The following is a 55,198-nucleotide window of genomic DNA, read 5'->3' as shown; positions in this document are numbered from 1 at the left end:
TGTCGTCGTCGCCGTGCCGGATATCTGGCTCGACGTCGACACCATGGCCGACCTTGGCGATGTCGCCGCCGAATTCCGCAGCCGCCACGGCCGCCGCCTTGCTATCGCCACCAAATACTGGCGCCTGACGCAGCAGCATTTTTCCGGCAGCCACGGCATCCAGCTCTACCGCATCGTAGAAAGCCTCGGCGCCACCGAAGGCGCACCCGCCTCCGGCTCCGCCGATATCATCGTCGACATCACCTCCACCGGCTCGACGCTGACCGCCAACCACCTGAAAATCCTCTCCGACGGCATCATCCTGCGCAGCCAGGCCTGCCTGGTGCGCGCCCGCAAGCCGGAGCATGCGGGCGACGCCCGCGTGGCGGAGATCGCGGCGCGGGTCCAGGTGGCGCTGCGGGGGTAGGTCGCAGTGCGCGCCGGCGCCGACGAAAATCGCCACGCCCCCGCTGACATCCCGCTCTATCGCTCCTATGTGAGATCGCAACCCTTTCCAAGGAACCCGTCCCGCATGGCCGATCTGTCTTCCTTCCCCATCACCACCCGCTGGCCCGCCACCCGGCCGGATGCCATTCAGCTCTACTCGCTGCCGACGCCGAACGGCGTGAAGATTTCGATCGCGCTCGAGGAGCTCGGCCTCGATTACGAGCCGCATCTCATCTCCTTCGGCACCAACGACCAGAAGTCGCCGGAATTCGTCTCGCTGAACCCGAACGGCCGCATCCCCGCGATCATCGATCCGAACGGCCCGGACGGCCAGCCGATCGGCCTGTTCGAGTCCGGCGCGATCCTCGTCTACCTCGCCGAGAAGACCGGCAAGCTCCTGCCGGCCTCGGCTGCCGGGCGGTATGAAACGCTGGCCTGGGTCATGTTCCAGATGGGCGGCGTCGGGCCGATGTTCGGCCAGTTCGGCCACTTCTTCAAGTTCGCCGCCGACAAGGTCGCCAACAATGCCTATCCGATGGAGCGCTATCGCGACGAGTCCAAGCGGCTGCTTTCCGTGCTCGAAGCGCGCCTGGATGGCCGCACATGGCTGATGGGCGACGACTACACCATCGCCGATATCGCCACCTTCCCATGGATCGAGGGCGCGCGAAAATTCTATGGCGGCGATCAGGTGCTCGACTATGCGAGCTTCCCCAACGTCATGGCCTGGGTCGCCCGCGCGCTGGAGCGTCCGGCTGTGAAGACCGGCATGGAGATCCCCAAGCGGGATTGATCGCCCGCGCTTTTCTACCGCATTGACGGTTCCGCTCGCGACGGGATAGGTCTCGGACGAATGATGCGAAGGGACGACGGCGTGGCGGACGAGCAGGGCGGAGCAGAGGCGGGGCAGGACGAGCGGCTGGTCGTGGTGGGCGGCGGGCAGGCGGCCTTCGCGCTGATCGCGCGGCTTCGCGCCCTGAAGGACATGCGCCCCGTCACGCTCGTCTCCGACGAGCAGAGCCTGCCATACCAGCGCCCGCCACTGTCCAAGAAATACCTGCTGCGGGAGATGACGCTCGACCGGCTGCTCTACCGGCCGGAAAGCTGGTACGCGGAACACGCCATCGACGTCCGGCTCGGTCGCCGCGTGACCGCGATCGATCGTGCGGCGAAAGCCGTGACCCTCGATGACGGTGCCACACTTGCCTATGGCACGCTGGCGCTGGCGACCGGCGCCACCCCCCGGCGCCTGCCCGACAGCATCGGCGGCCGGCTCGACGGCGTCTTCACCCTGCGCGACTTCCGGGATGCGGACCGGCTGGCCGGCGAGATGCGCCCGGGCCGGCACGCACTCATCGTCGGTGGCGGCTATATCGGGCTGGAGGCGGCAGCCGTCGCCCGCACGCTGGGCCTCGAGGTCACCCTGATCGAGGCCGCCGACCGCATCGTCCAGCGCGTGGCGGCCTCGGCGACATCGGACATTCTGCGCCGGCTGCACACGTCCCGCGGCGTGGACCTGCGCGAAGGCACCGGCCTTGCGCATCTTCTCGAACGCGACGGCCGGGTGCGCGGTGCGGAGCTCTCGGACGGCACGACGATCGCCGTCGATCTCGTCATCGTCGGCATCGGCGTCTCCGCCAACGACCGTATCGCTCAGGATGCCGGCATCGAGACGGCGAACGGCGTTATCGTGGATATCAACGGCCGCTCCAGCGACGCCGCCATCGTCGCCATGGGCGACTGCGCCGTGCTGCCCTTCGCCGACATGCTGATCCGGCTCGAATCCGTGCAAAACGCCGTCGATCAGGCGGAAGCCATCGCTGCGAACATCGCAGGGACGCCCACGCTCTATCATCCCAAACCCTGGTTCTGGTCCGATCAATACGACGTCAAGCTGCAGATCGCCGGCTTCGGCCTCGGCCACGACGAAACGGTCGTCCGTGCCGGCCAGAGGGAAGGCAGCGCCTCCGTCTGGTACTATCGCCAGGGCACGCTGATCGCGGTGGATGCGATCAACGATGCCAGGGCCTATGTGGTGGGGAAAAAGTTGATCGAGACGGGGTCGACACCGGACAAAGCCGCCATCGAAAACCCCGCCACCGATCTAAAGTCGCTTCTCGCGTCCTGATCACGCGACGCGCCGATCCGGCTATTCGCCGAGATCGAGCTTGCTGCGCAACGCATCGATCCGTTTCGACGCCTCCGCCTTGGTGATATCCTCGGCAAACGCATCCGGCTGATGCGCCTGTTCCGACAGCGTCTGAAGATACGACTTCTGCGCCCCCGTCATCGGCTCGTCGCCGCTGACCCAGTCGTCGGGATTCTTCTCGGTGTTGGAAGACGTGTCGGCGGCGGTTGTCTTGTCGGTCATGGTGTGCTCCTCGGGTGGTTATGTTCGCTAAACGTTCACGCGGGGAGGAGGTTCCGCGATAAGAGTGAAGCTGTCTGTAGAACTTGACAATTCCAACATATCCGTCATGTTACATGTAACAAAGGAGGCAGGTCATGCGGACGCCTTTGACACAACGGGTTCAGAAGCACCGCGATGCCATGCGCGCATCCGGTCTGCGGCCGGTGCAGATATGGTTGCCGGATACGCGTAGCCCCGGTTTCCTTGAAGAGTGCAGCCGTCAAGCACGGATCGTCGCTGCCGTAGATGCCATGGATACTGATACGGATGCCTTCATAGATGCTGCTCTGGCTGATCTTGGAGACGAGGCGGATGCGTGACGAGGGGTGATATCGTCACGGTCGCAATGCCGGGCGACTTTGGCAAACCGAGGCCAGCCCTTATCATCCAGTCGGATCGTTTTGCGGAAACGGGCACGGTTACCATCATGCTCATATCCGGCACTTTGGTCGACGCCCCTCTCATCCGGACGCCGGTTCTTCCGTCGCCGGAGAATGGTCTTCGCAAGCCATCCCAGATCATGATCGACAAGACGATGTCGGTAAGGCGAGACAGGCTCGGCCCGGTGTTTGGCCTGCTGGAGACCGAGAACATGATCGCTGTTACACGTTCGCTCGCTGTTTTTCTCGGGATCGCGTGAGCACGGCGGGTATCTCTATGGCAAAGTGATGTGTCGAGCGCTCCGCCCGGCGAGATGTCTTTCGCAGCCGACCATCGCTCGTCTGCGAAAGACACAGTCCCGAAGGTGACGTGTAACGCTGTGGTCCCGGCTGCCAACCTCTCCTTCGACGTAATGAAGAGACTGGCGATAGATGACAATGCCAAAATCCCTCAGTCTTTCCTCCTGGCAAACAAGCACTGGCCGGCCATCACATGCCACCAAATCTCCACGGACCTCATCTGCGTTGGATCCCGTCCGCATTTCACCACGAAAAAGGGCGGCCCTTTCGGACCGCCCCCCAATTCCATCAATCCTTTTCGGATTGATTACATCATGCCGCCCATGCCGCCCATGTCGGGCATGCCGCCGCCCTGCTGAGCGTCCTTCTTGGGGAGCTCGGCAATCATGGCTTCGGTGGTGATCAGGAGCGAGGCGACCGAGGCTGCGTTCTGCAGAGCGGTGCGCACGACCTTGACCGGGTCGACGATGCCCATGGCGATCATGTCGCCATATTCGGACGTCTGGGCGTTGTAGCCGTAGTTGTCGTCGTTCTTGTCGAGGATCTTGCCGACCACGATCGAGGCTTCGTCACCGGCATTGTCGGCGATCTGGCGAACGAGCGACTGGAGAGCCTTGCGAACGATGGCGACGCCGGCTTCCTGGTCGGGGTTTTCACCCTTGACGTTGAGAACGGCCGAGCAACGCAGCAGGGCGACGCCGCCGCCGGGGACGATGCCTTCCTGAACGGCTGCACGCGTTGCGTTCAGCGCGTCGTCGATGCGGTCCTTGCGTTCCTTGACTTCGATTTCCGTCGAGCCGCCGACGCGGATGACGGCAACGCCACCGGCGAGCTTGGCCAGACGTTCCTGCAGCTTTTCGCGGTCGTAGTCCGAAGAGGTTTCTTCGATCTGCGCCTTGATCTGGGCAACGCGGCCTTCGATCTCGTTCTTGGCGCCGGCACCGTCGACGATGGTCGTGTTTTCCTTGGAGATCGAGATCTTCTTGGAACGGCCGAGCATTTCGAGCGTGACGTTTTCGAGCTTGATGCCGAGGTCTTCGGAGATGACCGTGCCGCCCGTCAGGATGGCGATGTCTTCCAGCATGGCCTTGCGGCGGTCGCCGAAGCCCGGAGCCTTGACGGCAGCGATCTTGAGGCCGCCACGCAGCTTGTTGACGACGAGCGTTGCGAGGGCTTCGCCTTCGACGTCTTCAGCGATGATGAGGAGCGGCTTGCCGGTCTGGACGACGGCTTCGAGAACCGGAAGCATCGCCTGCAGGTTCGACAGCTTCTTCTCGTGGAGGAGAATGTAAGCGTCGTCGAGGTCTGCGACCATCTTTTCCGGGTTGGTCACGAAGTAGGGGCTGAGGTAGCCGCGGTCGAACTGCATGCCTTCGACGACTTCGAGTTCGGTTTCGGCGGTCTTGGCTTCTTCGACGGTGATGACGCCTTCGTTGCCGACCTTCTGCATGGCTTCGGCGATATCAGCGCCGACCTGCTTGTCGCCGTTTGCCGAGATCGTGCCGACCTGAGCGACTTCTTCCGACGTGGAGATCGGCTTTGCCTTGGCCTGCAGGTCCTTGACGACGGCCGTGACGGCGAGGTCGATGCCACGCTTCAGGTCCATCGGGTTCATGCCGGCGGCAACGGCCTTGTTGCCTTCGCGAACGATGGCCTGGGCCAGAACGGTCGCGGTCGTGGTGCCGTCGCCGGCGATGTCGTTGGTCTTGGAAGCGACTTCCCGGACCATCTGTGCGCCCATGTTCTCGAACTTGTCTTCCAGTTCGATTTCCTTGGCGACGGAAACGCCGTCCTTGGTGATGCGCGGTGCGCCGAAGGACTTGTCGATGACGACGTTGCGGCCCTTCGGGCCCAGCGTGACCTTGACGGCATCAGCGAGGATATCGACGCCGCGCAGCATCTTTTCGCGCGCGGTGCGGCCGAATTTTACTTCTTTAGCTGCCATTTTGAAAACTCCCGGGCATAAGCCCACATTTTAAGTATCGTCGGATGGTGCGAAGGATCTGCCGGAGGCAGAGCCGATATCAGGCGATAACGCCCATGATGTCGGATTCCTTCATGATCAACAGGTCTTCGCCGTTGAGCTTGACTTCGGTGCCCGACCACTTGCCGAACAGGATGCGGTCGCCGGCCTTGACGTCCAGAGGAACGACCTTGCCGCTGTCGTCACGCGCGCCAGAGCCGACGGCGACGATTTCGCCTTCCTGCGGCTTTTCCTTGGCGGTGTCGGGAATGATGATGCCGCCCTTGGTCTTGGCTTCGGACTCGACGCGACGTACGACGACGCGGTCGTGCAGGGGGCGGAAAGTAGTGCTTGTCATTGTCTTTTCCCTCGATCAAATGACGCTGGGATCTCTCGGGATCCATCGGTCTGTTAGCACTCCGGTATGTCGAGTGCTAGCAAGGCTGAGATAAAGATGGTTTGTGCCGGAGTCAAGATTGGCGCCGTCGTTTCTGTCCGGCGGCATGTCCGTCCGCCGTCTGTCACATCACCATCGTAGAGATGGTCTGCGACACGGGTGAGACGCGCGCCGCGGGCGGTCGATCCACCGGTGCCGGCGGGAAACGGCCGGAAGAAACACGGGGGCATGATGCGCGATCAACACGGCACGAATGAGACAGGCGCCGTTTCCGGTGCTCCGCGCGGCCGTTCCGCAGGGGTGGGGGCGGCACGAAAGCCCTCTTTCGCGGAGGCCGCCCGCGTCTGGGCCCGCATCGGCTTTCTCGGCTTCGGCGGGCCGGCCGGCCAGATCGCGCTGATGCACCGCGAGGTGGTGGAAACGCGGCGCTGGGTGCCGGAGGAGCGTTTTCTGCATGCGCTGAACTACTGCATGCTGCTGCCGGGGCCGGAGGCGCAGCAGCTCGCCATCTATATCGGCTGGCTGCTGCACGGCACGCGCGGCGGGCTCGTGGCCGGCATCCTTTTCGTGCTTCCCGGCCTCTGCATCCTGCTCGGCCTTTCGACGCTCTACGCGCTCTATCACCAGACCGGCACGCTCTCGGCGGTGTTCTTCGGCCTGAAAGCGACGGTGCTGGCCATCGTGATCGAGGCGCTCCTGCGTCTGGCCCGGCGCGCGCTGACGACGCTCTCCTCGCGCGCCATCGCCGCACTGGCCTTCGCGGCCCTGTTCTTCTTCTCCGTACCCTTTCCGCTGGTCATCCTCGCCGCCGGCCTGTTCGGCCTGCTCACGGCCGGGCGCAAGGCGGATGCCGGGCCGGAGGTCAAGCCCGGAGCCGGGGCAGCGGACGGGGCGAGACCCTGGCGGCGGACACTGGCGCTCGTCGCCCTCTGGTCGTGTCTCTGGGTCGCGCCGCTCGGCCTCATCGTTCTCCTCTGGGGGGCGGAAAGCGTCTTCGTCGCGCTGCACATCTTCTTCTCCAAGATGGCAGTGGTCACCTTCGGCGGGGCCTATGCGGTGCTTGCCTATGTCGCCCAGCAGGCTGTGGAAACCCATCACTGGCTGCGGCCGGGCGAAATGCTGGACGGGCTGGCCCTGGCGGAAACGACGCCGGGGCCGCTGGTTCTCGTGCTGACCTTCGTCGCCTTCATGGCGGCCTTCCGGGTGCCGCCGCCCGGGCTCGATCCCGTGGTGGCAGGCCTCGTCGGCGGCCTCGTTGCCACCTGGGTCACCTTCGTGCCGTGCTTCGCCCTCATCTTTCTCGGCGCGCCCTCCGTCGAGCGGCTGCGGGGAAACCGCATGGCGGTCGCCGCGATGCGCGCGATCTCCGCCGCCGTGGTCGGCGTCATCCTCAATCTCGCCGTCTGGTTCGCCCTGCATGTGCTGTTTGCGAGCGTCCGGCAGAGCCGGTTCGGGCCGCTGGTCCTCTCCGTTCCCGATCTGGCGAGCTTCGACGGTGCGGCGGCGCTTCTCGCCCTGCTGGCGGGCGGCCTGCTCTTCGTGGTGCGGCTCGGCGTGGTCGCCACGCTCGCCGTCTGCGCCGGCGGCGGGCTCATCCTCTCCCGGTTGTGAGGCGAGAGAACGCGCCATTCGCACGGAATTACGGCGGATAAGCGCGGCGATATCAGCGTTTAGGCTTGTCTTTTGGCGACGTCCTTGCGATGTCAGCCGGGAGACATCTCAACGGGAAGCCTGCATGGCCGTTCGCATCAACAGCTTTCGCGACATCGCAAGCCGCTATGACGTGGTGCTGTGCGACGTCTGGGGCGTCCTTCACAATGGCGTTGCGGCCTTCCGTTCGGCCTGCGACGCGCTCACGGAAGCGCGCAGCCGCGGCCTGACCGTCGTTCTCGTCACCAATTCGCCCCGCCCGCATCCCGGCGTCATCGTCCAGATCCGCGGGCTCGGCGTGCCCGATACCGCCTATGACCGCATCGTCACCTCCGGCGACGTCACCCGTGCGCTGATCGCCGCCGGCCCGAAGAAGATCTACTTCATCGGCTCCGACCGCGATTTTCCGCTGCTGGCCGGCCTCGGTGTCGATATCGTCGCCTCCGAAGATGCCGAGATCATCGTCTGCGCCGGTTTCTTCGACGACGAGACCGAGACGCCGGACGATTACCGCGCCACGCTCTCCGTTCTGGCCAGACGCAAGCTGCCTTTCATCTGCGCCAATCCCGACCTCGTGGTCGAGCGGGGCGACCGGCTGATCCCCTGCGCCGGCGCCATCGCCAAGCTCTATGAGGATCTGGGCGGCGAGGCCCGCATCGCCGGCAAGCCGCACAAGCCGATCTACCGCGCGGCCCTTGCCGAAGCCAGAGGCGTGCGCGGCGCGCTGGAAGGCGCTCGCGTCATCGCCATCGGCGATGGCATGCCGACCGATGTGCGCGGCGCGCAGGACAGCGGCATCGACGTTCTCTATATCAGCGCGGGCATTCATGGAGCGGAGTACATGACCGGCGAAAAGACCGATGAGGCGAAACTCGCCGCCTTCCTGAAAAAGGAGGGCGCGACGCCGAAATGGTGGATGCCCCGGCTCGCGTGACATGACAGTCTTTCACCGCAACGAGACGAAGAATCCCCTGCCGGCCGCCCTCCACGGCGGCGTCATCGCCATCGGCAATTTCGATGGCGTGCATCGCGGTCACCAGTCGGTGCTGGACCGGGCGCTGGTCGAGGCCCGCGCGCTGGGCGTGCCCGCGCTCGTGCTGACCTTCGAGCCGCACCCCCGCGCCATCTTCCGGCCCGACGAGCCCGTCTTCCGCCTGACGCCGGCGCCGCTCAAGGCGCGCATCCTCGAAGGCATGGGCTTTGCCGCCGTCATCGAATATCCGTTCGATCGCAGCTTCTCGCAGATGTCGGCGCATGATTTCATCCGCGACGTGCTGATGGACTGGCTGAAGGCCGGCCATGTGGTCACCGGGTTCGACTTCCATTTCGGCAAGGGCCGGGAAGGGGGACCCGCCTTCCTGATGAAGGCCGGCACCGACAACGGCTTCGGCGTCACGCTGGTCGACGCCTACCGCGACGAGAACGCCGACGTCATTTCGTCCAGCCGCGTCCGCAGCCTTCTCGTCGAGGGCGATGTGGCGCAGGCGGCAGGCCTGCTCGGCTATCGCTATACGGTGGAGGCGGAGGTTATCGGCGGCAAGCGGCTCGGCCGCACGCTCGGCTATCCCACCGCCAACATGCGCCTCGACCCCGGCGTCTGCCTGAAGAACGGCATCTACGCCGTCCGCTTCCGCCGCGCCGACGGCTCTCTGCACGACGCCGTCGCCAGTTTCGGCCGCCGCCCGACGGTGACCAGCGACGGCGAAGCCTTGCTCGAGACCTTCCTGTTCGACTTCTCCGGCGACCTCTACGGCGAAATCGCCTCCGTCTCCTTTTTCGGCCACCTGCGCGACGAGCTGAAATTCGACGGCCTCGACCCGCTGATCGTCCAGATGAAGCAGGACGACGCGGAAGCGCGGGCGCTCCTCTCGGGCGTGACGCCGCTCAGCGGGATCGATATGGGGCTGTGTTTCTAGAGTTTGCCGTCGTAGCCAGCACCTTTCAGAATGGCATTGGCCGTATGACGACTTTTCAGGTTGTGCGGAACGAGCAACATCTTGCCCGTTTCCCGCGATCGCCATTTCTCGTGCGAGCCTTTGGCATTCGTCTGGTACTCGAAACCGAGCGTCACGAGAATGTCGCGCACATCCTTGTAGAACCCGTCCGGCATCAGGCCGCGACCGGCAGGATGGGTGCCTGCCAGACGATCGCTGGGATCAGGTCCTTCAGAGGTGTCGTCGCCAACTCCGGCAGGGAAATGTGATTGTTGACGATCAATTCGATGGCCGCGTCCGCCATGATGGCCTGAAAGGCGTCGAGATCGTCCGCCTCGATATGCAGGCCCTCGATATCGCTTTCGGAAATGAAAACCCCGGCTTCAGCATCCCAGACGGCCCTCACGAAGAACGTACGTTTCATGCCGATGACCCTCATTGCGCGGTGCTCCCTTATCTACATCCAAACCGCGGCTTGTTAAAGACGCAAGCGCAACGTCCGTAGGCTCAGGAGAGAGGCGATGACCTTGGTATCCAGAAGCCAGCCGATCAAAGCTCGACGTCCCTCTCGCCAGTATCGTCGCGATCCAGTTCCAATGGAAAGAACGGGAGGCTTTCCATGAACTCAACGAAGCTTTGCCGCGACTGAGATCCCGTCAGCCGCTCGTGCTCCTCGACGCTGATGACGACGACGCTGTCGCGGCCCCGCACCGTAACGCGTTGCGGGCCTTCGCTTCGCGCGAGCCGGACGACTTCGCTGAAGCGCGCTTTTGCGTCCTCACGTTTCCACGTCGGGGATTTGACGAGATTCTTGGCCATGGAGAACGCCCATCTGGTCAGATGGTCAGCATAGTGGAGCCGCCCCGAAACGTCGATTCGCCGTGTGCGTGCGCCCCCTTCCATTCCGCTGCAAAACCCCTTAGACAACGGGCCATCATGACACATATGCGGCTTGCATGTTTTCTGCGAATTATCGGCCCGGCCTTCCGCGCGCGCTAAGCGGCCGGAAGGTCCGGGTTTCAAGCATTTGCGCCGCCGCAGGGCTTGCACGCCCCGCGCGTCTGTTTCCTGCCCCGACATTGCGCTTCCCAAGCGCCAGAGAATGATGGCCGATATGACCGAGACCACCCAGACGTTCGACTATTCCAAGACGCTGTACCTGCCCGAAACCGAATTCCCCATGCGCGCCGGCCTGCCGCAGAAGGAGCCGGAGATGGTGGCCCGCTGGCAGCAGATGGACCTCTACAAGAAACTCCGCGCCTCCGCCGCCGGCCGGACAAAATTCGTGCTGCATGACGGCCCGCCCTATGCCAATGGCAACATCCACATCGGCCACGCGCTGAACAAGATCCTGAAGGACGTCATCACCCGCTCGTTCCAGATGCGCGGCTTCGACAGCAATTACGTGCCCGGCTGGGACTGCCACGGCCTGCCGATCGAGTGGAAGATCGAGGAGGAGAACTATCGCGCCAAGGGGAAGGGTAAGCCCGACCTCTCCGAACCCGCCGCCATGATCGAGTTCCGCCGCGAATGCCGCGCCTATGCCGAAAAATGGATCAAGGTGCAGGCCGACGAGTTCAAGCGCCTCGGCATCACCGGCGATTTCGACAACCCCTACCTCACGATGAACTTTCACGCCGAAGCCCGCATCGCCGGCGAACTCCTGAAGATCGCCAAGAGCGGCCAGCTCTATCGCGGCTCGAAGCCGATCATGTGGTCGGTGGTGGAACGCACGGCGCTGGCCGAGGCGGAGGTGGAGTATCACGATGTGGAGAGTGATGCAATCTGGGTGAAGTTTCCGGTAATTGATTCTGGGGAGATTGGTTTTACGCGAAGTGCTGGATCTAAGAGACTATTAAAAGCATCGCGCGATAGTTCTTCAGATCAAGGTTCATTCGTCAGTGGCAGGGATGTTCTTGAGGCATCAATCGTTATCTGGACTACGACGCCTTGGACCATTCCCGGCAATCGCGCTATTGCTTACTCCAATCGGGTTGCTTACGGACTTTATGAAGTTACTGAGGCTGCTAACGACTTTGGACCGCGTCCGGGCGAGAAGCTAATCATCGCAGATAAGTTAGCGTCAGAGTCTTTCGTTAAGGCTAAACTAGAATTCAATCGCTTGCGCGACATCGCATCTAGCGAACTCGCCGCCATCACCTGCGCCCACCCTCTCGCAGACCTCGGCTACACCTTCCCCGTCCCCCTCATCGCCGGCGACCACGTCACCGACGAGGCCGGCACGGGCTTCGTGCACACGGCCCCCAGCCATGGCCGCGAGGACTTCGACGTCTGGATGGAGAACGCGCGCGCGCTCGAAGCCCGCGGCATCGACACCGCCATCCCCTTTCCGGTGGATGACGCCGGCTACTACACCAAGGACGCGCCGGGCTTCGGCCCGGAGGCCGAGGGTGGCGCCGCGCGCGTCATGGACGACAACGGCAAGAAGGGCGATGCCAACGAGCGCGTCATCAAGGCGCTGATCGCCACCAACACCCTCTTTGCCCGCGGCCGGCTGAAGCATTCCTATCCGCATTCCTGGCGCTCCAAAAAGCCGGTCATCTTCCGCAACACGCCGCAATGGTTCGTCTACATGGACAAGGACCTTGCCGACGGCACGACGCTGCGCACCCGCGCGCTCACCGCTATCGACGACACCCGCTTCGTGCCCGCCGCCGGGCAGAACCGCCTGCGCGCGATGATCGAAGGCCGTCCGGACTGGGTGCTGTCCCGCCAGCGCGCCTGGGGCGTCCCCATCTGCGTCTTCGCCCGCGAGGACGGCACGGTTCTCAACGACGAGGCCGTCAATGCCCGCATTCTCGAAGCCTTCGAGGCCGAAGGCGCGGATGCCTGGTTTGCGGCGGGCGCCAAGGAGCGTTTCCTCGGCAACGACCATGATCCGGCCGAATGGCGCCAGGTCACGGACATTCTCGACGTCTGGTTCGACAGCGGCTCCACCCACGTCTTCACGCTGGAGGACCGGCCGGATCTGAAATGGCCGGCCGATGTCTATCTGGAAGGCTCCGACCAGCATCGCGGCTGGTTCCACTCGTCCCTGCTCGAAAGTGCGGCGACGCGCGGCCGCGCGCCGTACGACACCGTCGTCACCCACGGCTTCATCATGGATGAGAAGGGGGAGAAGATGTCGAAGTCGAAGGGCAATGTCACCGCCCCCCAGGAGGTCATGAAGGATGCCGGCGCCGATATCCTGCGCCTCTGGGTCATGACGTCGGACTATGCCGACGACCTGCGTGTCGGCAAGGCGATCATCCAGACCAACATCGATGCCTATCGCAAGCTCCGCAACACCATCCGCTGGATGCTCGGCACGCTGGCACACGACACGGGCGAAGACGTCGCGCTGGCCGACATGCCCTCGCTGGAGCGGCTGATGCTGCACCGTCTGGCCGAACTGGACGAGGTCGTGCGCAGCGGCTACGATGCGTTCGACTTCAAGCGCGTGACGCGCGCGCTCATCGATTTCTCGAATGTCGAGCTGTCGGCCTTCTACTTCGATATCCGCAAGGACGCGCTGTATTGCGACGCGCCGTCGAGCCTGCGCCGCCGCGCCAGCCTCTGCGTCATCCGCCGCATCTTCGAGTGCCTCGTCACCTGGCTGGCGCCCATGCTGCCCTTCACAACCGAGGAGGCCTGGCTGTCGCTGAAGCCGGATGCCGTCTCGATCCATCTGGAGCAGTTCCCGGACCTGCCGGCCGAGTGGCGCAACGAGGCCGTGGCCGAGCAGTGGCGCGTCATCCGCGATATCCGCCGCGTCGTCACCGGCGCGCTGGAGGTCGAGCGGCGTGAAAAGCGCATCGGCGCCTCGCTCGAGGCCGCCCCCGTCGTCTACATCGCCGACGCCACGACGGCCGAAGCGCTGGACGGCGAGGACTTTGCCGAAATCTGCATCACCTCCGCCATCGACATCATCGTCGGCAAGGGCCCGGAAAACGCGTTCCGTCTGGAAGGCGAGGGCAAGGTCTCCGTCGAGCCGCGTCTCGCCAAAGGCCGCAAATGCGCCCGCTCGTGGAAGGTGACGACCGATGTCGGTGCCGACCCGGCCTATCCCGACGTCACCGCCCGCGATGCGGCGGCCCTGCGGGAGCTGGGCATCGCGCTCTGAAGCGGTGTAAGGCTGTGTGAACCGGGTGAATTGCGCTCGCGCCGTTCATCCGGTAGAACCCTGCCTGAAAATGGGCGGATTTATCCGTCATGGGGCAGGAATTGGCGGGCAGATCGGCCCAGGCGCATCCCGGGGGGGCCGGGCGCCGGGAGGCTGGCGGGGCAGGCCGCACGCGCTGGAAGGGTTTGAATGACAATGACGCGACAGTATGGTGCGGGCGCCGGCGTGCTCTCGATCCTGGCCGCAAGCCTCGTGCTGACCGGCTGCATCGGCGGACCGACCTACGGGACGGACAAGACCGCCGGCGAGCACCTGATGGACGACCTCGGCAGCACGGTCAGTATGGGCGGCGACAAGTCCGCCAACGTCAAGTACCAGCCGCGCCCGGGTCTCGTCCTGCCGCCGTCGGGCGAGCGCACGGCGCTCGTGCAGCCGCAGGCGTCGCTTGCCAACAAGGACAATCCGGCCTGGGTCGAATCGCCCGAGGAAACGCGCCAGCGTCTGCGCGAGGAAGCCGACGAGAACGCGGACCGGCCGGGCTATGTCTCGCCGCTCGCCAAGGCCTCGGCCAACGGCCGCAAGCTTACCGCCAAGGAACAGCAGGAAGCCTATCGCGAAGCCCGCAAGGTGCAGATGGGGGCCTATTCCGACAAGCGCCGCTTCCTCAGCGATCCGCCGCTCGCCTACCGCAAGGCGCCCGAGGAAGCCCTGACCGATCTCGGCGAGGACGAGAGCGTCAAGGAACGTCGCCGCAAGAAGGAAGCGCAGGTGCAGGGCACCGGCAAGAAGTGGTGGCAGGTTTTCTGATCCGGTCATGAGCGTCACGATCCGCGAGGCCACCGTCGAGGACGCCGCCATCATCCTGCGCTTCGTGCGGGAACTGGCGGCCTACGAAAAGCTGGAGCACGAGGTGGAAGCGACGGTGGACACCACCGCGCAGGCCCTCTTCGGCCCGCAAAGCGTGTCCAGAGCCGTGATCTGCGAACGCGACGGCGCCCCGATCGGCTTTGCCGTCTGGTTTCTCATCTACTCCACCTGGCAGGCCCGCAACGGGCTCTACCTCGAAGATCTCTACGTCACCCCGGAAGCGCGCGGCACGGGCGCCGGGCGCAGCCTGCTGCGGCATCTGGCAAGGATCGCCGTCGAGACGAACTGCGGCCGCTTCGAGTGGAGCGTGCTCGACTGGAACGAACCCGCCATCCGCGCCTATCGCGCCATCGGCGCGGCGCCGATGGACGGCTGGACCCGCTACCGGCTGACCGGCCAGGCCCTGCAGGATTTCGCCGCCGGCTGAAACCCTATCGCCGCGCCTCGAAGAAGGCGCGCAACAATCCCGCCGCTTCCGTTTCTCCCAGACCCGAATAGACGTCGGGCGCATGGTGGCAGGTCGGCTGGGCGTAGAAGCGCCCGCCATGATCGACCCCGCCGCCCTTCGGGTCGGCAGCGCCGTAATAGAGGCGGCGGATGCGGGCAAAGGAGATGGCGGCGGCGCACATGGCGCAGGGTTCGAGCGTGACATAGAGGTCCGCGCCGGTCAGTCGTTCCGCATCGAGCCTGCGCGCGGCATCCCGGATCGCCTCGATCTCGGCATGGGCCGTCACGTCGCGGCGCTCGCGCGTCCGGTTGCCACTGGCGCCGATCACGGTGCCGTCGAGCACGACCACGGCACCGATCGGCACCTCGCCGCGCGCCTGTGCGGCCCGCGCTTCCGCCAGCGCCAGATCCATGAACCCCGGTGATGCGGCCATTCGCGTCATTATTTCTCTTAACCCATCGGCTCCGACCTGATAGGAGAGCCTGAAAAGGCAGGCAACACAAATGACATCCAATGACAAGCCCCAGCGGCCGCGCGGAAAACCCGCGAGCGGCGGCAAGACGACAGACCGCGCGCCGCGCGCAGCGGCCACCGACGGCAAGCCGGCCGGCAAGGCCAAATTCGGCAAACCCGGTTTCGACAAGAAGGCGGGCGACAAGAAGGCCGGCGGCAAGCCTGCGTTCGGCAAACCTGCCTTTGGGAAGACCAGCGGACCGCCGCGCGGCAAGCCGGCCTTCACGAGGCGCGACGACGCGGCGACCGACGATACGCGGGCGACGGAACGCCCCGCCTTCGACAGGCCGCGTGCCGAGCAGACCCGCGCCGACAAGCCCTGGGGCGAGCAGAAGCGTTTCGAAAAGCCACGCTCGGACAGGCCCCGCTCCGAGACGGCCGGCGCCGAAACCGCCCGTTCCGACAAGCCGCATTTCGACAAGCCCCGGTCCGACAAGTCCAAGGTCGACAAACCCAAATTCGACAAGCCGCGTGGCGAACGCTCGGCCGATCGCGCCACCGACGAGCGTCCTGCCCGCGCGCGTGCCGCTGCCGCGACGGCCGTGTCCGACGAGGCGCCGCAGCGCATCTCCAAGATCCTCGCCCGCGCCGGCATCGCCTCGCGTCGCGATATCGAGCGGATGATCATGGAAGGCCGCGTCAGCGTCAACGGCACCAAGCTGGACACGCCGGTCGTCAATGTCACCCTGTCCGACAAGATCGAGGTCGATGGCCAGCCGATCCGCGGCATCGAGCGCACGCGCCTCTGGCTCTACCACAAGCCGACCGGGCTGGTGACCACGAACAACGACCCCGAAGGTCGCCCGACCGTGTTCGACCGCCTGCCGGAAGACCTGCCGCGCGTTCTCTCCATCGGTCGTCTGGACATCAACACCGAAGGCCTGTTGCTGCTCACCAATGACGGCGGTCTCGCCCGCGTGCTGGAACTGCCGGCCACCGGCTGGCTGCGGCGCTACCGCGTCCGCGCGCATGGCAAGATCGAGCAGGCCGATCTCGACAAGCTCAAGGACGGCATCGCCGTCGATGGCGTGCTCTACGGCGCGATCGATGCGACGCTGGACAAGGTTCAAGGGGCCAACGTCTGGATCACCATGGGCCTGCGCGAAGGCAAGAACCGCGAGATCAAGAACGTGCTCGGCGCGCTCGGCCTCGACGTCAACCGCCTGATCCGCATTTCCTACGGCCCGTTCCAGCTCGGCGAACTGCCGGAGGGGGCGGCCCAGGAAATCCGCGGCCGCACGCTGCGCGACCAGCTGGGCCCGCGCCTGATCGAGGATGCCAAGGCGAATTTCGACGCGCCGCTCTTTAACAATCCCGATGCCGACGACGAGGGGCCGCTGGTCTCCACCGAGCGCAGTGCCGAACGCGGCAACGACCGGTCGAGTGACCGCGGGCAGGGCGCTTACGAGAAGCCGGCCTTCCGCGAAAAGACCGCCGACCGCAACGAGCGCCTGCGCGGCCGTCTCGACACGCGTCCTGCCGACAACAAACGGGGCGGTCGCGACAGCGCACCGGCAGCGCGTGGCGACGGGCCGAAGCGCGAGCCGCTCGGCCGTCCGCGCAAGGCCAATGTCTGGATGGCGCCCGGCGCCCGTCCCCTGGCCGAAAAGAAGACCGGCCCCGAGGCGGCCGCCGCCGAGAAGCCGGTTCGGCGCGAACGTCCCGAAGGCGCGCCCAAGGTCAAGCGCTACGGCCGCACCAAGGATGGCCAGGCGATCGCCGGCAAGCAGCGGTTCGATCCGGATCGCAAGAGCAACGCGAGCTTTGCCCGTCCCGACACCGGCCCGCGCGTCGTCGTCGAGCGCGACAAGGACGATCGCGACTGGATCAAGGCCAGCGAGCCCCCGGTCCGCGATGAACGCGGCGGCTTCAAGTCCCGCGACGGTGGCGACCGTGCCCCGCGCGACGGCAAGAGCTTCGGCGACCGCAAGCCGCGGGGCGACCGTCCCGATAGCGAACGCGCCTTCGGCGCGAAGAGCTTTGGCGAGAAGAAGAGCTTCGGCGGCGATCGTCCCGCCGGCAAATCCTTCGCCAAGCCGGGCAGCAGATCCGGCGGCAAGCCTTCGGGTGGCAAGCCGGGCGGTTTCAAGCCGCGCGGCGGGAAGTAGTCGCCGGTGCGCATCGTCGGCGGAGACTTTCGCGGCCGGGCTCTCGCGAGCCCGGCAACGGCCGATATCCGGCCGACATCCGACAGGACGCGCGAAAGCCTGTTCAACATTCTCAGCCACGCCTATCCCGACCGGCTGGAGGACACCCGCATTCTGGATCTCTTCGCCGGAACCGGTGCCGTCGGGCTCGAAGCCCTGTCGCGCGGTTGCCGTCAGGCGCTGTTCGTGGAAAACAGCGCGGAAGGCCGGGGCCTGCTGCGCACCAATATCGAGACGCTGGGTCTCACCGGCCGCGCCAAGATCTACCGGCGTGACGCGACCGATCTCGGCACCGTCGGCACCGTCGAGCCTTTCCACCTCGTCTTCGCCGATCCGCCCTATGGCAAAGGTCGCGGCGAGCGCGCACTGGCGGCGGCCTCGGCCGGCGGCTGGATCCTGCCCGATGCGCTCGTGATCCTCGAGGAACGCGCCGATGTGACGCCGATGGTCGGCCCCGATTTCGAGACGCTCGATCTCCGGCAGTTCGGCGACACCCGCATGCATTTCTATCGCTTCCGCAAGCGCGGCTGACCTCGCAATGTCGGAGCTGCCGTCCGCCAGCATAGCATCGAGCGGCCCATCGGTTGCTTTAGCACTTGGCGGTGGCGGCGCCCGGGGTCTCGCCCATATCCACGTCATCGAAGCGCTCGACGAGCTCGGGATCCGCCCGCGCGTGATCGCCGGAACCTCCATCGGCGCCATCATGGGGGCCGGCATGGCGGCGGGCATGCGCGGCGTCGATATCCGCGACTTCGCGCTGTCCACCGTCGGCCGGCGCAAGGAGATCGCCAACCGCCTCTGGCGGCTGCGTCCCTCGACCCTGCAGGCCATCGGCGGCAGCCTGCGCTTCGGCCCGTTCAATCTCGAACGCGTGCTCTCCGCCTTCCTGCCGGAGGCCATTCCCGACACGTTCGAGGCCCTGACCATCCCCCTCAAGGTCATCGCCACCGACTACTACGCCCAGTGCGAAACGGTGCTGGAAACGGGCGACCTGCGCGCCGCCATCGCCGCCTCCGCTGCCATTCCCGGCATGTTCCAGCCGGTGCGTCTCGGTGGGCGGGTCATGATCGACGGCGGCTTCGTCAATCCGGTTCCCTTCGATCATCTCGACGGTCTCGCCGATATCGTCCTCGCCGTCGATGTCGTCGGCGGCCCGGAAGGGGACGGCACCACCCTGCCGACGCGGATGGACGCGATGTTCGGCGCAAGCCAGCTGATGATGCAGACGATCACGGCGATGAAGACGAAGGCCCATGCGCCGGACCTTCTCGTGCGCCCGGATGTCGGCCGCTTCCGCGTCATGGATTTCCTGCGCGCACAGGAGGTGCTGACGGTCAGTGCCGGCGTGAAGGACGAGGTCAAGGCCGCGCTTGACAAGCTTCTGTCGCGGTAGACGCCGTCGCCGTTTCAGCGCGGCCGCTGTGCCTCGGCGATCTCCTCGTCCGGCCCCAGCGGCGCCACCGGCTCCCGCTTCGGTTTCATCAGCGGCTCGGGCTTCACGGGCCGGAAGTGCAGCATGTCGCGTCCCGCCGCCAGCCCGTCCACGGCCTGCACCTCCAGCCGCGCCTCGTCGCGGCGGCGGATGTCGGTGGTGATCGCGATGGCCTGCGCGTCGGTAACGCCGAGTTCCTCCAGCGTGCGCTGGCCGAAGAGAAGGCCGGATTCCAGCGTTTCCCGCAGCTCGTAGTCCACGCCGCGTGCCCGCAGCTGCAGCGTGTGCTGGCGGTCGTAGGAGCGTGCGAAGATGCGGGCATTGGGAAATTCCGACTGGACGAGATCGACGATCCGGTCGGTGGTCTCCTTGCGGTGCGTGCATATCGCCACGATCTTCGCCCGCTCGATGCCGGCGGCGCGCAGCACGTCGAGCCGGGTCCCATCGCCGAAATAGATGCGGAAGCCGAAGGTCGCGGCCTGTTCCACGCGCGCGGCGGAGTGGTCGATGATGGTGACGTCGCGTCCGCCCGCCAGCAGGATCTGCGCGGCGATCTGCCCGAAGCGCGAGAAGCCGATCATCAGCACGTCGGCGCCCGCCCCCTCGAAATCCTCCTCCATGTCGTCCTCGGTTTCCTCCGCCTCGTCGCGCGTCAGCCTGCGCGAGAGCGCGGAGGCGGCCGGCGTCAGCGCCATGGAGAGGGTCACGATGACGACGAGCAGTGATCCGGTGGCATCCGGAAACACGCCGGCCGCCGCCGCCGCGCTGAAGAGCACGAAGCCGAACTCGCCACCCTGCGGCAGCAGAAGCGCGATGCGCACTGCCTCGTTGTGGGCCGAGCCGAACAGCCGGCAGACGGCATAGAGCGTCACCGCTTTGGTCGCGACCAGCAGGGGGACGGCGAAAAGCACCGTGAGCCAGTGGGAAAAGATCACGTCGATCTGCAGCGACAGCCCGACGGCCATGAAGAACAGCGCCAGCAGCAGGCCGCGAAACGGCTCGATGTCGGCTTCCAGCTCATGCCGATAGCTCGATTCCGCCAGCAGCACGCCGGCCAGAAACGCCCCCATGGCCATGGACAGCTGCGCCAGCTGCATCAAGGTGGCGGCACCCAGCACGATCAGCAGCGCGGCGGCGATCATGATCTCGCGCGCACCGGTGCGTGCGAGAATCCGGAACAGCGGATTGATGAGATACCGCCCGGCCAGCACCATCACGAGGATCGCGCCCACGGCGACCGAGAAATCCTCGATCGGCGGCGTCGTATCCTCCGGCGCCTGCAGCGCGATCAGCGGGATCAGCGCCAGCAGCGGCACGATGGCGAGATCCTGCAGCAGGAGAATCGAGAAGGCGCGCTGGCCGTAGCGCGTGTTCGTGTCGCCCTTCTCGTCGAGGATCTGCAGCGCGAAGGCGGTTGAGGACAGGGCAAGGCCGAAGCCGGTGATGAGGCTGCCGGCCGCGTCGAGCAGGCCGAGTTCGTAGACGATGGCCGACAGCAGCCCGCCAGTGACGAGCACCTGCGCGGAGCCCAGCCCGAAGATATCCCGCCGCATCGCCCAGAGCCGCGACAGCTTCAGCTCCAGCCCGATCACGAACAGAAGGAAGACGACGCCGAGCTCGGCAAAACCGAGGATTGCCTCTCCATCCGTGATCTGGTGAAACACCGGGCCGATGATGACGCCGGCAGCGAGGTAGCCGAGCACGGTGCCGAGCCCGAGCTTCTTGAAGATGGGGGCCGCCACCACGGCGCCGCCGAGCAGCAGAAGCGCCTGGGAGGTCATGACGGGCGTTGTCGACATCGTGACGTTTCCTGTGGCTTCGCCATTTGGTGCAAATGCATGTCGCGCAAGAATGCTGAGCGGCTTCGCCACGACGATATGCAGAAAAACAAAAACTTAAAGCGTGCTCGGCGCATCTGGAAGATCGCGGCACGCATTAAACGCTCCGGGCCCGACCTCTCCTGCGAAAAGGCCTTCTCACCGGGTGGCAAGACGGAAATAAGGCGCGCGTTCCGGGAGAATCGTGCCACGCCCTTGATGCCCGGCCCGGTGCACAATAAATGGGACGGGAAGGAAAGGCCAATTCATGCCCCAGACGATTGATTCCGCCGCACTCGAAACGCGGGCCGCAGAGCTCGTGGACCTTGCGAGAAAGGCGGGAGCCGATCAGGCCGACGCCGTCGTGCTCCGGGGCCGGTCGCGCTCCGTTTCCGTCCGCCTCGGCAAGGTGGAGGCGACCGACAGTTCCGAGAGCGACGATTTCTCGCTCCGCGTCTTCGTCGGCCGCCGCGTCGCCAGCGTTTCCGCCAATCCCGGCTTCGACCTGAAGGTGCTGGCCGAGCGCGCCGTCGCCATGGCCAAGGCCTCCCCGGAAGATCCGTATGCGACGCTCGCCGACGAGACCCGCATCGCCCGCGATGTTCCCGATCTCGACCTCTTCGACCCCAGCGAGATCTCCACCGAAGAGCTGACCGAACGCGCGCTCGAAGCCGAAGCGGCGGCCCTTGCCGTGCCCGGCGTCACCAAGACCAGTGGCGCCGGCGGCTCCACCGGCATGGGCGGCCTCGTGCTCGTCACGTCCAACGGCTTTTCCGGCGCCTATATGGGTACCCGCTTCAGCCTGTCCGTCAGCGCCATCGCCGGCGAGGGCACGAAGATGGAGCGCGACTACGACTTCGACAGCGCGCTCTTCCTGTCCGACCTGCGCGGTGCCGCCGATATCGGCCGCCATGCCGGCGAGCGCGCCGCCGCCCGCGTCAATCCGCGCCAGGTGGACACGCAGAAGAACGTCACCGTCGTCTTCGATCCGCGCGTCTCCCGCGGCTTTGCCGGCCACATCGCCGGCGCCATCAACGGCGCCTCCGTTGCCCGCAAGACGACGTTCCTCAAGGACAAGATGGGCGAGCGCATCCTGAAAGCCGGCATCAACCTGACGGACGATCCCCTGATCGTGCGCGGCTCCGGCTCGCGGCCCTTCGACGGCGAAGGCGTGACCGGGCGGAAGATGACCATGATCGAGGACGGGATCTTGCGGAACTGGTTCCTGTCCACCGCCACGGCGCGGGAACTGGGGCTGGAGACCAACGGTCGCGGCGCGCGCAGCGGCACGGCGGTCAATCCGTCCTCCACCAATTTCGCGCTGGAGCCGGGCGATATCTCGCGCGAGGATCTGATCCGCAGCGTCGGCACCGGCTTCTACGTCACCGAGCTGATCGGCCATGGCGTCAACATGCTGACGGGCGAATATTCCCGTGGTGCTTCCGGCTACTGGATCGAGAACGGCGAGATCGCTTTCCCCGTCTCCGAGGTCACCATCGCCTCCAACCTGAAGCAGATGTTCATGGCCCTGACGCTCGCAAACGATATCGATCGCAGCTACTCGGTCGCCGCGCCGACGATCGCCGTGGAGGGCATGACGCTCGCCGGAAAGTAAGGCCGGCCCGACGGCAGCTGCGGCGAAGACCGAAAGGCTGGGATGACGAAGCGGCCACCATGTTTTGGCCGCACTTCGCCTGTCTGACGCGGACATCGCCTGATACATCGCACGACCATTCGGAAAGGAAGCCCATGAGCGCCGACCATCACCCGCCGGATCAGTGGACCAGGGATCTGGACCTGATCACCACGGCAGCGATGGCCGCCGGCGAAAAGGCCCTGACCTATTTCCGCAAGAACCCGGATGTCCGCTACAAGAACGAGGACCGCTCGCCGGTCAGCGAGGCGGATTACGCGGCGAACGACATCCTCAAGGAACGCCTGCTTTCGGCCCGTCCCAATTACGGCTGGCTGTCGGAGGAGACGGACGACGACGAGGCGCGGCTCGGCTGCGACACGGTGTTCGTGGTCGATCCGATCGACGGCACGCGCGGTTTCATCGCCGGCAAGGATGTCTGGTGCGTCAGCGTCGCCGTCGTCCACAAGGGCCGCCCGGTCGCCGGCGTGCTCTACGCGCCGGCCCTCATCGAACTCTACCAGGCAAAGGACGGATCGGAGGCGCGCCGCAACGGTGTCGTCATCCATGTCGCCAGGCCGGTGGTAGACCAGCCGCTGCGGTTCGCCATCGCCGAGGACCTCTTGCCGAAGCTGAAAGCCGGCTACGGCAAGGATGTCGCGCGCGTCTCCCACGTTCCCTCGCTCGCCTATCGCATCGCGATGATCGCCGATGGCCGCATCGACGGGACCGTGGTGAAGAAGAACGCCCATGACTGGGATCTCGCCGCCGCCGATCTGATCCTGCAGCAGGCGGGCGGCGTGCTCACCGGTCTCGACGGCCGGCCCCTGACCTACAACCGTCCGAGCGTGCGCCACGACCTTCTGTGCGCAGCGGCGCTGCCGGCTCTGCCGGCCCTTCTGGACGCGTCCGCCGACCTGCACGGGCATTGACCTTTCCGGCTGGATGCCGCACATCACCAATCGAAAACAGCACGATAAGACGACGAAAAGAGGCGAAAATGACGGAAAAGAAGCAGCTGCTGCACATGGTCTTCGGGGGCGAACTGAAGACGCTCAAGGACGTCGAGTTCCGCGATCTCGACAAGCTGGATGTGGTCGGCATCTTCCCGGACTATGAAAGCGCGCTGCATGCCTGGCGCGGCAAGGCGCAGGCGACGGTCGACAACGCCCATATGCGCTACTTCATCGTCCACATGCACCGCCTGCTCGATCCGGGCCAGCTCTGATGACATTGGGCGGACGCGGCATGCGCGTGTCCGGGCCGTCGCGTCCCGCCCGCAGCGTCCTGCCCGGCAGGGCGCGCACGGAGTGCGCCAGATGACGCGCGTCTTCGCGCGCGCGGCGCTCTCCGGCTATCGCTGGGTCGGAACCGCGGTCTATCCCCTCGTCTGGTCCTACCTCGCCTTGCGCGCCGCGCGCGGCAAGGAAGATCGCGCCCGCCGGCAGGAACGCTACGGCTTTCCGAGTGCTGCCCGCCCGCAGGGGCCGCTGGTCTGGTTCCATGCCGCCAGCGTCGGCGAGACCATGTCCGTCATTCCCCTGATCAAGGAAATCCACCGCCGCGGCATCGCCGTCGTGCTCACCAGCGGCACCACCACCTCGGCGCGCGTCGTCGCCGAGCGGCTGGGCGATATCGCCATCCACCAATATGTGCCGCTCGACTTCAAGCCGGCCGTCTCCCGCTTCCTCGACTATTGGGAACCGGACCTTGCGATCATCGCCGAAAGCGAGATCTGGCCGATGACCATCATGGAACTCGGCAAGCGGCATATCCCGCAGATCCTCGTCAATGGCCGCCTGTCCGACCGCAGCTTCGCGCGCTGGCGCAAGCGCCCGAACCTGGCCGACGCCATCTTCGAGAACCTGGCGCTCGTGATCGCGCAGTCGGAAGCCGATGCCGAACGGTTCAGCGCGCTCGGTGCGCTGCCGGTCATGGTGTCGGGCAACCTGAAGGTCGATACCGACGCGCCGCCGGTCGACAGCGCCGTGCTCCGGCAATACCGACAGCAGATCGAGACCCGCAAGACCTGGGCGGCGATCTCCACCTTCGAGGGGGAGGAGGCCGCCGCCGGCTCCGTGCATCTGGCCCTCAAGGAGCGCAACGCGCTTCTGACCATCATCGTGCCCCGCCACCCCGAGCGTTGCGATGCGATCGAGGCCATGCTGGTCGCCAAGGGGCTGACCGTCGCCCGTCGCACCCGCAACGATCCGGTGACGCCGGAAACCGACATCCTGCTTGGCGACACCGTCGGCGAAATGGGTCTCTATCTCCGCCTGACCGATGTCGCCTTCGTCGGCCGGTCGCTGTTCGGGGAGGGCGGGCAGAACCCGATCGAGCCGGCCATGCTCGGCTGCGCCATCCTGTCGGGCGGCAACGTCCAGAATTTCCGCGAGACCTACCAAACGCTCGCCAAGAACGGCAGCGCCAAGATCGTGCGCGACACCGAGATGCTGGCCAAGGGCGTGCACTACCTGCTGACGAACGACGAGGTGCGCCGCAAGATGATCGAGGCGGGGCAGGAGGCGGTGCACGAGATGCGCGGCGCCCTGTCGGCGACGATCCGCGGGCTGGAGCCCTATATCAACCCGCTGACGGTGAAGGCCCGCTTGTTGCCGCGCGACGATGTCTAAGCAGGTTCCGTCCAACGGATCTACGGTTAAAACCTGCGATAAATCAATAACCTAAGCGGACGAATCGTTGGCTTGCCAACGAAAGTCTGCTCAGCGCAGTCCGGCCGGCGTCATCCGGCGCGTTTCAAATTCCGGGGAGACCGTCGAGATGAGCAAGGCACCGCTTCCGATACCGATCGCCGGCATCCTCTTCGACAAGGACGGGACGCTGCTCGACTATGCCAAAAGCTGGGTGCCGGTGAATTACGAGGTCGCCCGCATCGCATCGCGCGACGATGCGGATCTCGGTGCCACGCTGCTGCGTGCCGGCGGCATGGATCCGCAGACCGGTTTCGTGGCCGCCGACAGCCTGCTTGCCGCCGGCAACACGGCGGAGATCGCGCAAGGCATGGTGGAGGCCGGCGCGCCCTGGACGCGCGAGGCCCTGACGGATGCCCTCGACGACCTCTTCTCCCGCTCGGCCGCCTATGCCGTGCCGGTCACCGATCTCTCCGCACTGTTTGCGACCTTGCGGACACGCGGCTACAAGCTCGGCGTCGCCTCCAGCGACAACGAGGCCTCCATCCGCCGCACGGCCGAACGCTTCGGCTTTGCCGAATGCCTCGACTATGTCGCGGGCTACGACAGCGGCTACGGCGTGAAGCCGGAGCCCGGCATGGTCCATGGCTTCTGCGCGACGACGGGTCTCATCCCGGATCAGGTCGTCGTCGTCGGTGACAACAATCACGATATGCACATGGGGCGGAATGCCGGCGCCGGCCTCACCGTCGCGGTTCTGACCGGTACCGGCTCCCGCCAGTCGCTTGCCGCCGCCAGCGATCACTGCCTCGCCGACATCACCGAACTTTTGGCGCTCCTCGACCGTCACCCGCCGGCAGCACGGGGCGACGACCACCTGACGCTTGACGGGACGTCCTGATGGCATCGGAAGCGCCGCCCTTCTGGTGGGAAAAGCCCGGCTGGGCGGCGCGGGCCCTTGCCCCCGTCGCCTGGGTCTACGGGCGGATCGCCGGCCGCCGCATGGATCGCGCCCGCCGCTGGGCCGCGCCCGTTCCGGTCCTCTGCGTCGGCAACTTCACCGTCGGCGGTGCCGGCAAGACCCCGACCGCGATCGCCATCGCCAGGGCCGCCCGCGCTCGCGGCCTGAAGCCCGGCTTTCTCAGCCGTGGCTATGGCGGATCGCTGGATGTGACCACGCTCGTCGATCCCCACCATCACCGGGCGCTGGAGGTCGGCGACGAGCCGCTGCTGCTGGCCCGCGCCGCCCCCACCGTCATTTCGCGCAAGCGCATCGAGGGCGCGCAGCGGCTGGTGGCGGAAGGGGTCGATCTCATCATCATGGATGACGGCTTCCAGAGCGCGCGTCTCGTCTTTGACTATGCGCTGCTCGTCATCGACAGCCGCCGCGGCATCGGCAATGGCCGCCTTGTGCCGGCCGGCCCCGTGCGCGCGCCGCTCGGCCACCAGCTGCGCCACGCCTCCGCCCTTCTGAAGATCGGCCGGGAGACGACGGCCGATCCCGTCATCCGCACTGCGGCGCGGGCCGGACGGGCGGTCTTCGTGGCCGATATCGTGCATGAGGACGACGGTTCGCTGCAGGGCCGGCGTGTGCTCGCCTTCGCCGGGATCGCCGATCCTGAAAAGTTCTACCGGACGGTGCGCGAAACCGGCGCGGAGATCGTGACGACGCGCAATTTCCCGGATCACCATCATCTGGAGGCCGACGAGATCGCAGCCTTGCTCGACGATGCGGATGCTGGCGGCCTGCTTCTGGTGACGACCGCCAAGGACCGCGTTCGCCTCGATGCCACCCAAGGCGCGGGCCACGGTGCTGGCCACGGTATCGGCCATCAGGCGGATCGCACGGGCGAACTCGCGCGCGAAGTCCGCGTCATCGACGTCGAGATCGCCTTCGACGATCCCTCGGCCCCCGACAAGATGATCGCCGCCGCCCTGTCCGCCGCCCGCCACCGGCTGCTGCGCCGGAGCGGATCGTAAAGCGTTCTGTCGCGCCTGCGCCAGCCCCTCATCCCACTGCCGGGACCTTCTCCCCGCGCGCGGGGCGAAGGGACTTCGTGGCGCCGCTTTCACCTCACATCGAAACCCCAAGCAGGGCACGTCCCCTCTCCCCGCAAGCGGGGAGAGGGTCAGGTTGAGGGGCTATCGCAAAGGCTGGGGAGGCGCCGCCACAAAGGCTGACGTGCAACGAGCGCTACGGCGTAACCGAAGAGCCCGCATCTCCCGTCTGCCCGGGCAGGATCCCCGCGCGCTTGTCCGCATCGAAGGCGGCCTGGGCGTCGATATACGGCTCCTGCCGCGCCACGCTCCAGTAGCGCAGCTCCTCGACCGGGATCTCGCGTCCGGTGATGGCGCAAATGACGAAGGAGCCCGGCAGGATGACGTTGAAATCGCCGTCGAGATACCGGATTTTCGCAATCCTGTTGCCGCTGCCTTCGAACCGGTTCATCGTCTCTCATCCCCTGACTGATCGGCTCGCCCGAGCGGCCGAACCCTGTCCTGCCGCTGTAAACCTTCGCCGCGGCTTTTGCCAGCGGTCTCGCAAGGCCGGTCGGCCGGCGCGTTCGGCCGTCAGCTGCGCCCGAACAGGCGCTCGATATCGGCGAGCTTGATCTCGATATAGGTCGGCCGTCCGTGATTGCACTGGCCGGAGCCGGGCGTCGCCTCCATCTGGCGCAGCAGGGCATTCATCTCTTCCGGCCGCAGCCGGCGGCCCGAGCGCACCGAGCCGTGGCAGGCCATGGTGGCTGCGAGCGCCTCCAGCCGGCCGGCAAGGCCGTTGGCCGTGTCCCATTCCGCCAGCTCGTCGGCCAGCTGCCGGATGAGCCCCGCCGCATCGATCTCGCCCAGCATGGCCGGCGTCTCGCGCACGGCGACGGCGCCCGGGCCGAAGCGCTCGATGGTCAGCCCCAGCCGCGAAAGCTCTTCGGCATGCACCATCAGCCGGTCGCAGTCGTCCTCCGCGAGATCGACGATATCGGGGATCAGGAGCGCCTGCGCGGGCAGGGCCTTGGTCGAGAGCCCCTTGCGCAGGTTCTCGTAGACGAGACGTTCGTGGGCGGCGTGCTGATCGACGATCACGAGCCCGTCGCCCGTCTGTGCGACGATGTAGTTCTCGTGCAGCTGTGCCCGTGCGGCACCCAGCGGATGGTCGGGCAGTGCCGTCCCGGGCACCGTCGGTTCCGCTCCTGCCGATTCCGGCGCCATCCGTGCGGCGGGTACGAAGGATCCGAAGGCAGCCTGCGCGGCTTCGCCGAAACCACGGCCCTCCGTCTCCAGCGGCCGGTAGGGGGACCGGTCTGCCGACCAGAGGGCCGACGGCGCCTGCCCGTACGCGGTCTGGCCGCCATAACCGCCGGGGGAGCGGGGGGCAGAGGCGAAACCCGTGGCGGCGAAACCCGCGGCGGCAGCACCCTGCGGCCGGAAGGCATCCATCAGGCCGCGCGCGCCGAGCGTCGAGGACCGGTCGCCATCGACCGCCAGCGCTTGGCGGATGGCGCCGACGATCAGGCCGCGCACGAGGCCGGGGTCGCGAAAGCGGACGTCCGATTTCGCCGGATGCACGTTCACATCCACCAGCGCCGGGTCGATCGTGATCGACAGGACCGCGACGGGATAGCGCCCATGCGGAATGGTTTCGGCATAGGCGCCGCGCAGGGCCGAGAAGATCAGCTTGTCCTGGACCGGCCGGCCGTTGACGAACACATATTGGTGCAGCGAATTGCCCCGGTTGAAGGTCGGCACCCCGGCAAAGCCGGTCAGCCGCACCGCGTCACGCTCCGCGTCGATCTCGATCGCATTGTCGCGGAAGTCGCGGCCGAGCACCTGGGCGATGCGCGCCAGACGGTCGTCGCCGGTCGCGGGAAATTCGAGCGTCGTGCGGTCGGGACCCGACAGCAGGAAGCGCACGCCGGGAAACGCGATCGCCATGCGCCGCACCACCTCGGAAATCGCCGCCGCCTCGGCCCGCTCCGTCTTCATGAATTTCAGCCGGGCCGGCGTGGCGAAGAAGAGGTCGCGCACCTCCACCACCGTGCCGTGGTTCGCCGGTGTCGGCCGCACCGCCTGCACCACCCCGCCATGCACGGCGATTTCGGCGCCATGGTCGCTGCCGGCCGGGCGGCTCGCGATCGTCAGGCGCGCGACGGAGCCGATCGAGGGCAGTGCCTCGCCGCGAAAGCCGAGTGTGCGGATGTCGAACAGGCCGCCGCCGAGCTTTGAGGTGCAGTGCCGCCGCACCGCGAGCGCCAGATCGTCCGGCCCCATGCCGCAGCCATTGTCGACCACGCGCAGCAGCGTCTTGCCGCCGCCGGCCGTCGCGATCTCGATGCGGGTGGCGCCGGCGTCGAGCGCGTTCTCGATCAGCTCCTTGGCAGCGCTCGCCGGCCGCTCGATGACTTCGCCGGCGGCGATCTGGTTGATGAGCGTTTCGGAAAGGAGGGTAATGGCCATGGTGCATTCTCCGCCATTCCCGCGTCGCCGCCAAGGACTGGATGGCCGAGGGACCGGGATATCCCCTGCGCGATCCGGACGGGGACGGGAAGGGCAGGGACAAAGCGCGGGCTTTCGGGGCTTAAGGGTGCATTAAGCCCGCTGTGGCATTGTCGGTAATCGGGTTGCTGCATATCTCCTGCGATCGAGGTGGGTGTCAGGAGAACGTGACGCAGCTGGTGCGATGCGCGACAGCGAAGCCGAATGCGTCACAGGCGGCGCCTGGCGATGTAAGGCAGACGGAACGGTCGCGAGGACACCGGATGCTGCCGGGGGAGGAGCATGCGGCGTCGGCGTTGCCGGCGATGACGCCCCCCCGACGCGACGGACGAAAGAGTGTCGCAGCCAGGCCCGTTTCCGGGCCGCGGCTGCGCCGGAGCGATCGCGATGCTGACCGCGCGCTCCCGGAAAGAACGCCACGCCCGGTCAAGGGTCGTGACGTCGGCATGTTCCCGTCAATGTAATGTCCGCCAAGGACTGTGAGGCCATGCATGAGTGATGTCGCGTCATCTGGCGCAGCTGTCCAGCTCTCTCTGCTGGAAGCGGTTTCGGATGCGCTGGGCCTGGCCGTCTTTGTGTGCGATCGCAACGACGAATTGATCTTTGCCAGCAAGCCGATCCAGCAGTTCTACCCCGTCGAGGATCGTTTCCTCGCACGCGGCACCCGGCTGCGCGATTTCCTGGGCGCCGTCTTCGACCTCGGCGTGCGTTCGGGAACGGCGACGGAGCGCAGCCGTCGGCGCGTCAACCGTGAGGAATGGATTTCCGAGCGCGTGTCCCTTCACTGGCGCGAACGCTATGATGTGGTGGAGCGCATCGCCCGCCAGCGCTGGATCAATGTGCGCAAGCGCCGGCTGGCGAACGGTCTCTGCGTCGTCTCTCTCACCGAAGTTTCCGAGCAGAAGAAGAAGGACGAGCAGATGCAGCTCGACCTCGAGCGCATGGAGATGACGGAAAGCATTCTCGACAGCCTGCCCAACCCGATCTGCGTCAAGGACCGGAGCCTCAATTACATCGGCGTCAACAAGGCCTTCTGCGACCTGCATGGCATGACGCCCGACCAGATTCTCGGCCGCTCCGTCTGGGATCTCATCGAACCGGAACTCGCCGAGAAATTCGAAACGTCCGATCGCATGGTGCTGGAAACCGGGCGCGAACATCGCCTGCCGGAGCAGGCCGTGCGGGCCAACGGCGACGATTGCTGGCTGGTGACGCACAAATTCCGCGTGGGCGACGCGCAACGCGGCCTGCTCGTGACCTGCATGAACGACGTCACGGACATCGTCGTCGGCTATGACGACGGCGTTGTCTCGCCGGAACTGGCCAAAAGCCTCGCCATCGCGCGATACGAGGCCTTCGAGCCGGCACAAAACTGCCACGACCCCTATCAGGCGCTCGATCTGCACGTTCTGGCCCAGACCGCGCAAACGCCGACGCCGCAGGACATGACGCCGCCGCTGCCGGCAACCGAAACCGCAACGTCCGGCGTCACCGGTCGCATCCTCGTCATGACGCCGGAGAGCGGGACGGAGGCGCGCCTGCTCTCGGCATTGTCGAAGCGTGGCCACGAGGTCTGCGCCCTGCGCTCCGCACCGGAAATGACGACGTTTCTCGAGGCCATCCGCGAGGCGAAGCTCTCGCTCGACCTCGTTCTCATCGATCCCGCCCTTCGGGAGCTCACGGCGACGCTGGACAGGGCTGCCGGTCCGCCGGGCATCGTCTTCGATCCGGCAGGCCCCGAGGCAGCCCTTGCGGCGGAGATCGAGGCTCTGCTGACGGCCGGCGACACCGCCGCGCGCCTGCCCGAGCCCGCAGAGCCCGCCGCCACCCTGCAAGCGCCCGCCGATTGGGATATCGTCCTGCCCGTCACCAAACGTCCGACCTCCGATATCGATGTGCTCGTCGCCGAGGACAACGAGATCAACCAGTTCGTCTTCTCCCAGATCCTCGAAGGTCTCGGCTTGTCCTACCGCATCGCCGTCAATGGCGAAGAGGCCGTGCGCTTCTGGCAGCAGTTCCGCCCGCAGCTCATCTTCATGGACGTGTCCATGCCGGTCATGAACGGTTTCGACGCGACGCGGGCCATTCGCGCGGCGGAAGAGCGCCTGTCGTTTCGCACGCCGATCGTCGCCGTGACGACGCAGGCCCTCGATATCGACCTGGAACATGCACGCGCGGCCGGCATGGACGACCATATCGTCAAGCCGATCAGCCCCGACATGATCGAACGCGTGCGCAACCGCTATCTCGAAAGCGGTAACGATTATCGCCAGCAGCGCTGATGCGCGTGTTGCGATAGTGCGAGATTTCGTACATCCGCAGATATGTAATCTGTCGTTTTTCTTCACATTCTTGCAAGTGTCACGAGAATTAGGGATAGAGACTGTTGTGATTTCTTAAGGGTGTGGTTCCATGGTCCATGCGGTCAGCGTGCCGACCGAAATATGCAGGACCTCCGCAATGGATCAGGACGAAACAGCTTCGCGCCAGAAGGGACGGTCACGCCGTGCCGGGTCGAGCCAGCCGGAGCGGCAGACAAGCATGCCGCAGCGTCGCCATGATGTCTCCCCGGACAGCGGCCGGCATGACCTCGGCAGCGTCGTGACCGAACGTTACCCGCGCGATCTCCATGCCCTGGCCTTCGTCGATCCCCTGACGGGCCTCGGCAATGCGAACCGGCTGCGGGAAAAGGTTCTCGAAATCGCGACGGAACGCGCCGCCGATCCCGCGCCGTTCACGATCGGCCTTGCCAATCTCGACGGTTTCAAGCCGCTCAACGACCTCTTCGGACATCCCGCGGGCAACGAGATCCTGTGCCAGGTGGCGCACCGGCTGGAAGCCTGCATGCCCGACGGCTCGACCGTCATCCGCATGGGCAATGACGAGTTCGCCTTCGTGTTGCCGCTCGTCTTCGAGCGCAAGGCCGCCGAGAAGATGGGCCATATGCTCAAGGAGGTGCTGCAGGCACCGTTCGAACTGGCCGAGCGTACCGTGCGTCTCTCCGCCTCCTTCGGTTTCGCGGTTTACCCCTTTGCCGGCGAGGCCTATGACGACCTCCTGAAGAGTGCGGATACCGCGCTTTATCGCTCCAAGCGCCGTGGCCGCGGACAGATCACCGTCTACTCCCAGGAAATCGCGCAGGAGATGCGCCGCGCGACCTTGCTGGAGCAGGCACTGCGCAATGCGATCATTGCCGATGAGATCGACGTGCATTTCCAGCCGATCGTCAGCCTCGACACGGACACGGTGGTGGGGTTCGAAGCCCTGGCGCGCTGGTGCGACAGCGATCTCGGCTATGTCTCGCCCGCCATCTTCGTGCCTCTTGCCGAAGAGCGCGGCTTCATCGATGCGCTGTCGGAGACATTGTTGCGCAAGGCGGCCGAAGCGGCCCTGCTTTGGCCGAAGGAGCTGTTTCTCTCGTTCAATCTGTCCTCGGCCCAGCTCATGGATCTCGCGACCAGCAGCACGGTGCTCGCCATCATCCATCGCGTCGGCCTCGACCCGCGTCGCCTGGAACTCGAGATCACCGAAACGGCGATGATGCGGGATGCCGATATGGCGCAGAAAATCGTGCAGGAACTGCGCGATGCCGGCGTGCGGATTTCGCTGGACGATTTCGGCACCGGACAGTCCAGCCTCGGCCGCCTGCGCGACTTCACCTTCGACAAGGTGAAGATCGACCGATCCTTCGTCTGCCGCATCGTCAATGATCGCGCCTCCGAACATATCGTCAAGGCGATCGTGACCATGTGCGACGGCCTCGGCCTCGAGGTCGTGGCGGAAGGCATCGAGGACTTCGCCGAAGCGCTGATGCTCAAGGGGCTCGGCTGCGGCATGGGGCAGGGGTATTTCTACGGAAAACCGGCCGATGCCACCGCCACCCTGCGGTACCTGCGCGATCGCTATCGCGACCTGGACACGAAGCGCCCCGTCGCCATCTGATCGACGGGAGCGTCTGGACAAACGAAAACGGCGGTGCTTTCGCACCGCCGCTCGGTAAGCCGTGTGGAGCGGATTACGGGTTCGTCGTGGCCGGCTGGCCGGCCGGTGCAGCGCCGCCGGCAGGCGCCATCGTGTTGCCGGCAGGTGCCATCGTGTTGTCGGCCGGAGCCATCGGCGTGGTCGAGGAGGTCGTCGAGCCGTCAACCGGCGTTGCCGCATTGCGTTCCGCGACCTGTGCCGCCTTGGTCTTGAATTCCGGTGCAGCCTTCAACGTGTCGGCCGTCTCGGTCGTCGTCAGCTTCAGGTCGTTGGAGTTCGGAACTTCGGTGACCATCACGGTGTCGAGCGGTACGGCGACATTCTTTTCGCCGATGCCGAGGAAGCCGCCGACGCCGATCACGGCTGCTTCGACGGAGCCGTCCTTGGAGAAGATCACGTCATTGATCTCGCCGATGCTTTCATCGGAAGAGTTGTAGACGGACTGGCCAAGATAGGTGCTGGCAGCGATCTGGTCCGGACCCTGCTCGGTGATGTAGGTGCCGGAGGCAGCCGTGGTCGTCGCCATCGGCGCGGCCGGTGCCGGCTGTGCGGCATCCTGTGCGGAAGCGAACGGTGCGAACGCGGCGATGCCGGCAAAGAGGGCGCCGGCGGCGACGGAAGTAACGAGCTTGTTGGTCATGATGTAACCTTCCTTTTCGGTTTCTTCTCGGATCGTGGCGCGGGGTTCAAACACGCCGCACCGGTGATGCTGAGAGAACGGGCTGTCCCGGAAAGTGGTTCCGAAAAAAAATGGCCTGCCGAAAGCGGAACTTTCGGCAGGCCTCGGGGTCAATACAGACGCTCCGAATACCTCGGTCGTCGGACGGCAACCCCTCAGTGGCTTTCGCGGAAGACCTCGCTGCCGCTGCCACCGACGAGGAAATCGAGATCCGCACCCTTGTCGGCCTGCAGAACGGTGTCCTGGTAGAGCTTGTAGTAGCCACGCGTCCATTTCGGCTCCGGCGGCACCCAGGCAGCCATGCGCGCGGCAAACTCGGCCTCGGGAATCATCAGGTTCAGCTCTCCCTTCAGCGTATCGAGCCGGATCCGGTCGCCGGTCCTGACGATGGCGAGCGGCCCGCCGGCATTGGCTTCGGGGCTGACATGCAGCACCACGGTGCCGAAGGCGGTGCCCGACATGCGGGCGTCGGAGATGCGCACCATGTCGCGCACGCCCTTTTCCACCAGCCGCCTCGGGATTGGCATGTTGCCGACCTCCGCCATGCCGGGATAGCCCTTGGGGCCGCAGCCCTTCAGTACGAGGATCGTGTCTTCGGTCACGTCGAGGTCGGGATCGTCGATCTGCGCCTTCATGTCCTCGATCGTCTCGAACACATGCGCCGGCCCCTCGTGCACGAGCAGATGCTCGCTGGCCGCCGAGGGCTTGATCACGGCGCCGTTGGGCGAGAGATTGCCGCGCAGGATGCGGATCCCGCCGGCCTTGCGCAGCGGGTTGTCGAGCGGCCGGATGACGTCGTCGTTGAAGACTTCGGCATCCTTGTAATAGTCCGAGATGGGACAGCCGTAGACGGTCGGCGCATCGGCATGCAGCAGGTCCTGAATGCGGTTCATCACGGCCGGCAGGCCGCCGGCATAGGCCAGATCCTCGATCAGGTACTGGCCGGAGGGCATGCAGTTGACGATGCAGGGAACCTGCGCGCCGACCCGGTCGAAATCGTCGAGCGTCAGATCGACGCCGGCGCGCCCGGCGATGGCAAGCAGGTGCACCACCGCATTGGTCGAGCCGCCGACGGCGGCATTGGCGACGATGCCGTTCTCGAAATTCTTCTTCGTCAGGATCTTCGACAGGCGCAGGTCCTCATGCACCATGTCGACGATCCGCTTGCCGGTCATGTGGCTGAGCGCCATGCGGCGCGCGTCCACGGCGGGCAGGGCGGCGTTCAGCGGCAGCGACAGGCCCATGGCTTCCACGACGGAGGCCATGGTCGTCGCCGTGCCCATCGTCATGCAGACGCCGGGCGAGCGCGACATGCCGCTTTCCGCCGCCATGAACTCTGCCAGGCTCATCTTGCCGGCGCGCACGTCTTCTGAGAACTTCCAGACGTCGGTGCCCGAGCCGATGTCCTTGCCGCGCCATTTGCCGTTCAGCATCGGGCCGGAGGACACGACGATGGTCGGCAGATCGACGGAGGCCGCCCCCATCAGCTGACCGGGAGTGGTCTTGTCGCAGCCGCCGAGCAGCACGACGCCGTCGATACCATAGGCGCGGATGGCCTCCTCGACGTCCATGGCGAGCAGGTTGCGGAACAGCATGGCCGTCGGACGCATCTGGGTTTCCCCGAGCGAGGACACCGGGAACTCGACCGGGAAGCCGCCAGCCTCCCAGACGCCGCGCTTCACGCCCTCGGCGAGAATCCGCAGGTGGCTGTTGCAGGGGGTCAGTTCCGACCAGGTGTTGCAGATGCCGATGATCGGGCGGCCGTCGAAGGCATGGTCCGGAAAACCCTGATTCTTCATCCACGAGCGGTGAATGAACCCGTCCTTGTCGGTGCCGCCATACCAGTGGCGGCTCCTCAGTTCCCGTTTCTTCTCGTCGCTCATGGAAACCTCCCTTTGGCGCGGTGCTTCGGCCGCTCACCAATAGTCGTACTTTTTACCGTCTCGACTGTAAATCACCGATGACGCTCTCCTCCCGGGACGCGCGATCGGCAGCGGCGATCAGAGCACGTAGACGGGCTCGAACCGGCCTTTCACGTCGATATCGAGCAGGAAGGTCTTGCCGGCATCCGGGTCTTTCGAGCGCTTGGCCTCGTCCAGTCCCTGCCAGGCCGAGGTGAAGAGCACACGGTCGGCACTGCGTCCGACGAAGGCCGGGCAGCTCGGCTGCGACACCGGCACACTGTGCCGGGCGAGACGCTTGCCCTCGGGCGAGTAGACGTCGATGGCGGAGGCACCCCAGCGGGCGGCCCAGATCAGCCCTTCGGCATCGCAGACCGCACCGTCGAATCCGCCTTCGCTCTCCGGCTCCTCGACCATCAGCGCCGGCTCGCCCACGGGCAGGCCCGTCGCGGGATCGAGCGCCACGCGCATGAAGCGGTTGAGCGCCGTGTCGGAGTAGTAGCCGATGCGGCCGTCCGGCGAGAAGCAGATGCCGTTCGGAATGGTGATGTCGCCGACGATGCGCGTCACCTTGCCCCGGGCGACATGGTAGATCGCGCCGGCGTTCGTCTCCGCGCTCCGGCCCATCGTGCTGATCCAGAGGGCGCCCGAGGCATGCACGCGCCCGTCATTCGTGCGGTTGCCCGGCTTGTCCTCGATCTCGGCATAGGTCTCGAAGGCGCCGGTCTCGGCATCGCGCAGGAAAAGGCCCTGGTCGCTGGCGATCAGCTGCCGTTCCCCATCCACCAGCGCCATGACGCTGGCGAGAAAGTTCAGCGGCTGAACGCTCTTGGCCTGGCTGTCGAGATGCAGCCCGTGCAGCTCGCGCCCGACGATGTTGAACCACCAGACGGTGCCGGTCGAGGGATCGTAGACCGGACCCTCGCCGAGCTCCGAGGGATTGTCGCTGACGATTTTCGCGTTGGCACTCATGCGGACGCTCCATAGCCCGATGTTCCATAGACAGCGTCATAGGCCTTGGTGGTGATGCGGGCGCGGTCGCCGATCTCGGCAGCGCTCATGCCGATCTTGTAGATGCTGGACCCGAGCCCGAAGCTCTTGATGCCGATCTTGGCATATTCCGCGAAATTGGCTTCCGAAACGCCGCCGACGGCCGCGATCTCCAGATCGGTCGGCAGAACGGCGCGGATGGCCGAGATGCCGGAGGCGCCGAGCACGCTCGCCGGAAAGAACTTGAGTCCCGTCGCGCCGGCCGCCGCCGCCGCCAGCGCCTCGGTGGGCGTGAAGACGCCGGGCATGGTCACCATGCCCTTCGATGCGGCATGCGCGATGACGTCGACATCGACATTCGGGCTCACGAACAGCCGGCCGCCGGCCTGCTCCAGCCGCTCGACCTGGTCCTTGGTCAGCACCGTGCCGGCGCCGATCAGGCAGTTGGCCGGCGCCGTCTTCACGGCGATCTCGATCGAGCGGAACGGATCCGGCGAGTTCAGCGGAATTTCGATGGCCGTGAATTCGGCCTCGACCAGCGCCGAGATCGCCGCCTCCGTCTCCTCGGGCTTCAGCCCGCGCAGGATGGCGATCAGCGGATATTTCATGGTGGGGAAGGGAACGCGTGTCATGATCTCGTCTTTCTTCAAACGGCGGAAAGGGTTTGGACGGAGGCCGGCCAGAGCGCCCTGGCGGCCGCCGCCAGCCCGTCGCGAACGGCCTCGTCGGCATCGACGAGCTGGCTCTGAAGCCCGGCAGCCGTGAGGGCCTGCGTGTAGAGCCCGGCAAGCGGGCCGGAGGCGACAAGGCTGACCGGCGTCTGGGCGTCGGCCGTCATGGTCGCAGCCCCCGCGATCTCCAGGCCGATCATCAGCCCGGACAGACGCGCCTTCGCCTCGGTCGCGCCGTGCCCGTGCAGCAGCTGGCCGGAGCGGACGGTGAAGAGCAGATTGGTCGCCATGGCCGGGTTCGCCATCGCCTCGGCGACGGCCGCGACGAAGGCCGGATGCGTCCCGTCGAAGGCGCCGGCATCGGCCACCGCATGGCTGAGGATCGAGTGCCGCGACACGACGTCGAACAGCTCGCCGCTCATGAAGGTCGAGAACCGCTCGACCTTGCCGTCGGCAACCCGCACCCATTTGCTGTGCGTGCCCGGCATGCAGACGAGCCGCGTGCCGGACAGCGCGCCGACGCTGCCGAGCAGCTGCGTTTCCTCGCCGCGCATCACGTCGGGGCTGGCCGCATCGCGCTGGGCGAGCCCCGGCAGGATGCGGATATCGCGCCGGTCGTCGGGCACGACGACGGCATGGCGGACGATGTCGGAGAGGGCGGCCGGCGTATCGAGATAGCCCGCTTCCACCCAGCCCTGCCGCGCCCCGGCCATGCCGCAGATCACCACCGGCAGCGTGTCGGCAGCGCCCATGGCCTCCAGATGCTGTTCCAGCACCGGGGAAAACCCGGTCTTTGCCGCCGTCGTCATGCCCTCGGCGCTGCGGCGCTCGCTCAGGGCCTCGCCCGTCTCGCCGATCAGCCAGATCCGGAAACTCGACGTCCCCCAATCCGCCGCCGCATAGCGTGCCGCCGCATGGCTTACCGTTGTCGTCACAAGACACCTCCGTCGATGATCATCGTCTGGGCCGTCATCCGCGCCGAACAGTCGGAGGCGAGGAAGAGGCAGGGGCCGACGAGGTCGTCGGCATAAAGCGTTTCGGGAAGGCACTGCCGCCGGCGCATCGCCTCGATGCTGTCCTCCGTCAGCCACAGCGCCTTCTGCCGCTCGGTGACCACCATGCCCGGCAGCAGCGCGTTGACGCGCACGCCGGAGGGGCCGAGCGCGCCGGCAAGCGACTTCGTCAGGCCGACGATCCCGGCCTTCGCGGTCGCATAGGCCGGGAAGTCGCCCATGTTGAGGAGATAGGCGATCGAGGAGAAATTGACGATGGCGCCGCCACGACCGGCCGTCAGATAAGGCGCGGCCGCCTGGCTCATGAAGAAGACAGGCTTCAGATTGATGCTGAGGTTTCCGTCCCAGCCGGCTTCGGTGATCGTCCCGAAAACCTGACGGTCGTCGCGGGCCGCATTGTTGACGAGCACCTTCAGGCCACCCAGCGCGTCCGCCGCGCGATCGACGAGCGCGGGGATGCCGGCGACGTCCCGAAGGTCCGCCTCGATGAAGAGCGGCGCATGCGGTCCGACGTCTTTCAGGCGCGCTGAAACTTCCGCCGCCATATCTGCGTTGATGTCGATGTACGCGACCCGCGCACCCTGGCGAACGAAACCTTCAACCAAGTCTGCGCCGATGCCTGAGGCTCCGCCGGTGATGAGAACGCCACGATCTGCGAGATCCGGAAACGTTGCAGAAGGGCCCGGCATGCTGTCGACGCCCTCCCTCCAGGCAGACATTTCAGTTTTGTGTTCCAATATTCGGAACAATCGTTTATTATGTGGAATATCGGCCACATCGTGGCTGGGTGTCAAGGCGGAAAGGTGCGGGGCACCAAGGCGCCGGGGACGGATCAGGGCACGAAGCAGGGTGCGGAACCACCGGTGGGACCGGCGGGCGAAAGACGGCAGAGTGGCGACATCGACCAGCGACGGCAGCACGACGACCCATGCGGGCAACCGCGTGGCGCCCGAGTCCGCGGCGGATACGGGAACGCTGGGAAAGGCGATGGCCGTGCTTGAGCTCGTGGTCAACGCGGACAGGCCGCTGCGCTTTACCGATATTCATGCGCTCACGCGCCAGCCGCGCGGCACGCTGCACCGGCATCTGTCGCATCTGGTCGATGAAGGCCTGCTGTTCCAGCGTGCGGACCTCGCCTACGAGCCGGGCCTGCGATTGCTGTCCTTCGCGCATCGGGCATGGTCGCGCAACGACCTCAGACGAATCGCCCGGCCACATCTCGATCGTCTTCACGCGGAAACAGGCGAAACGGTTCATCTGGGCGTGCTGCGCAATACCGAGATCATCTATCTCGACAAGGTAGAAAGCCGCCAGACGGTTCGGATGGAGAGTCAGATCGGCCGGGTTTCGCCGGCCTATTGCACGGGGCTAGGTAAGGCTGCACTATCCGTCTTGCCGCCGGCGCGGCTGGATGATCGCCTCGCGCGCATCGTCTATTACCCCTTCACGGCCAATACGCATCGGTCGCGGGGCGCCCTGGTTGCCGACCTCGACCGCATCCGCGGACGCGGCTACGCCATCGACGCGGAGGAGCATGAAGTGGAAATCCGCTGCGTCGCCGCACCGGTCGCAACAGGCGACGAAGCCGGGGAAAGCCGGGGAATCGTGGGCGGTATCTCCGTCACCGGGCCGGCCTATCGCGTGACGATCGGTCAGCTGGAGGCATGGTCGGGACTGGTCAGGGATGCGGCGAATGCCATTTCGCACGATGCGGCTGTCGGTCTCTGCCCCGTGTCGATGCCGGACAGGTAGCACATCGGTCTTGTGTATTTATCAGACCAATTGCTAAGTGGTGCTAGACGCCACACGGACTTTATTTATAGTGGAATGACAGCGGATCTGGCAAAAAAGCCCACCGGAATCGTTTCAGATGGTGGCACGTGCTTCAATCACGTTGTTGGACTTCGCTACGGCAATCGTAATCACTCAAAGGAATGTTCATGGGTTCGAGGAGCGTCTCGCCCGAGATTGTCGTTTCCGGCAACAGCTGGAGGATCGGCAACCTGGATGAGGAAAGCGATGTGCGCAGCTTGTTCGAGAGCATCTGCGAGCTCTATGCGTTCCAGGGCTTCGCCGTCCTGTCCCTGCCATCCCGGTCGGTCTCGTCGCTGGGCAAGCTTGTCATGATGACGAACTGGCCGATGGAGATCGTCCGGCAGTACGATGCGCTGGGCCTGTTGAAGACAAGTCCGGTGTTCGAGCAGCTGCGGGTCAGCACCGTGCCCTTCACCATCGACAACACCTCGCCTCTGGCCTTCGTCAGGACGGTGAAGATCGCCAAGGGCCTGTTCGCGCGTTCGGGTTTCGGGCGCATGGTTTTCGTGCCCGTTCACGATGCCGATGGCCGGCGCAGCGCCGTGGCCTTCGGCGGTGACCGGCCGCAGCTGAACCGGCAGGAGCTGAACGTGGTGACCTTCGTGGCGGGGCATGCCTTCAATCGGCTGAGCGAGATCTGGTCGGGCTCGCGGCGCGCACCCGGCTCCCTGTCCCGCCGCGAGATCGAATGCCTGCGGCTGGCCGCCGGCGGCAAGACCACCGTCGAGATGGCACGTTTGCTCAACCTGTCGGAATATACCGTCAATCACTACCTCAACCGTGCGACCCGAAAGCTGGACTCGGTCAACCGCGTCCAGACGATCGCCAAGGCTCTGCGGGCTGGGTTGATCACGTGAACCGAGTGCCGTTGCAGCACAGGATGAGGAGGCAGGCTGCGGTGCCCGCGATGGCGGGCCCGCACGAGGGCCTGCGGTGGGGGGATGGAGGCACTCCATGCCGGACATGAAGCCCAATGCCGCCATGCCGGAGGGTGGATGGGCGGCAGATGCGTCCGAAAACGACATCGCCGAGATTGCCCGGCTGAAAAGCCGGGACGACGTGCTCGCCCATATGACGCGCATCACCACCGCGCGGGGCTTTCCCTTCTTTCTCCTCTGTACGATGCCGACGGTCGACCAGACGAAATATTCCGAGGTCGCCATCCTCTCCAACGTCCCCGACGACATCATCCGGCGCTATGACGACAGCGGCTCGGTGCACGAGAATCAGGCCTTCGTCATGCTGCGCACGACGACGACGCCGTTCCGCATGGCCGTGGAGGATTGCCGCAGAGATGTGGGGGGGGCCTTCCAGCCCGAGCGGGAAACGCTCGTGAAGGAAATGGATTTCTGCGAAACCTATTTTTTCCCTGTCCACGATGCCGCCGGGGGACGGGCCGTGTTCGTCCTTCTCAGCCGGAAGCCCGACCTCGCCATCGAGGTCATGACCGATCTGCACATGATCTGCCTGCACGTTTACAATCGGCTGGTCGGCATCGGCGGCATGGGCCAGGAGAAGGAGAAGGTCGATCTGTCGGACCGCGAGATCCAGTGTCTGAACTGGACCGCCGCCGGCAAGACCAGCTCGGAAATCGCCGATATCCTCGGCCTCTCCGAACACACGGTCAATCACTACCTCAACCACGTCGCCAAGAAGCTCGATGCCACGAACCGCGTTCAGGCCGTCGTCAAAGCCATGCGCCTCGGCCTGATCAGCTGACGCGGCGTCCCCGCGTCTGAATAAGATGCAGCGCGTGAAATTCTGCCCGCGAAATGGGCAGATGCCATCAAGCTTTGGACGAGCGACGCCACGGAGGCGGGATTTTTCAACTGGCACGCTTCCTGCATCTCTTCAGGCAAGGTCCAGAGGGGACCATACGATAAGAACTGCGCCCCAGAAGGTCGCGAACAAGGCCGTCTTTCGCTGACGTGATCCCGGATGAACGGACACGGACGCGAAAGGCGGCCTTTGTCATTCTCGAGCGCCGAGACCTCGGGTCCGGACATCTTTTCCCGTCTTTCCATTGGCGAAGTGGCCCGGCTCGATTATCTAGCTCCCAGGAGATGCGCGGCTCGCGCATCGTCGCGCAGGGAAAAAGACGATGGCCGCTGATCACGCCGAGGTAAGCAAGGAAAAGGTGCTCGACGCCCTGAGGGCCGTGCGTGGCCCGGAGCTGGACGGCAATATCGTCGATCTCGGCCTCGTCTCCGATGTCTTCATCTCGGATGCCAAGGTGTATTTCTCCATCACCGTGCCGGCCGAGCGCGCCCGCGAACTCGACCCCTTGCGCGCCGCAGCCGAACGCGTCGTCAAGGATATCCCCGGCGTCAAGGGCGCCATGGTCGCGCTGACCGCCGACCGCAAGGCCGGGGCAGCGGCTGCGCGCCCGCCGGCGCCGCCCGTCGCCGGTGGTCCGGCCGGTCGCAAACCCGGCCCCGCCGCCCCCGCGCACGCCCATCCCGCGCCGCGCGGGCCCGTCAAGGCCGGAATTCCCGGCGTCGGCGCCATCATCGCGGTCGCCTCGGGCAAGGGCGGTGTCGGCAAGTCCACCACCTCGGCCAACCTCGCGCTCGCGCTTCACGCCAATGGCCTCAAGGTCGGCATTCTCGACGCGGATATCTATGGCCCCTCCATGCCGCGGCTCCTGAAGATCTCCGGCCGGCCGGAGCAGATCGGCGGCAAGATGATCAAGCCGATGGAGAATTACGGCCTCAAGGTCATGTCGATGGGTTTCCTTGTCGACGAGGAGGTCGCGATGATCTGGCGCGGCCCGATGATCCAGTCGGCGCTGCTGCAGATGCTGCGCGAGGTCGCCTGGGGCGAGCTCGACGTGCTCGTGGTCGACATGCCGCCCGGCACCGGCGACGCGCAGCTGACGATGGCGCAGCAGGTGCCGCTCGCCGGCGCCGTCATCGTCTCCACGCCGCAGGATCTCGCGCTGATCGACGCGCGCAAGGGTCTGGCCATGTTCCGCAAGGTCGAGGTCCCCGTGCTCGGCATCGTCGAGAACATGAGCTACTTCATCGCGCCCGATACCGGCGCCCGCTACGACATTTTCGGCCATGGCGGCGCCCGCAGTGAAGCGGAGCGCATCGGCGTGCCCTTCCTGGGCGAAGTCCCCCTGACCATCGCCATCCGCGAGACGTCCGACGCGGGAACGCCGCTGGTCGCGCTGGAGCCGGACGGGCCGGTCGCCGCCGTCTACCGCGACATCGCCACCAGGGTCTGGGAACAGGTCGCCGCCGCCAAAGCGGACACCTCGCGCGAGAGGCCGTCGATCGTCTTCGAGTAGGCCACCGTCCGCAGACGTGTCTTCGCGCCGCAGATCGGGCGATCCCGCGCCGATCCCGGTTGACATTCCCGCCGCCGCGGCCGTTAAGTCCTGTGGCTGAAGGATGGCGCGGGGACCGGATGACGGTTGATTTTGGAAGGGCCTTGCGTCATATGCCTGTCCGCACGCCGGTCGGTCGCGATCCCGTTGCGGAAGGCCCGTCCTTGAAACGACGGTTCCGGCCGCAGGAACGGGGTCTCGTATCCGCCCGCTGCAGGTCCGCTCGTCAGGGTTTTACGTTCAGCCGCTCCTTTCGCCGTTCACTCCCAGGGATAAATCCGCACGCTCCCGTGACCTCGCGTCACCAAGGCCCGCGGCACGAGGTTCACACCATGATCACTGTCTATGACGCCCGGGGCGAGGCGATGGTCATCGACGCCGCCTCTCCGGCGGCGGCCATGCCCGAGGATATCGTCTGGATCGACATGCTGCGCCCGGACCGCGCGGAAGATCACCTGATCGAGCGCTATCTGCAGATCGAGATCCCCACACGCGAAGACCTGAAGGACATCGAGCCGTCGAGCCGCATGTACACGACGCCGGATGCCGTGTTCATGACCGCCTCGCTCGTCTGTCGCGCCGATAGCGGCCATCCGGATATCACCGACGTCGCCTTCGTGCTGGCGCGCGACAAGCTCATCACCGTGCGCTACGACGAGCCGAAGGCCTTCGATCTCTTCCGCGCCGGCCTGCCGCGCATCGTCGGCGGCTGCTCCAACGGCGCGATGATGCTCGCCCGCCTGTTCGAGACCATCTCCGACCGCACGGCCGAAATCCTGGAACACGCGGTCGCCAGCCTCGACAAGCTCTCCCAGCAGGTTTTCGGCGATCGCACCCAGAACAAGCGGCGCCCGCCGCATTATCTGGAGGCCCGCCTGCTCGATGTCGCCTCGCATCACCGGCTGGTGGCCAAGACCCGCGACAGCCTCGCCTCGCTCTCCCGCGTGCTGACCTTCCTCTACACCGTGCCGGCTCTGCAGGAGACGCGCGAAGCCAAGGAGCTGTGCCGCACCGTCACCCGCGACGTACAGTCGCTGACGGAGCACGCCTCCTTCATCTTCGGCAATATCACCTTCCTTCTCGATGCCTCGCTCGGCCTCATCAGCGTCGAGCAGAACGCGATCATCAAGATCTTCTCCATCGCCTCGGTCGTCTTTCTGCCGCCGACGCTGGTCGCCTCGCTCTACGGCATGAACTTCGAGATCATGCCGGAACTCCACTGGACCTACGGCTATCCGATGGCGCTCGTCGCCATGGTGGTCTCGGCCATCGTCCCGTTCTATATCTTTCGCTGGAAAGGCTGGCTCTGACGGGCCGGATCATCTCTCATGGCGCACAAGGATATCAAGGCTCCCGAGAGCCGCGAAACGGCGGCCGGCAGCGGCGGGCAGGCATCCGGCCAGTTCCAAGGCCATGGTTACGGGCATGGGCACGGCCATGCCGCGGGCCATGATCAGGCCCATGGCGGCAAGCACGGCTATCTCGGCCTCGCCATCGGCTCGATCGGCGTCGTCTATGGCGATATCGGCACGAGCCCGCTCTATGCGTTTCGCGAGGCGCTGCGCCCCGTGGCCGTGGATGGCGTGACGCGCGGCGAGATCATCGGCCTCGTATCGCTGATGATCTGGACGCTGACCATCATCGTCACGCTGAAATACGTCATCTTCCTCCTGCGCGCCGACAACAATGGCGAGGGCGGCACCCTGTCGCTGCTGGCGCTCCTCATGAAGTTCACGCGCGGGCACTCCGCCTATCTCTTCTTCATGGGCATTGCCGGTGCGGCCCTCTTCATGGGCGACGCGATCATCGCCCCGGCGCTCTCCGTCCTCTCGGCCGTCGAAGGCCTGAAACTCGTCGCGCCGTCCTTCAGCGATTACGTCGTGCCGATCTCGGTCGTCATCCTGCTCGCGCTCTTCGCGGTCCAGTCGCGCGGCACGGAAGCCGTGTCGAAGTTCTTCGGGCCGATCATGTTGGTCTGGTTCGTCGTCCTCGCCGTCATCGGCTTCAGCCATATCCACGACGATTACGGCATCCTCGCCGCCTTCAATCCCTACCATGCCGTCCGCTTTCTCATCCATGCGGGCTTCGTTGGCATCGTCGTGCTCGGCGCCGTCTTCCTCACGGTCACCGGGGCCGAGGCGCTCTATGCCGATCTCGGCCATTTCGGCCGGCGACCGATACAGGGCGCCTGGATCTGCCTCGTCTTCCCGGCGCTGGCGCTGAACTATCTGGGGCAGGGCGCCATGGTGCTGAAGCACCCCGAAGCGATGTCGGACCCGTTCTACCTGATGTTTCCGGAATGGGCGCTGCTGCCGATCGTCATCCTCGCGACGGCCGCCACCATCATCGCCGCCCAGGCGGTCATCACCGGCGCCTTTTCGCTGACCCGCCAGGCCATCAATCTCGGCTTCCTGCCGCGCATGGCGATCCTCCACACGTCGGAAACCAATACGGGGCAGATCTACGTGCCCAACGTCAACATCATCCTGATGTTCGGCGTCATGGCGCTGGTCTTCATCTTCGGCTCGTCGGAATCGCTCGCCACCGCCTATGGCATCTCCGTCACCGGGGCCATGGTGGTGGATACGCTGCTCGCCTTCCAGTTCGTCCGCATGCGCTGGCGCTGGCCGCTTGCGCTCGCCATCGGTCTCCTGATGCCGCTGCTGGCGCTCGAATCGGTCTTCCTCGGCGCAAACCTGTTGAAGATCCACGATGGCGGCTATGTCCCCGTCATGATCGCCGCCAGCTTCGTGCTGGTCATGTGGACCTGGCGGCGCGGCACCAAGATCCTGCAGGACAAGACGCGCCACACCAACATCCCGCTCGCCGCCTTCATCAAGTCGATCGAGCGCAAGAGCGAGCATGCGCCGGTGGAGGTACCAGGCACCGCGATCTTCCTGACGAGCGACCCGGAATCCGCCCCCGCCGCCCTCCTGCACAACATCAAGCACAACCACGTCCTGCACGCGCAGAACTTCATCCTCACCATCCGCACGACGAACACCCCGGTCGTTTCCAAGGAGTACCGCGTCAGCGCGACGAAGCTCTCGGACCGGTTCAGCCTGCTCGAAATGCGTTTCGGCTTCATGGAAACCCAGAACGTCTCGCAGACGCTCGGCCTGTTTCGCAAGAGCGGCCTGAAGTTCGACATCATGTCGACCTCCTTCTATCTCGGCCGCCGCAAACTCGTGCCGGACGCGCAGTCCGGCATGCCCGAATGGCAGGACCGCCTGTTCATCGCCATGGCCAACGCCGCCATCGACCCCTCCGACTATTTCCGCCTGCCGACCAACCGCGTGGTGGAACTGGGGTCGCATGTGATCATCTGAGGACGTTTCGTTCCTTTGCGAGGCCTCACGGCAGCTGCATCGTGAAATCTCCCCGGTGCGCCCGAACCCAGCGTTCCACAGGCGTCGGACGAAAGTTTTCCAAGCCCGGCTGCGACACGAAGGGCTGCGCGAGAATGGCGTCCGCTTCCTCGGGACAAGCGGCGAAATAGCGGAATTTCGAGGCGACACGCCGCCCGACGCCCGCGCCCATGGCCGCGTCGACCTCGCGCTCGAACGCGTCCAGCGTCTGGCCGCGATAGCGGACGGTGCGACCGAGCCCGGCGCCGACACGCGCCGCGAACGCATCTCCGGTCAGGCTTTCCGGCCCGGCGATGCGATGATCGCCGCCCATCCGGCCCTGTTCCAGAAGCATCAGGGCGGCCTCGGCGCAATCGTCGGCGGAGGTCCAGGCGATGCGCTGTGCCGCCGGGATCGGCGGCGCGAACACGCCGTCAGTCATGATCTCGGCACGGGCCGAGGCCTTCAGGAGATTGTCGAGATACATCGTGGGGCGCACAACCGCGAACGGCAGACCGAAGCTGCGCGCCGCATCCTCGATCATCCGGTTGGCCGCGAAGCTCGGCTCCCCGCACGAGACCGGCCGGCTGGCGCTGGCGAGCTTGAGAACGAAGGCTTTCACACCCGCGGCCCGGAAGGCGCAGAGTGCGTTCCGCGCCTGTGCGACCATCGCTTCCGCCGGTCCGATTGGCACCTGAAGCACGGCATGGTCGATGCCGCGACTTGCCGCGGCAAGGCTCGCTTCGTCCTCGAGATCGCCGTCCGCCCATTCGACGCCGGGCAATGCGAGCGCCGTTGCACGCGCCCTGTCGCGCACCAGCGCGCGGACCCGGAGTCCGCGCGCCAGCGTGGCGCGCACAACGGCGCTGCCCTGCACACCCCCGGCAAGAAAGACGAGGATCGGTTTTGATCGGTCGATCGGGATCATGAAGATCTGCTCCTTCAGAACGGCCTGTCGGAGCGGTATCGTCGTCAACGGCACCGAGCAGACCCGAAAGCACGACATGCGTGCGGGGACTGTCGGGGATCGCATCGGTCCGACGCGAAAAGAGCTTTCCCGACACGGGAGAGGGCTCGGGCCTACCCAGACCAAGCCTGCCATTTTGACACCGCGATGAAAGCCGAGGGCGTCGTGAAAGTCAACCGCGCGGAACGCAGGATGTCCGCCTGCACATTCCTGTTCGCGCTTCGCAAGATGGTTGCATATTCTCGATTGCTTATGATTGTATGGCGTTATTGCAGTGCGGGCGGGCGAGGGACATGGTTGAGATCACGGTCGATCGGTTTAGCAGTCTCGTGACGAAGGTCTATGACGGGGGCCTGGAGCCGGCCGTTTGGTCGACCGTGGTTCAGGACCTGTCGACGCTTCTGGACGGCACCACCATCAGCCTTCAGGCGCATGATGTCACAGGCAGAACGGGTCTCGGCATCATCACGTCCGAAACGGACGACAGCTTCCAGCGGGCCTACAGCGACTATTACGCCACGCGAAATGTCTGGCTCGAGCAGATGAACGACGTGCCGGTCGGGCGCTCGATTCATACGGATGACTTCTACGCACGGCGCGACCTCGTCAAAACCGAATTCTACAATGATTTCCTGCGGAGGCAGGATTTCGTCGCTGCCGGCGCGCTGGTTCTCAAGCGCACGGCCGGCAGCGTTCTGGTTCTGTCGGCCACCATGCGGGACGACCAGTCCGAACGGCAGACGGCGAACATGCGCAGGATCTTCGACCTCCTCGGGCCGCACATTCTGCGATCGATCGATACGATGGCGCATGTTCCCCGCCTGTCACCTGGAGAGGATTATCGCGATACGGTGGAGCACGGCAGCGATGCGGTGTTCTTCCTCGATCGGTCGGGGTGCGTCACGCATGCCAACAAGGCCGGGACGCGCATGCGCCAGATTAGCACCGACCTTTACTGCGACCGGACGGGACGGCTGAGTATGCGCGATCCGCACGCCGACCTGGCCCTGCGGGATGCTCTCCAACAGATTTCGAACGCCCAGTATCGGCAGCTGAAGGGCGATTTCGCCATTCGCCGCAAGGGCGCAGCGTCCTCAAGCGCCACCATCGTGCCTTTTCGCAACGGCCGCGAGCAGGCCATCTTCAACGGCATCTTCGAAAGTCGCCCCATTGCCCTGCTGCTCGTTCGCGATCCCTGCGCAACGGCTCTCCCGACGAAGCTTCATGGCTTCGGTCTCACGCCGGCCGAGATATCGCTGGCGCTCGCCATTACCCAGGGAATGTCGCCCCGCGACTACGCCGAGGCCCGCGGCGTCAGCCTTCACACGGTCCGAACGCAGTTGAAATCGGTTTACGCCAAGACCGAAACGAACCGCCAGAGCCAGCTGGTCGCTCTCGCATTGTCGGGTTAGGCGCGGGGATGAACAAGCGCCGATCCATTCCGGCATCTCTTGCCAACCGAGAGCACGGCGGACCTGTACCGCTCGCCGATCCGGCCGGGAAGGGACATCGAGGATCAGGCCCGACACGCTCCGCCGCCGAGCTCCCGCTTGTCGTCGATGCCGCCGCCGAGTGCGCCGACCCGGCAACGCGATGGCGCACGCCCTGATCCCATCAGGAGCAGGAGGCTGCTGCCTGGTCTTTTGCTTGCTGCAGGAGATTTTCGAGTTCGACTTTGTAGGATCTCAGGCTGTCGATGTGCAGGCAGGCGTTCACCAGCCGGATGCTCTTCGTGTAGAGCGCGATGCCCGCCTTGGCCGTCGGGCATATGCCGGTCGCACTCTGGGCTCTTGCAGCCTCCTGCCGGATCGCCGCCGCCATGTAGGCGTCGGAGCAGACATCCTTCGATGCGGCGGGAAAAGAGAGCAGGGAGACGGTCGAGAGGACCGCGAGGAAGGGAAGGGTGGATGCGTGTTTTTTCATGGAGCGATCTCGCGAGGTCTGAAGGCGTTCTGTGACCCGCACACAATGCGACGACCTTGAGCGCCTGCCATCGCCCATATGAGGGACGCGATCGCATCCATGCCGGGTTCGCCGCGCGGAAACCCGCCGCGCATGCGCCGTCAGCGTCTTATCCGCTGACCGCCGTCCCGTCGGGAGCCGGTCCCCGGGCCGTTGGTGCCCCGGCATTTACCGCCCATTAAGGTTAATGCTTCATTGTCACGCTCAGAGCAGGCGCCTGGTGACGCTTCGAATGGATCGCGCCAAACCTGCCATTTCGTTGGATGTTCGCGGAAAAACGCGTTCCGGCCGGTCGCTCGGCCGGGCAGGCGGTCTTGCGCGTGTGCGTTGCCAGAGTGGGCGTGGAGTTGCCGGTGCGTCAGAAAGTTCGTTCCAGGGGCCGGTCCCCGGTATTTGCCTCCGTGGCAGCCGCTTCGCCCGGCCTTTCCCGGCGCTGGTCCACGCCGCTCCTCCTCGCCCTCGGCCTCTTCGTCGGCTTTCCCTCCGTCTCGGCCCATGCCGATCTCGCCACCTTCATCTCCGGCATCAACCGGGGCGGCGAGCGGTGGCGGATGCATATGACGGCGTCGCCCGCCGGCTCCCTGCACGAGGCGGAGATGGTCTTCAGCGATCCGATCACCACCGCGGCGCTCGGCGACGGCGCCGGCATGACGCTGCCGGATGGCGGCAAGGTTTCGCTCGCCTCCGCCGACAAGCAGTCGGATCCGCGCACCGACGAGGAGCGCGTCAACCGCAAGGACAAGAAAGGCCGCATCGTCACGGTCGCGCCGGTCACGCCGCCCAAGGATTTCTCGGCCGGCACCATCCTGCAGCGCACCAGCGCGCTGACGCAGCCTGTGTTCGACACGCAGGAGCGCATGGTCTTTGCCAGGCCGAAGATCCGCGGTCAGGAAATCGAAATCGCCACGGCTTTCTACAAGAAGGCGCCGCCGAAGCGCGACGAGACCCTGTCGCCGATGATCGCGAGCCTCGTCACCAACAATCGCGCCGATATACTCGCCACCGCCTATGCACCGGCAGCACCGGACTACGCGCGCGAATCGCCCTTCGATTCGATCCTGAAGGACGACACGGCCAGCGGACGCTTCATTCCCGATATCTCGCCCGAGGATCACGCCTGGGCCGCCAATCCGCTGCCGGCCGACGTCTTCAGCGAGGCGGAGCAGACATGCCTGACATCGGGCATCTATTTCGAATCGCGCGGCGAATCGGTCAAGGGTCAGGCCGCCGTCGCGCAGGTCATCCTCAACCGTGTCCGCAATCCGGCCTATCCCGGCTCCATCTGCGGCGTCGTCTACCAGAACAAGAACCTCTACAATCGCTGCCAGTTCTCGTTCGCCTGCGACCGCATTCCCGACATCGTCTGGTCGCCGTCCCACTGGCAGACCGCCAAGGAGATCGCCCTGGCCGTCACCGCCGGCAAGATCTGGCTGCCCGAAGTGGGCTCCGCCACGCATTACCACGCGACCTATGTGCGTCCCGACTGGGGCCCGACGATGAAGCGGCTGACCCAGATCGGCAAGCATATCTTCTACCGCACCTATGGCGGCGGCTGGAGCTGAGCCGGTCGTCAGGCGCCCGCCGCATCATCGGCGGGCAGGCGCACGCGCGCCACGGCGCGCGCGGCCTGCGGATGCCGCAATCGCCGCACCGCGGCCGGCCAATCCCGCAACAGCTGGGGACAGATTCCGCCCGGCACCTGTTTTTCGATCACAACTCGTTGATTTGTCAGTCGAATATTGTCGTCCGCCAAGGCGTGTCTTCGCCTTGACTATGCGTGGCGCCAAAACTATGGTGCGGCCGACTTCAAACGGGCCAGAGTGGCTTCAAATCGGGCCTTTGTGTGGCCGCTCCCATGGTTTATCAGTGGGGTCGGAGATGCGGGGGAGGGGCCACATGACGGACGACCGGAACGAAGGTCTGGAGGAACGGCGCAGACGCCTCGATGCTCAACTGTCGGAACGGCGCGGCAATGACAGCCGCGACGCGGCGGACGAGGCGAGGGCTGCCGGGAACCGCAAGGGCTATCAAGTCGCGATCAAGCTTTCGAGCGAATTCGTGGCGGCCGTCATTGTCGGGGCGCTTCTGGGCTATCTTCTGGATACTTTTGCGGGTACAGCGCCCTGGGGGATGATCGTGCTTCTCCTCCTCGGCTTCTGCGCCGGCGTGCTGAACGTCATGCGATCTGCAGGCATGGTGGCTTCGCCCCATCCCGCCGATCGCACTGCCTCCGATAATTTGGGGCGTGGACAGGGCGGCGTCGGCGACGACAACAAGGATGGCGGCGCCTGACGGGTGCGGCAACGGGAAACAACCGCTTCAAGCGGCTGAGAGCGAGAGAGAACGACAGTGGCAGGCGATAAGGTAGATCCGACCCACCAGTTTATGATCAACGAGATCGTCCCGATCCATATCGGCGGCCTGAATCTCTCCTTCACCAACGCATCCCTGTTCATGGTCGCGACGCTGGTTGTGGCGATCGGCTTCCTCTATTTCACCACGACGCCGCGCTCGGTCGTTCCCGGCCGCATGCAGTCGGTGTCGGAACTGTCCTACGAATTCATCGCCTCGATGCTGCGCGAAGGCGCCGGCAGCCACGGCATGCACTTCTTCCCGATGGTCTTCTCGCTGTTCATGTTCATCCTGACGGCGAACCTTCTCGGCATGGTGCCCTACTTCTTCACCATCACCAGCCAGATCATCGTCACCTTCGCGCTGGCGCTCTTCGTCATCGGCACGGTGCTGGTCTACGGTTTCTACAAGCACGGCTTCGGCTTCCTGAAGGTCTTCGTGCCCTCCGGCGTTCCCGGCATCCTGTTGCCGCTGGTCGTCGCCATCGAAATCATCTCGTTCCTGTCGCGCCCCATCAGCCTGTCGGTCCGTCTCTTCGCCAACATGCTGGCCGGCCACATCACGCTGAAGGTCTTTGCAGGCTTCGTCGCATCGCTCGGCACCATGGGTGCGCTGGGCATCGGCGGCGCCATCCTGCCTCTCATCATGACCGTGGCGCTCACGGGTCTCGAATTCCTCGTCGCCTTCCTTCAGGCCTATGTCTTCGCGGTACTCACCTGCATGTACCTGAACGACGCGGTCCATCCGGGCGGTCACTGAGGAATAAGTCACGCAGGCCGGCAAACCACCGTCGCGCCTGCCAAGAAAAGCCGCAACAACCCTTCTCAAGGAGATCAACATGGAAGCGGAAGCAGCAAAGTACATCGGCGCGGGTCTGGCATGCCTCGGCATGGCCGGCACGGCTCTCGGCCTCGGCAACATCTTCGGCAGCTACCTCTCGGGCGCACTTCGCAACCCGTCGGCAGCCGACAGCCAGTTCGGCCGCCTCGTATTCGGCTTCGCCGTTACGGAAGCTCTGGGCATCTTCTCGCTGCTCGTAGCTCTGCTCCTCCTGTTCGCCGTCTAAGACGGACGAATATGGCGGGCCGCGATCACGTCGCGGCCCACTCAGCTGTGACAGTGCCGCGATATCCTCGCGGCCCGTCATCCTTTTACAGTGCCGCCATTCTCTCGTGCCTATCGAGGGAGACATGAGCGTTGCCTTTTGAGTTGCCCCTGGAGATGAGCATGTTCGTGACCGCGGCCTATGCCCAGTCAACCACACCTCCCGAGGGCGAGACACCCCATGCCGCGCCTGGCGACGTGCACACCGAGACCGGTGTCGCATCGGAAGGTGGCCACGGCTCCGGCGTGTTTCCGCCTTTCGACCAATCGACATTCGCATCGCAGCTCGTGTGGCTGGCGATCACGTTCGGCCTGTTCTATCTGCTGATGCAGAAGGTGATCATGCCGCGGATCGCGACGATCCTTGGCGATCGCCATGACGCCATCGCCCGCGATCTCGACGCTGCTTCGCGCTCCAAGGCGGAGGCGGACGCCGCCATCGCCTCTTACGAGCAGGAGCTGGCCGCCGCCCGCGCCAAAGGCAATGCCATCGCCGCCAGCGCCCGCGAGGCCGCCAAGGTGAAGGCCGCCGCCGACCGCGCCGCCATCGAGGCCGCCCTGAACGACAAGATCGCCGCCGCCGAGAGCCGCATCGCGGACATCAAGGCCAGCGCGCTTGCCGATGTCGGCGCGATCGCCGAGGAAACCGCGTCCGCCGTCGTCGAGCAGCTGCTCGGCCGCGACGTGCCGCGCACCGAAATCGCATCCGCCGTCAAGGCTGCGGCAGAGTAAGGGAGAAGACAGATGGATTTGACCTCTCTGGCGACATTCTGGGCCACCGTCGGCCTCGTTCTCTTCCTCGCGCTCATCGTGTACCTCAAGGTACCCGGCATGATGGGCAAGCAGCTCGACGAGCGCGCGACGCGCATTCGCAACGAACTGGCGGAAGCCAAGCGCCTGCGCGAAGAAGCCCAGGCCCTGCTGGTGGAATACCAGAAGAAGCGCAAGGAAGCCGAAGCGGAAGCCGCCAACATCGTGGCCGCCGCCGAGCGGGAAGCCGAGGCCCTGACCGCCGATGCCAAGCTGAAGACGGAAGAATTCGTCGCCCGCCGCACCACGCTGTCGGAGCAGAAGATCCGCCAGGCCGAAACCGATGCCATCAACGCCGTCCGCGCCACGGCCGTCGACATCGCCATCGCCGCCGCCGAACGCGTCATCACCGCCAAGGCCGATGCCTCGACCCAGCAGGCCCTGTTCGCCAGCTCGGTCAATGAGGTCAAGACACGCCTCAACTGAGGCTTTCCCCCACCGGAGCCGCGTGCTTCGGCACGGCAAGGCGCGGGTGTCCGGATATTCAAGACGCCGCGCGGCGAGCGAACATCCGGGACATTGGATTGAACGATTGAAAGGCTGGCCATCGTGCCGGCCTTTTTCGTTTTAACAAAAGAAAACCTCCGCCTATGGCGGAGGATTGGAAGAGTTCTACGCGGTATGAAAGAAACCACCGGGCTTGGATCACGAAGTGATCGAAGACCGGAGGTTATAATGGACGATAACCATCTA

The 55,198-nt window shown here is 65.6% G+C and carries 55 protein-coding genes (1 of these 55 cut by a window edge); 36 read left to right on the top strand and 19 right to left on the bottom strand.

Annotated features, from left to right (window positions below):
- The 3 genes from hisG to LRX75_RS18860 form a co-directional block, all read left to right on the top strand.
- Window positions 1-406, top strand: partial view of an ATP phosphoribosyltransferase gene (hisG, locus tag LRX75_RS18870; RefSeq protein WP_231816210.1) — the 3' portion only. It extends 296 nt beyond the left edge of the window; the window shows 406 of its 702 coding nt (coding positions 297-702); the start codon falls outside the window, past its left edge; the stop codon is at window positions 404-406.
- Window positions 407-511: 105 nt separating this feature from the next.
- Window positions 512-1,219, top strand: a complete 708-nt coding sequence (locus LRX75_RS18865; RefSeq protein ID WP_231816209.1) for a glutathione binding-like protein — start codon at window positions 512-514, stop codon at window positions 1,217-1,219.
- Window positions 1,220-1,282: 63 nt separating this feature from the next.
- On the top strand, window positions 1,283-2,554 hold the full coding sequence (locus LRX75_RS18860) for an NAD(P)/FAD-dependent oxidoreductase (protein WP_231816283.1): 1,272 nt from the start codon (window positions 1,283-1,285) through the stop codon (window positions 2,552-2,554).
- A 21-nt stretch (window positions 2,555-2,575) separates the two neighbouring features.
- Here the strand turns inward: LRX75_RS18860 and LRX75_RS18855 are convergent, their stop codons facing one another.
- Entirely contained in the window at window positions 2,576-2,797 is a 222-nt protein-coding gene (locus tag LRX75_RS18855; protein ID WP_231816208.1) for a DUF3072 domain-containing protein, read from the bottom strand.
- A gap of 134 nt (window positions 2,798-2,931) precedes the next feature.
- On the opposite strand from LRX75_RS18855, the gene LRX75_RS18850 reads away from it, so the two are divergent.
- Both LRX75_RS18850 and LRX75_RS18845 read left to right on the top strand, forming a co-directional pair.
- The gene (locus tag LRX75_RS18850) at window positions 2,932-3,156 is read left to right on the top strand and encodes an antitoxin MazE family protein (RefSeq protein ID WP_231816207.1); all 225 of its coding nucleotides are present in this window, start codon (window positions 2,932-2,934) and stop codon (window positions 3,154-3,156) included.
- Window positions 3,153-3,476, top strand: a complete 324-nt coding sequence (locus tag LRX75_RS18845; protein ID WP_231816206.1) for a type II toxin-antitoxin system PemK/MazF family toxin — start codon at window positions 3,153-3,155, stop codon at window positions 3,474-3,476. The genes LRX75_RS18850 and LRX75_RS18845 overlap by 4 nt, the downstream gene beginning before the upstream one ends.
- 347 nt (window positions 3,477-3,823) lie before the next feature.
- Here the strand turns inward: LRX75_RS18845 and groL are convergent, their stop codons facing one another.
- On the bottom strand, window positions 3,824-5,461 hold the full coding sequence (gene groL, locus LRX75_RS18840) for a chaperonin GroEL (RefSeq protein WP_113151867.1): 1,638 nt from the start codon (window positions 5,459-5,461) through the stop codon (window positions 3,824-3,826).
- 79 nt (window positions 5,462-5,540) lie between these two features.
- Complete coding sequence (gene groES, locus LRX75_RS18835) at window positions 5,541-5,837, bottom strand: co-chaperone GroES (protein ID WP_062469756.1); 297 nt, start codon at window positions 5,835-5,837, stop codon at window positions 5,541-5,543.
- A 270-nt stretch (window positions 5,838-6,107) separates the two neighbouring features.
- On the opposite strand from groES, the gene chrA reads away from it, so the two are divergent.
- From chrA to LRX75_RS18820, 3 genes are all read left to right on the top strand, one after another.
- On the top strand, window positions 6,108-7,487 hold the full coding sequence (gene chrA / locus LRX75_RS18830; RefSeq protein WP_231816282.1) for a chromate efflux transporter: 1,380 nt from the start codon (window positions 6,108-6,110) through the stop codon (window positions 7,485-7,487).
- A 124-nt stretch (window positions 7,488-7,611) separates the two neighbouring features.
- On the top strand, window positions 7,612-8,460 hold the full coding sequence (locus tag LRX75_RS18825) for a TIGR01459 family HAD-type hydrolase (RefSeq protein WP_231816205.1): 849 nt from the start codon (window positions 7,612-7,614) through the stop codon (window positions 8,458-8,460).
- 1 nt (window position 8,461) lies between these two features.
- Window positions 8,462-9,442, top strand: coding sequence for a bifunctional riboflavin kinase/FAD synthetase (locus tag LRX75_RS18820; protein ID WP_231816204.1), 981 nt, complete (start codon window positions 8,462-8,464; stop codon window positions 9,440-9,442).
- On the opposite strand, the gene LRX75_RS18815 is transcribed toward LRX75_RS18820, so the two are convergent.
- The 3 genes from LRX75_RS18815 to LRX75_RS18805 all read right to left on the bottom strand — a co-directional run bounded on the left by LRX75_RS18815 (window position 9,439) and on the right by LRX75_RS18805 (window position 10,279).
- On the bottom strand, window positions 9,439-9,636 hold the full coding sequence (locus LRX75_RS18815; protein ID WP_231816203.1) for a type II toxin-antitoxin system HicA family toxin: 198 nt from the start codon (window positions 9,634-9,636) through the stop codon (window positions 9,439-9,441). The two genes, LRX75_RS18820 and LRX75_RS18815, sit on opposite strands and share 4 nt — an antisense overlap.
- Window positions 9,636-9,884 carry a DUF1902 domain-containing protein gene (locus tag LRX75_RS18810; RefSeq protein ID WP_231816202.1) on the bottom strand — a complete coding sequence of 83 codons (249 nt, stop codon included), beginning with the start codon at window positions 9,882-9,884 and terminating at the stop codon, window positions 9,636-9,638. Before LRX75_RS18810 ends, LRX75_RS18815 begins: the two co-directional genes overlap by 1 nt.
- Before the next feature lie 125 nt (window positions 9,885-10,009).
- Window positions 10,010-10,279, bottom strand: a complete 270-nt coding sequence (locus LRX75_RS18805) for a type II toxin-antitoxin system prevent-host-death family antitoxin (protein ID WP_231816201.1) — start codon at window positions 10,277-10,279, stop codon at window positions 10,010-10,012.
- Window positions 10,280-10,562: 283 nt separating this feature from the next.
- Between LRX75_RS18805 and ileS the strand changes: the two genes are divergently transcribed.
- The 3 genes from ileS (at window position 10,563) to LRX75_RS18790 (ending at window position 14,877) form a co-directional block, all read left to right on the top strand.
- Window positions 10,563-13,583, top strand: a complete 3,021-nt coding sequence (ileS, locus tag LRX75_RS18800; protein ID WP_420851234.1) for an isoleucine--tRNA ligase — start codon at window positions 10,563-10,565, stop codon at window positions 13,581-13,583.
- A gap of 189 nt (window positions 13,584-13,772) precedes the next feature.
- Entirely contained in the window at window positions 13,773-14,390 is a 618-nt protein-coding gene (locus LRX75_RS18795) for a hypothetical protein (RefSeq protein ID WP_231816199.1), read from the top strand.
- Window positions 14,391-14,397: 7 nt separating this feature from the next.
- The gene (locus LRX75_RS18790) at window positions 14,398-14,877 is read left to right on the top strand and encodes a GNAT family N-acetyltransferase (protein ID WP_231816198.1); all 480 of its coding nucleotides are present in this window, start codon (window positions 14,398-14,400) and stop codon (window positions 14,875-14,877) included.
- Between the two features lie 4 nt (window positions 14,878-14,881).
- Here LRX75_RS18790 and LRX75_RS18785 read toward each other — a convergent pair whose 3' ends face one another.
- Window positions 14,882-15,331: a nucleoside deaminase gene (locus tag LRX75_RS18785; protein ID WP_231816197.1), complete on the bottom strand. Its 450-nt coding sequence runs from the start codon at window positions 15,329-15,331 to the stop codon at window positions 14,882-14,884.
- Between the two features lie 70 nt (window positions 15,332-15,401).
- Here LRX75_RS18785 and LRX75_RS18780 point away from each other — a divergent pair, with 70 nt between their 5' ends.
- Genes LRX75_RS18780 through LRX75_RS18770 form a run of 3 tightly spaced genes read left to right on the top strand, consistent with a single transcriptional unit; the run spans window position 15,402 to window position 18,951 of the window.
- Window positions 15,402-17,519 carry a pseudouridine synthase gene (locus LRX75_RS18780; RefSeq protein WP_231816196.1) on the top strand — a complete coding sequence of 706 codons (2,118 nt, stop codon included), beginning with the start codon at window positions 15,402-15,404 and terminating at the stop codon, window positions 17,517-17,519.
- 6 nt (window positions 17,520-17,525) lie between these two features.
- A complete protein-coding gene (gene rsmD / locus LRX75_RS18775) occupies window positions 17,526-18,089 on the top strand; it encodes a 16S rRNA (guanine(966)-N(2))-methyltransferase RsmD (protein ID WP_231816195.1) in 564 nt (187 codons plus the stop codon).
- Window positions 18,090-18,096: 7 nt separating this feature from the next.
- Window positions 18,097-18,951, top strand: coding sequence for a patatin-like phospholipase family protein (locus LRX75_RS18770; protein WP_231816194.1), 855 nt, complete (start codon window positions 18,097-18,099; stop codon window positions 18,949-18,951).
- A 14-nt stretch (window positions 18,952-18,965) separates the two neighbouring features.
- Here LRX75_RS18770 and LRX75_RS18765 read toward each other — a convergent pair whose 3' ends face one another.
- Window positions 18,966-20,789, bottom strand: a complete 1,824-nt coding sequence (locus LRX75_RS18765) for a monovalent cation:proton antiporter-2 (CPA2) family protein (RefSeq protein WP_231816193.1) — start codon at window positions 20,787-20,789, stop codon at window positions 18,966-18,968.
- A 39-nt stretch (window positions 20,790-20,828) separates the two neighbouring features.
- Between LRX75_RS18765 and LRX75_RS18760 the strand changes: the two genes are divergently transcribed.
- From LRX75_RS18760 to lpxK, 7 genes are all read left to right on the top strand, one after another.
- The gene (locus tag LRX75_RS18760) at window positions 20,829-21,092 is read left to right on the top strand and encodes a hypothetical protein (protein ID WP_231816192.1); all 264 of its coding nucleotides are present in this window, start codon (window positions 20,829-20,831) and stop codon (window positions 21,090-21,092) included.
- A complete protein-coding gene (locus LRX75_RS18755; protein ID WP_231816191.1) occupies window positions 21,076-22,422 on the top strand; it encodes a TldD/PmbA family protein in 1,347 nt (448 codons plus the stop codon). Before LRX75_RS18760 ends, LRX75_RS18755 begins: the two co-directional genes overlap by 17 nt.
- Window positions 22,423-22,556: 134 nt before the next feature.
- Window positions 22,557-23,372 (top strand): 3'(2'),5'-bisphosphate nucleotidase CysQ, encoded by an 816-nt coding sequence (locus tag LRX75_RS18750; protein ID WP_231816190.1) that lies wholly within the window; start codon window positions 22,557-22,559, stop codon window positions 23,370-23,372.
- 68 nt (window positions 23,373-23,440) lie between these two features.
- Entirely contained in the window at window positions 23,441-23,668 is a 228-nt protein-coding gene (locus LRX75_RS18745; protein WP_110726796.1) for a DUF4170 domain-containing protein, read from the top strand.
- Window positions 23,669-23,759: 91 nt separating this feature from the next.
- Window positions 23,760-25,073: a lipid IV(A) 3-deoxy-D-manno-octulosonic acid transferase gene (gene waaA / locus LRX75_RS18740; protein ID WP_231816189.1), complete on the top strand. Its 1,314-nt coding sequence runs from the start codon at window positions 23,760-23,762 to the stop codon at window positions 25,071-25,073.
- 148 nt (window positions 25,074-25,221) lie between these two features.
- Window positions 25,222-25,992 (top strand): HAD family hydrolase, encoded by a 771-nt coding sequence (locus tag LRX75_RS18735; protein ID WP_231816188.1) that lies wholly within the window; start codon window positions 25,222-25,224, stop codon window positions 25,990-25,992.
- The gene (gene lpxK / locus LRX75_RS18730) at window positions 25,992-27,071 is read left to right on the top strand and encodes a tetraacyldisaccharide 4'-kinase (protein ID WP_231816187.1); all 1,080 of its coding nucleotides are present in this window, start codon (window positions 25,992-25,994) and stop codon (window positions 27,069-27,071) included. The genes LRX75_RS18735 and lpxK overlap by 1 nt, the downstream gene beginning before the upstream one ends.
- A 214-nt stretch (window positions 27,072-27,285) precedes the next feature.
- On the opposite strand, the gene LRX75_RS18725 is transcribed toward lpxK, so the two are convergent.
- Window positions 27,286-27,540: a DUF2093 domain-containing protein gene (locus LRX75_RS18725; RefSeq protein ID WP_113151851.1), complete on the bottom strand. Its 255-nt coding sequence runs from the start codon at window positions 27,538-27,540 to the stop codon at window positions 27,286-27,288.
- Between the two features lie 122 nt (window positions 27,541-27,662).
- Window positions 27,663-29,543, bottom strand: coding sequence for a DNA mismatch repair endonuclease MutL (gene mutL, locus LRX75_RS18720; protein WP_231816186.1), 1,881 nt, complete (start codon window positions 29,541-29,543; stop codon window positions 27,663-27,665).
- 530 nt (window positions 29,544-30,073) lie between these two features.
- On the opposite strand from mutL, the gene LRX75_RS18715 reads away from it, so the two are divergent.
- Together LRX75_RS18715 and LRX75_RS18710 are read left to right on the top strand one after the other, a co-directional pair.
- Complete coding sequence (locus LRX75_RS18715; protein ID WP_231816185.1) at window positions 30,074-31,864, top strand: response regulator; 1,791 nt, start codon at window positions 30,074-30,076, stop codon at window positions 31,862-31,864.
- A 178-nt stretch (window positions 31,865-32,042) separates the two neighbouring features.
- Complete coding sequence (locus tag LRX75_RS18710) at window positions 32,043-33,524, top strand: putative bifunctional diguanylate cyclase/phosphodiesterase (protein WP_231816184.1); 1,482 nt, start codon at window positions 32,043-32,045, stop codon at window positions 33,522-33,524.
- A gap of 73 nt (window positions 33,525-33,597) precedes the next feature.
- Here the strand turns inward: LRX75_RS18710 and LRX75_RS18705 are convergent, their stop codons facing one another.
- From LRX75_RS18705 to LRX75_RS18680, 6 genes are all read right to left on the bottom strand, one after another.
- Window positions 33,598-34,203, bottom strand: a complete 606-nt coding sequence (locus LRX75_RS18705; protein ID WP_231816183.1) for a PRC-barrel domain-containing protein — start codon at window positions 34,201-34,203, stop codon at window positions 33,598-33,600.
- A gap of 194 nt (window positions 34,204-34,397) precedes the next feature.
- On the bottom strand, window positions 34,398-36,125 hold the full coding sequence (locus LRX75_RS18700; protein ID WP_113151847.1) for an IlvD/Edd family dehydratase: 1,728 nt from the start codon (window positions 36,123-36,125) through the stop codon (window positions 34,398-34,400).
- 117 nt (window positions 36,126-36,242) lie between these two features.
- Window positions 36,243-37,115 carry an SMP-30/gluconolactonase/LRE family protein gene (locus LRX75_RS18695; protein WP_231816182.1) on the bottom strand — a complete coding sequence of 291 codons (873 nt, stop codon included), beginning with the start codon at window positions 37,113-37,115 and terminating at the stop codon, window positions 36,243-36,245.
- Window positions 37,112-37,765 (bottom strand): 2-dehydro-3-deoxy-6-phosphogalactonate aldolase, encoded by a 654-nt coding sequence (locus LRX75_RS18690; RefSeq protein WP_231816181.1) that lies wholly within the window; start codon window positions 37,763-37,765, stop codon window positions 37,112-37,114. Before LRX75_RS18690 ends, LRX75_RS18695 begins: the two co-directional genes overlap by 4 nt.
- A 14-nt stretch (window positions 37,766-37,779) precedes the next feature.
- Window positions 37,780-38,739 carry a 2-dehydro-3-deoxygalactonokinase gene (locus LRX75_RS18685; RefSeq protein ID WP_231816180.1) on the bottom strand — a complete coding sequence of 320 codons (960 nt, stop codon included), beginning with the start codon at window positions 38,737-38,739 and terminating at the stop codon, window positions 37,780-37,782.
- Window positions 38,736-39,506 (bottom strand): SDR family NAD(P)-dependent oxidoreductase, encoded by a 771-nt coding sequence (locus tag LRX75_RS18680; RefSeq protein ID WP_231816179.1) that lies wholly within the window; start codon window positions 39,504-39,506, stop codon window positions 38,736-38,738. The genes LRX75_RS18685 and LRX75_RS18680 overlap by 4 nt, the downstream gene beginning before the upstream one ends.
- Window positions 39,507-39,759: 253 nt before the next feature.
- Between LRX75_RS18680 and LRX75_RS18675 the strand changes: the two genes are divergently transcribed.
- The 6 genes from LRX75_RS18675 (at window position 39,760) to LRX75_RS18650 (ending at window position 47,292) form a co-directional block, all read left to right on the top strand.
- The gene (locus LRX75_RS18675) at window positions 39,760-40,569 is read left to right on the top strand and encodes an IclR family transcriptional regulator (protein ID WP_420851237.1); all 810 of its coding nucleotides are present in this window, start codon (window positions 39,760-39,762) and stop codon (window positions 40,567-40,569) included.
- 188 nt (window positions 40,570-40,757) lie between these two features.
- Window positions 40,758-41,489, top strand: a complete 732-nt coding sequence (locus LRX75_RS18670) for a helix-turn-helix transcriptional regulator (RefSeq protein WP_231816178.1) — start codon at window positions 40,758-40,760, stop codon at window positions 41,487-41,489.
- A gap of 97 nt (window positions 41,490-41,586) precedes the next feature.
- Window positions 41,587-42,351, top strand: a complete 765-nt coding sequence (locus LRX75_RS18665; protein WP_231816177.1) for a helix-turn-helix transcriptional regulator — start codon at window positions 41,587-41,589, stop codon at window positions 42,349-42,351.
- Window positions 42,352-42,733: 382 nt separating this feature from the next.
- Complete coding sequence (locus LRX75_RS18660; protein WP_231816176.1) at window positions 42,734-43,924, top strand: Mrp/NBP35 family ATP-binding protein; 1,191 nt, start codon at window positions 42,734-42,736, stop codon at window positions 43,922-43,924.
- Window positions 43,925-44,295: 371 nt separating this feature from the next.
- Window positions 44,296-45,273: a magnesium transporter CorA family protein gene (locus tag LRX75_RS18655; protein ID WP_113151840.1), complete on the top strand. Its 978-nt coding sequence runs from the start codon at window positions 44,296-44,298 to the stop codon at window positions 45,271-45,273.
- A gap of 18 nt (window positions 45,274-45,291) precedes the next feature.
- Window positions 45,292-47,292, top strand: a complete 2,001-nt coding sequence (locus tag LRX75_RS18650) for a potassium transporter Kup (RefSeq protein ID WP_231816175.1) — start codon at window positions 45,292-45,294, stop codon at window positions 47,290-47,292.
- Window positions 47,293-47,317: 25 nt separating this feature from the next.
- On the opposite strand, the gene LRX75_RS18645 is transcribed toward LRX75_RS18650, so the two are convergent.
- Window positions 47,318-48,238, bottom strand: coding sequence for an NmrA family NAD(P)-binding protein (locus LRX75_RS18645; RefSeq protein ID WP_231816174.1), 921 nt, complete (start codon window positions 48,236-48,238; stop codon window positions 47,318-47,320).
- Window positions 48,239-48,570: 332 nt separating this feature from the next.
- Here LRX75_RS18645 and LRX75_RS18640 point away from each other — a divergent pair, with 332 nt between their 5' ends.
- On the top strand, window positions 48,571-49,689 hold the full coding sequence (locus LRX75_RS18640; RefSeq protein WP_231816173.1) for a helix-turn-helix transcriptional regulator: 1,119 nt from the start codon (window positions 48,571-48,573) through the stop codon (window positions 49,687-49,689).
- Window positions 49,690-49,891: 202 nt separating this feature from the next.
- On the opposite strand, the gene LRX75_RS18635 is transcribed toward LRX75_RS18640, so the two are convergent.
- Complete coding sequence (locus tag LRX75_RS18635; protein WP_231816172.1) at window positions 49,892-50,200, bottom strand: hypothetical protein; 309 nt, start codon at window positions 50,198-50,200, stop codon at window positions 49,892-49,894.
- Window positions 50,201-50,640: 440 nt separating this feature from the next.
- Here LRX75_RS18635 and LRX75_RS18630 point away from each other — a divergent pair, with 440 nt between their 5' ends.
- Window positions 50,641-51,801 carry a cell wall hydrolase gene (locus LRX75_RS18630; RefSeq protein ID WP_231816171.1) on the top strand — a complete coding sequence of 387 codons (1,161 nt, stop codon included), beginning with the start codon at window positions 50,641-50,643 and terminating at the stop codon, window positions 51,799-51,801.
- 8 nt (window positions 51,802-51,809) lie between these two features.
- On the opposite strand, the gene LRX75_RS18625 is transcribed toward LRX75_RS18630, so the two are convergent.
- On the bottom strand, window positions 51,810-51,992 hold the full coding sequence (locus tag LRX75_RS18625; protein ID WP_231816170.1) for a hypothetical protein: 183 nt from the start codon (window positions 51,990-51,992) through the stop codon (window positions 51,810-51,812).
- 143 nt (window positions 51,993-52,135) lie between these two features.
- Between LRX75_RS18625 and LRX75_RS18620 the strand changes: the two genes are divergently transcribed.
- From LRX75_RS18620 to LRX75_RS18600, 5 genes are all read left to right on the top strand, one after another.
- A complete protein-coding gene (locus LRX75_RS18620) occupies window positions 52,136-52,531 on the top strand; it encodes an AtpZ/AtpI family protein (protein WP_231816169.1) in 396 nt (131 codons plus the stop codon).
- 57 nt (window positions 52,532-52,588) lie between these two features.
- Window positions 52,589-53,350, top strand: coding sequence for a F0F1 ATP synthase subunit A (locus LRX75_RS18615; protein ID WP_280142397.1), 762 nt, complete (start codon window positions 52,589-52,591; stop codon window positions 53,348-53,350).
- Window positions 53,351-53,429: 79 nt separating this feature from the next.
- A complete protein-coding gene (locus LRX75_RS18610; protein WP_056332699.1) occupies window positions 53,430-53,657 on the top strand; it encodes a F0F1 ATP synthase subunit C in 228 nt (75 codons plus the stop codon).
- Between the two features lie 161 nt (window positions 53,658-53,818).
- On the top strand, window positions 53,819-54,427 hold the full coding sequence (locus LRX75_RS18605) for a F0F1 ATP synthase subunit B (RefSeq protein ID WP_231816168.1): 609 nt from the start codon (window positions 53,819-53,821) through the stop codon (window positions 54,425-54,427).
- 12 nt (window positions 54,428-54,439) lie between these two features.
- Window positions 54,440-54,931 (top strand): F0F1 ATP synthase subunit B, encoded by a 492-nt coding sequence (locus tag LRX75_RS18600; protein WP_420851233.1) that lies wholly within the window; start codon window positions 54,440-54,442, stop codon window positions 54,929-54,931.
- Window positions 54,932-55,198 lie beyond the last annotated feature (267 nt).

The sequence above is a fragment of the Rhizobium quercicola genome (genome assembly GCF_021168455.1).
GTDB lineage: Bacteria > Pseudomonadota > Alphaproteobacteria > Rhizobiales > Rhizobiaceae > Ferranicluibacter > Ferranicluibacter quercicola.
The sequence above is the reverse complement of the archived record's forward strand: the minus strand, read 5'-3'. Positions and strand labels throughout refer to the sequence as shown.

What these genes read in the sequence shown, in the direction of transcription:
- LRX75_RS18725 (WP_113151851.1), bottom strand. Translation starts at nt 27,540, where the DNA reads ATGAACCGGTTCGAAGGCAGCGGCAACAGGATTGCGAAAATCCGGTAT.
- LRX75_RS18865 (WP_231816209.1), top strand. Translation starts at nt 512, where the DNA reads ATGGCCGATCTGTCTTCCTTCCCCATCACCACCCGCTGGCCCGCCACC.
- LRX75_RS18795 (WP_231816199.1), top strand. Translation starts at nt 13,773, where the DNA reads ATGACAATGACGCGACAGTATGGTGCGGGCGCCGGCGTGCTCTCGATC.
- LRX75_RS18755 (WP_231816191.1), top strand. Translation starts at nt 21,076, where the DNA reads ATGCCCCAGACGATTGATTCCGCCGCACTCGAAACGCGGGCCGCAGAG.
- LRX75_RS18640 (WP_231816173.1), top strand. Translation starts at nt 48,571, where the DNA reads ATGGTTGAGATCACGGTCGATCGGTTTAGCAGTCTCGTGACGAAGGTC.
- LRX75_RS18655 (WP_113151840.1), top strand. Translation starts at nt 44,296, where the DNA reads ATGATCACTGTCTATGACGCCCGGGGCGAGGCGATGGTCATCGACGCC.
- LRX75_RS18650 (WP_231816175.1), top strand. Translation starts at nt 45,292, where the DNA reads ATGGCGCACAAGGATATCAAGGCTCCCGAGAGCCGCGAAACGGCGGCC.
- LRX75_RS18660 (WP_231816176.1), top strand. Translation starts at nt 42,734, where the DNA reads ATGGCCGCTGATCACGCCGAGGTAAGCAAGGAAAAGGTGCTCGACGCC.
- LRX75_RS18695 (WP_231816182.1), bottom strand. Translation starts at nt 37,115, where the DNA reads ATGAGTGCCAACGCGAAAATCGTCAGCGACAATCCCTCGGAGCTCGGC.
- LRX75_RS18815 (WP_231816203.1), bottom strand. Translation starts at nt 9,636, where the DNA reads ATGCCGGACGGGTTCTACAAGGATGTGCGCGACATTCTCGTGACGCTC.
- LRX75_RS18760 (WP_231816192.1), top strand. Translation starts at nt 20,829, where the DNA reads ATGTCGCGCAAGAATGCTGAGCGGCTTCGCCACGACGATATGCAGAAA.
- LRX75_RS18700 (WP_113151847.1), bottom strand. Translation starts at nt 36,125, where the DNA reads ATGAGCGACGAGAAGAAACGGGAACTGAGGAGCCGCCACTGGTATGGC.
- LRX75_RS18710 (WP_231816184.1), top strand. Translation starts at nt 32,043, where the DNA reads ATGGATCAGGACGAAACAGCTTCGCGCCAGAAGGGACGGTCACGCCGT.
- LRX75_RS18790 (WP_231816198.1), top strand. Translation starts at nt 14,398, where the DNA reads ATGAGCGTCACGATCCGCGAGGCCACCGTCGAGGACGCCGCCATCATC.
- LRX75_RS18645 (WP_231816174.1), bottom strand. Translation starts at nt 48,238, where the DNA reads ATGATCCCGATCGACCGATCAAAACCGATCCTCGTCTTTCTTGCCGGG.
- LRX75_RS18735 (WP_231816188.1), top strand. Translation starts at nt 25,222, where the DNA reads ATGAGCAAGGCACCGCTTCCGATACCGATCGCCGGCATCCTCTTCGAC.
- LRX75_RS18805 (WP_231816201.1), bottom strand. Translation starts at nt 10,279, where the DNA reads ATGGCCAAGAATCTCGTCAAATCCCCGACGTGGAAACGTGAGGACGCA.
- LRX75_RS18705 (WP_231816183.1), bottom strand. Translation starts at nt 34,203, where the DNA reads ATGACCAACAAGCTCGTTACTTCCGTCGCCGCCGGCGCCCTCTTTGCC.
- LRX75_RS18855 (WP_231816208.1), bottom strand. Translation starts at nt 2,797, where the DNA reads ATGACCGACAAGACAACCGCCGCCGACACGTCTTCCAACACCGAGAAG.
- lpxK (WP_231816187.1), top strand. Translation starts at nt 25,992, where the DNA reads ATGGCATCGGAAGCGCCGCCCTTCTGGTGGGAAAAGCCCGGCTGGGCG.
- LRX75_RS18610 (WP_056332699.1), top strand. Translation starts at nt 53,430, where the DNA reads ATGGAAGCGGAAGCAGCAAAGTACATCGGCGCGGGTCTGGCATGCCTC.
- LRX75_RS18820 (WP_231816204.1), top strand. Translation starts at nt 8,462, where the DNA reads ATGACAGTCTTTCACCGCAACGAGACGAAGAATCCCCTGCCGGCCGCC.
- LRX75_RS18810 (WP_231816202.1), bottom strand. Translation starts at nt 9,884, where the DNA reads ATGAAACGTACGTTCTTCGTGAGGGCCGTCTGGGATGCTGAAGCCGGG.
- LRX75_RS18635 (WP_231816172.1), bottom strand. Translation starts at nt 50,200, where the DNA reads ATGAAAAAACACGCATCCACCCTTCCCTTCCTCGCGGTCCTCTCGACC.
- LRX75_RS18715 (WP_231816185.1), top strand. Translation starts at nt 30,074, where the DNA reads ATGAGTGATGTCGCGTCATCTGGCGCAGCTGTCCAGCTCTCTCTGCTG.
- ileS (WP_420851234.1), top strand. Translation starts at nt 10,563, where the DNA reads ATGATGGCCGATATGACCGAGACCACCCAGACGTTCGACTATTCCAAG.
- LRX75_RS18785 (WP_231816197.1), bottom strand. Translation starts at nt 15,331, where the DNA reads ATGGCCGCATCACCGGGGTTCATGGATCTGGCGCTGGCGGAAGCGCGG.
- LRX75_RS18780 (WP_231816196.1), top strand. Translation starts at nt 15,402, where the DNA reads ATGACATCCAATGACAAGCCCCAGCGGCCGCGCGGAAAACCCGCGAGC.
- LRX75_RS18620 (WP_231816169.1), top strand. Translation starts at nt 52,136, where the DNA reads ATGACGGACGACCGGAACGAAGGTCTGGAGGAACGGCGCAGACGCCTC.
- groL (WP_113151867.1), bottom strand. Translation starts at nt 5,461, where the DNA reads ATGGCAGCTAAAGAAGTAAAATTCGGCCGCACCGCGCGCGAAAAGATG.
- chrA (WP_231816282.1), top strand. Translation starts at nt 6,108, where the DNA reads ATGCGCGATCAACACGGCACGAATGAGACAGGCGCCGTTTCCGGTGCT.
- LRX75_RS18860 (WP_231816283.1), top strand. Translation starts at nt 1,283, where the DNA reads ATGCGAAGGGACGACGGCGTGGCGGACGAGCAGGGCGGAGCAGAGGCG.
- LRX75_RS18850 (WP_231816207.1), top strand. Translation starts at nt 2,932, where the DNA reads ATGCGGACGCCTTTGACACAACGGGTTCAGAAGCACCGCGATGCCATG.
- LRX75_RS18765 (WP_231816193.1), bottom strand. Translation starts at nt 20,789, where the DNA reads ATGTCGACAACGCCCGTCATGACCTCCCAGGCGCTTCTGCTGCTCGGC.
- LRX75_RS18690 (WP_231816181.1), bottom strand. Translation starts at nt 37,765, where the DNA reads ATGACACGCGTTCCCTTCCCCACCATGAAATATCCGCTGATCGCCATC.
- LRX75_RS18770 (WP_231816194.1), top strand. Translation starts at nt 18,097, where the DNA reads ATGTCGGAGCTGCCGTCCGCCAGCATAGCATCGAGCGGCCCATCGGTT.
- LRX75_RS18605 (WP_231816168.1), top strand. Translation starts at nt 53,819, where the DNA reads ATGTTCGTGACCGCGGCCTATGCCCAGTCAACCACACCTCCCGAGGGC.
- LRX75_RS18750 (WP_231816190.1), top strand. Translation starts at nt 22,557, where the DNA reads ATGAGCGCCGACCATCACCCGCCGGATCAGTGGACCAGGGATCTGGAC.
- LRX75_RS18600 (WP_420851233.1), top strand. Translation starts at nt 54,440, where the DNA reads ATGGATTTGACCTCTCTGGCGACATTCTGGGCCACCGTCGGCCTCGTT.
- LRX75_RS18665 (WP_231816177.1), top strand. Translation starts at nt 41,587, where the DNA reads ATGCCGGACATGAAGCCCAATGCCGCCATGCCGGAGGGTGGATGGGCG.
- groES (WP_062469756.1), bottom strand. Translation starts at nt 5,837, where the DNA reads ATGACAAGCACTACTTTCCGCCCCCTGCACGACCGCGTCGTCGTACGT.
- LRX75_RS18825 (WP_231816205.1), top strand. Translation starts at nt 7,612, where the DNA reads ATGGCCGTTCGCATCAACAGCTTTCGCGACATCGCAAGCCGCTATGAC.
- mutL (WP_231816186.1), bottom strand. Translation starts at nt 29,543, where the DNA reads ATGGCCATTACCCTCCTTTCCGAAACGCTCATCAACCAGATCGCCGCC.
- waaA (WP_231816189.1), top strand. Translation starts at nt 23,760, where the DNA reads ATGACGCGCGTCTTCGCGCGCGCGGCGCTCTCCGGCTATCGCTGGGTC.
- LRX75_RS18680 (WP_231816179.1), bottom strand. Translation starts at nt 39,506, where the DNA reads ATGCCGGGCCCTTCTGCAACGTTTCCGGATCTCGCAGATCGTGGCGTT.
- LRX75_RS18745 (WP_110726796.1), top strand. Translation starts at nt 23,441, where the DNA reads ATGACGGAAAAGAAGCAGCTGCTGCACATGGTCTTCGGGGGCGAACTG.
- LRX75_RS18670 (WP_231816178.1), top strand. Translation starts at nt 40,758, where the DNA reads ATGGGTTCGAGGAGCGTCTCGCCCGAGATTGTCGTTTCCGGCAACAGC.